A 55663-nucleotide genomic window follows, 5' to 3' on the forward strand; every position below is an offset into this window, starting at 1 on the left:
CATAATAATGTTCTTTCATTCTCATATATTAAACCTCACATTTTTTATAAATTCATTATTCCTCTTAGTATAGGATATAAAGGGAAAGAATTTCACAAATGATTTAAAGTAATGTACTTCACGATAACACATCCATGTGCTTGTTTTTAATTCAGATACGATCAATCACGTGTTTCATTTGCAGAAGTGGTTGTTTACTCCTGTATGTTCTATCCGTCATTGTTCGATGAGCATGTCCAAGTATCGAGAATCTTATATGGTCAGGTACTTCTTGAAGATCTCTCAATCGGTCTGACAAGCCATATCTATAGTCATGTGCTGTATGTTTCATGCCTGCTTTTTTGAAAGCCTTGCTTACGGCATTACTTGCAGATGAATTATTAACCCAATGATATATTGGTTTCTCTTCCCATATACCAGCCTTTAGAAGACTATCACTTAAAGGTATATCGCGAATTGACTCGTTATTCTTAACGGTTTTAGTACCATCATCATTAATGCTGATACATTTAATGAGTATTCCTTGGTCTTCTTTCTCAATATAATCATTTGAAGAGATTTGGATCGCCTCACCGATACGTACTCCTGTGTAAAAAAGTAGGTTTAGTAACCACCATAAGGATCTGGTATTGGCAACATGCTCAGAAGAAATTAATTTTTGATGCTCCCTTAATGAAACACCCGTTTTAATACTCATATTTTCAACATGCTTATAGTTCATCCCCAAAAAAGGATTCTTCACGATGTAATCACGTTGCTTCATAGCGAAATTGAACATTGCAGAAACCTTAATAATGGCATCTTGTCTGGATCGAGGTGACTTACCCGACTTATCAAGAAACTTTTTATAAGTACTCACCGTCTTTTTCGTAACTGAATCGACTGGGATATCCCCACACCATTCCAGGAAACCATTTACCGTTCTCTCATTAAGCACTTTGGTACTCTTCGCCCAATCAGAACTCATCTCTTCAAGCCACTCATTAAGTACTGATGACAATAGAGGGGAAATGCTCTTTTCTTGTATTACTGGATGCAGCGAGACATGACATACAGAGACGGCGGATAAAAATTCATCCTCTATTTGCTTATCTCTGGCCTTTAGAAGCGTTTCACGAATCAATAGTGGATTTGTATTCCCCATTAGCTGAGAGAGCCTTATAAAGGCTTCAGTGAGCTTTACGGCACGATACTGAGCCACATTTCTGTCCTGGGTGCGTAGGCTAACCCGAAGAAGTTTCCCAGCTAATCGACGCTGCCACATGAAAGAGCGTTCAGAGGAAGCTGTCCTGTCTAAAAAACGCACATTTTGCTGTATAAAGATTGGATAAAGATCTGGTAAAGATTGCATGAAAACCCTCTTCAAATGAGAATGGTTCCCATCAATTCCCAAACACAACACTTAGCGGTACTTAAGCGTCAAATTGTGACCTCTGGCAGATTTACATCTCTTTACGCTATACTACCCGCTGAAATAATCGGCTCAACGCTACGAGCTGATTTTCAATGTGTTTTCACACAAATGGTATCAACTCCCCTTCTGAGGATCTGGCGAGAAGCCGGATAAACTATGTTAAACAGTATTTTAGTAATACTTTGTCTGATTGCCGTCAGCGCGTTTTTCTCGATATCTGAGATCTCGCTGGCCGCGTCCCGTAAAATCAAACTGAAGCTGCTTGCCGATGAAGGCAACATCAATGCCACCCGCATCCTGAAAATGCAGGAAAATCCCGGGATGTTCTTCACCGTGGTGCAAATTGGCCTCAACGCGGTCGCCATTCTCGGCGGTATCGTGGGTGATGCTGCGTTTTCTCCAGCGTTTTATAGTCTGTTTGTTAAGTACATGTCCGTTGAACTGGCCGAACAGCTGAGCTTTATCCTCTCCTTCTCGCTGGTAACCGGCCTGTTCATCCTCTTTGCAGACCTGACCCCGAAACGCATCGGTATGATTGCGCCAGAAGCTGTGGCTTTGCGTATCATCAACCCGATGCGCTTCTGTCTGTACGTGTTTCGTCCGCTGGTGTGGTTCTTCAACGGTCTGGCGAACGTCATTTTCCGCATCTTTAAGCTGCCAATGGTGCGTAAAGACGACATCACCTCTGACGACATTTATGCGGTGGTGGAAGCCGGCGCGCTGGCCGGGGTGCTGCGCAAGCAGGAGCACGAGCTGATTGAGAACGTATTCGAACTGGAATCCCGTACCGTGCCGTCTTCCATGACGGGCCGTGAAAACATTATCTGGTTCGATTTACATGAAGATGAGCAGAGCCTGAAGAACAAAGTGGCGCAGCATCCGCACTCTAAGTTCCTGGTCTGTAATGAAGATATCGACCACATCATCGGTTACGTCGACTCCAAAGACCTGCTGAACCGCGTGCTGGCAAACCAGAGCCTGGCGCTTAACAGCGGCGTGCAGATCCGCAATACCCTGATTGTGCCGGACACCCTGACGCTCTCAGAAGCGCTGGAAAGTTTCAAAACCGCCGGGGAAGACTTCGCGGTTATCATGAACGAATACGCGCTGGTGGTGGGTATTATCACCCTGAACGACGTGATGACCACGCTGATGGGCGACCTGGTTGGCCAGGGGCTGGAAGAGCAGATTGTTCAGCGTGACGATAATTCGTGGCTGATTGATGGCGGCACACCGATTGAAGACGTGATGCGCGTGCTGGATATCGACGAGTTCCCGCAGTCCGGCAACTACGAGACCATCGGCGGCTTTATGATGTTTATGCTGCGTAAGATCCCGAAACGTACCGACTCGGTGAAGTTCTCCGGCTACAAGTTTGAAGTGGTGGATATTGATAACTACCGCATCGACCAGCTGCTGGTGACGCGCATCGATAACAAACCGACCGTACTGGTACCGAAGCTGCCGGACGCGGAAGAGAAGGTGTCGGCGTAAAGTACCAGCCTCTACAAACATCAACGGCTCCCATTGGGAGCCGTTTTTTTAACTACTGCATAGCACGTTGGTTAAGCCATCTCAGTCTGCAGACGCATAACCTGACGGTTGACTTCGGACATCACAGACAGGTGCTGTTTGTCCTTCACTTTTGGGACAAGGATCTTGCCCTTATCAAACTCAAAAGCGCCAACATCCTTGATGTACAACCGTCCACGGAACAGGATCTTCACGTACTTCGCCACCTGAAGCGGGTTGTAGCGTTGGAAAATTTTCATTCTTGTATCTCCTGCGAATCATACGCTCTTGCGGTGCCACAATCGGCCCGACTGTCCTGAGCGCAAATTTTAATGCCCAATGACTATAGACCAGAACTACGGTGTTACCCAGTGTGCATAAGTTTATTTACCGTTTGATTACAATTATTCAGAATAATCTTTGCAAAGCGTGACCGGGCGCAGTATAAGCCGTCGTTTTTTCATGGATATGTGCGTTCGCCCGCAAACTGGCATCGGGATTGCGGGAAAACCCCATTGATCGCACTTATGATTAAAAGCGCAAGACCAAGTGGTCGGATCACCTGCAAACAATAAGGAAACGCCATGACCCTACGTAATATCCTTGCAGCAGCCTGCCTGCTGCTGCCGCTGTGGGCTTCCGCTCACAACATTGAAAAAGGACAACGTGTACCGCCAGTCGGCATTGCTGACCGGGGAGAATTGATTCTCGACAATGATAAGTTTAGCTACAAACCCTGGAATAGCGCGCAGCTCGCGGGCAAAGTGAGAGTTGTACAACATATTGCCGGTCGTACATCCGCAAAAGAGAAAAATGCTACCCTGGTGGAAGCGATCAAGGCCGCAAAATTCCCTCACGACCGCTACCAGACGACCACGATTGTTAACACCGACGACGCCATTCCGGGCTCCGGGATGTTTGTGCGCTCAAGCCTTGAGAGCAATAAAAAGCTCTACCCGTGGTCGCAGTTTATCGTCGACAGCAACGGCGTAACCCGTAAGGCCTGGCAGCTGGAAGAAGAGAGCTCCGCGATTATCGTGCTGGATAAAGAGGGCCGCGTACAGTGGGCGAAAGACGGCGCGTTAACCCAGGAAGAGGTGCAGCAGGTTGTCGACCTGCTGCATAAGCTGCTGGCTCAGTAAATAGAGACGCGGAAGCCGGGGTTGAGGAAGGATTCGCGCGGGGTATAGTCCAGCGGCTTGCCCTGCCAGTCATGAACATGCGCCCCGGCGGCCGCGGCAACGGCATGACCTGCCGCGGTATCCCAGACGTTGGTTGGCCCAAAGCGAGGGTAGAGCTGCGCATGGCCTTCCGCCACCAGGCAGAATTTCAGCGATGAGCCAATCGAGGTGGTCTGGTGTTCACCCAGCTGCTGCAGGTACTCCTGCAGCTCGCTGTCGCTGTGCGAGCGGCTAATCACCACCAGCGGTGGACGCGCATCGCGCACCTGGATCTGCTTGCGCACGCCGCACTCTTCCTTCCACGCCTTCCCTTCTGCAGCGCTGTACATCACCTTCATTACCGGCGCGTAGACCACGCCCAGCACCGCTTTGCCCTTCTCAATCAGGGCGATATTGACGGTGAATTCACCGTTGCGCTTGATGAACTCTTTTGTCCCGTCCAGCGGATCGACCAGCCAGTAACGCTGCCAGTGCTGGCGCTCGTCCCAGCTTTGCGGCGCTTCTTCTGACAGAACGGGGATGTCCGGCGTTAAGGCCTGTAATCCTTTCAGGATCACCTTATGCGCCGCGATATCCGCCGCCGTGACCGGAGAGTCGTCGGCCTTGCTGACCACCTCCATAGGTTTACTGCCGTCATACACCTGCATGATGGCATCTCCCGCATCCCGTGCGAGCTGACAAATTTTATCTAGCATTTTCCACCTCTTTGTTAACGCAGTGAGGTTAACTCTTTGTTTTAGTTATATCGTAATGTGAACAATTCCGCTATCTGTGAAGCAATTCCGGTTTCAGGTGACTTTTTTCTGTCAGGATTCACATTTCTGTAAGCAACAAGCTATAGATACATACTCTTTTGTGCTCTGCATCGAAAAAAGGACTCCTCTGATGATTAAGTTTAGTGCAACGCTTCTGGCGACGCTGATTGCAGCAAGCGTACAGGCGGCGACGGTAGATCTGCGTATTCTGGAAACGACCGATCTGCACAGCAACATGATGGACTTCGATTACTACAAAGATACCCCGACGGAAAAATTCGGACTGGTACGCACGGCAAGTTTGATCGATGCGGCGCGTGGCGAAGTGAAAAACAGCGTGCTGGTCGACAATGGCGATCTCATTCAGGGCAGTCCGCTCGGGGATTACATGGCGACCAGGGGACTGAAAAAAGGCGAGGTTCATCCGGTGTATAAGGCGATGAACACCCTGGACTATACCGTCGGCAACCTCGGCAACCACGAATTTAACTACGGTCTGAAATACCTGCATGACGCGCTGGCCGGTGCGAAATTCCCGTACGTTAACGCCAATATCATCGACGTTAAGACCCAAAAGCCGCTCTTTACCCCTTATCTGATTAAAGAGACAAACGTCGTCGACAAGGACGGCAAAAAACAGACGCTGAAAATCGGCTATATCGGCTTTGTGCCGCCGCAGATCATGACGTGGGATAAAGCCAACCTCGACGGCAAAGTGACCGTTAACGACATCACCGAAACCGCGCGGAAATACGTGCCGGAAATGCGCGAAAAAGGCGCCGATCTGGTGGTCGTTGTCGCCCACTCGGGCCTCTCCGCCGATCCGTATCAGGCCATGGCAGAAAACTCCGTTTACTATCTGAGTGAAGTCCCGGGCGTCGACGCGATCCTGTTCGGCCACGCCCACGCGGTCTTCCCGGGCAAAGATTTCGCCAGCATAAAAGGAGCGGACATTGAGAAAGGGACGCTCAACGGCGTGCCGTCGGTGATGCCGGGCATGTGGGGCGACCATCTTGGCGTGGTGGATCTGGTGCTGAATAACGACGGCGGCAGCTGGAAGGTGACGCAGTCAAAAGCCGAAGCGCGCCCGATTTACGACGCTGCGGCTAAAAAATCTCTGGCGGCGGAAGATAAAAAACTGGTCGACGTGCTGAAGCACGATCACGACGCCACGCGCGAATTCGTCAGCAAGCCGATCGGCAAATCCGCCGATAACATGTACAGCTTCCTGGCGCTGGTGCAGGACGACCCGACCGTTCAGGTCGTCAACATGGCGCAGAAAGCCTATGCGGAACACTTTGTGCAGGGCGATCCGGATCTGGCAAAACTGCCGGTCCTGTCAGCGGCTGCGCCATTCAAGGTGGGCGGGCGTAAGAACGACCCGGCAAGCTATGTTGAAGTCGAAAAAGGCCAGCTGACCTTCCGTAACGCCGCCGATCTCTACCTCTACCCGAACACGCTGGTGGTGGTAAAAGCGACGGGCCAGGAGGTGAAAGAGTGGCTGGAGTGCTCTGCCGGACAGTTTAACCAGATTGACCCGCACAGCAGTAAGCCGCAGTCGCTGATTAACTGGGACGGCTTCCGTACCTATAACTTCGACGTGATCGACGGCGTAAACTACCAGATTGACGTCACCCAGCCGGCGAAATATGACGGCGAGTGTCAGGCGATCAACCCGCAGGCGGAGCGCATCAAAAACCTGACCTTCAACGGCAAGGCGATCGACCCGAATGCCACCTTCCTGGTGGTGACCAATAACTACCGCGCCTACGGCGGTAAGTTTGCCGGTACGGGAGATAGCCACATCGCCTTTGCCTCGCCGGACGAGAACCGCTCGGTGCTGGCGGCGTGGATCAGCGCGGAGTCGAAGAAGGCGGGCGAAATTCATCCGGCGGTGGACAACAACTGGCGCCTCGCGCCGATCCACAGCGATACGAAACTGGATATCCGCATAGAAACGTCGCCGTCCGATAAGGCAGCCGCGTTCATCAAGGATAAAGCCCAGTATCCGATGAAGAAGGTCGCAACGGATGATATCGGGTTCGCGATTTATCAGGTGGATTTGAGTAAGTAAAAACAAAACGGCAACATACGTTGCCGTTTTTCGTGTTTGTTCCCTCTCCCTATGGGAGAGGGGTCCTCAGTAATTTTCCAACTCGAAGCGATGAATATTTCTTCAGAAAAATTCATGAATTGCAGCGATGACCTGGTCCGGCTGTAAATCGCCGAAGCGTTTCCGCAAGGCCGGGGCGAGGCGCAAGGATGCGCCGAGAGGGCGTGGCCTGCAGGGATGCAGGCTCATGCCCGACCCGATAGCCTGAAGGAATAAGCTGAGGACAAAATTGCCGGGAGCAATTTTGGACAGCGCCTGAGCTGGCCCTGAAAGGGTGAGCCCCAGGGATGGGGCGAGCAATCCGCGAAGCGGCGATTTACCGCCGGGAGCCCGGGTCGCCAGGGCGGCGGCGATTGAGCCGCCCTGGCACATTCACAGGCCATGTCGTTACAGAGAAGCAAGGAACATAAAGTGAACGGAATGACCACCAGAGTTATATGTTCCCCCCTCACCCCAGCCCTCTCCCTCAAGGGAGAGGGAGTCGCCCACGCAGGCATTAGGTCAGGGTGAAGACATCAGGCCGCACGATCGTCCCGATTCGCCATCACCTTCGGCGTATTCACCTCAATCCAGTCCGCCAGCGCGGCGACTTTCTCGCTGACCTCAATCCCCATCGGCGTCAGGCTATACTCTACGTGCGGCGGCACCACCGGATACGACACGCGATCGACAAACCCGTCCTGCTCCAGCGCCTGGAGTGACTGGGACAGCATCTTTTCGCTCACCCCGCCCATTTTACGACGCAGATCGCTAAAGCGATGCGTTCCCTGGCGCAGGGCCAGCAGAATCAGGACACCCCAGCGGCTGGTCACGTGTTTGAGCACCTCGCGTGAAGGGCACTGTTCCGCGAAAAGATTGCCATCGCGCATTTGTTCGCTGAGCGTCGGTATCGTTGTTTCCATACTTACCTTTTTGTACGTACTTACTAAAAGTTAGCTATGGTGCTAGTGTGCCACAACACCAGACAAACACGAAGGAGATTCATCATGATCGCGATTACCGGCGCTACCGGCCAGCTTGGCCATCTCGTTATCGAACAGCTGTTGAAAACCGTACCGGCCAGCCAGATTGTGGCCATCGTACGTAACCCGGCGAAAGCGCAGGCCTTAAGCCAGCAGGGAATTGTCGTTCGCCAGGCGGACTACACGGATGAAGCCGCATTCACCGCCGCGCTGAGCGGCGTGGATAAGCTGCTGCTGATCTCTTCCAGCGAAGTCGGCCAGCGCGCGACCCAGCACCAGAACGTGATTAACGCCGCCAAAACGGCAGGCGTGAAATTTATCGCCTACACCAGCCTGCTGCATGCGGACAACTCACCGCTGGGTCTGCACGTTGAACACGTTGCCACTGAAAAAGCGCTGGCGGCGTCCGGCATCCCTTATGCCCTGCTGCGCAATGGCTGGTATACCGAAAACTACCTGGCGAGCGCGCCGCCTGCGCTGGAACACGGCGTGTTTATTGGTGCGGCAGGCGAAGGCAAAATTGCCTCTGCCACCCGCGCCGACTATGCCGCGGCGGCCGCCAAAGTGATTGCTGAAGAGGGCCACGCGGGCAAGGTCTACGAACTGGCGGGCGACCACGGCTGGACGCTGAGCGAACTGGCGGCTGAACTCAGCAAACAGAGCGGGAAGCCGGTAACCTATCAGAATCTCAGTGAAGCGGATTTTGCCGCCGCCCTGAAAAGCGTCGGCCTGCCTGCAGGGCTGGCAGATATGCTGGCGGACTCGGATGTGGGTGCGTCCAAAGGGGGACTCTTTGACGATAGCCATACGCTGAGCAAACTGATCGGGCGCGCAACGACGCCGCTGGCGCAGAGTATTAAAGCCATTCTTTAACAGTGTCACCGTTCTTTCCTGCGGCCGGGTGATTTCCCTTACCCGGCCCGCTCATATTTATTAATAATAAAAACAGATATAACGATTAAAAGTCCGGGTATTCTTTATCCGTCGCGTACGTTATCGGTTTTTCAAATCCGGGAATGGTGATGCCATTCATATCAATCTTAATATCTTCCTCATTTATCCCCTGCTGGCCGAAAAGATAAATGACATTGAGTTCCCCCTGCGACGCCGCCTCGTCGTAGGCGTTAGCCTGACGTCGCACCTGGCGGTTACGCTGCTGATAATTCGCAAACACCGCGTCCCCATAGCGTTTGCGCAACCATTGACGGGTAAGCTTCGGCGAGTAAACCACCCCCGTGGCATTATTACCGCCAAAGCCTTTTGAATTAATAAAGGCGATTTGTCCCTGACCTTCCTCTAATTTGCAGTCCTGAAGAGGAATGGTTAAGCGCGCGTTGTTCACCTGCGGCGCGATGTGGGACACGCTTTTAATTCCCGGCAAAATACCATAGCGGAAGACGCCGAGGCAGCCGATCAGCTGGTCGCCGCTGGCTGGGCCCAGGGAGTGACCGAGGTACGATTTCACCGCCGTCACCGGCCAGTCGCGAATCGAAAAAGCTTGCGCAACGCGATCAAAAATATCCGCCTCGGAGACGCAATTCTTCGGCGTGCTTGAGCCGTGCGCCTGAATAAACGATCCCTTCTGCACCGTCTCTATCCCGGCCATCGATACCGCAGAGGCTACGGCTTTCGCCATGGTGATGTAGTTCCCCGGCCCCGGCGACGCAATAGAACGTTTAAAGCCGTCAGCGTTGATGAAGACATTCCCCACCGAACCGTGGATCTCTGCGCCAAGCTGCAGCGCCAGCTCGTCGTCCATTAGCACGACATACTGGCTGGATTCTGCGATAACAAAACCGCAGCTGTTACCAAACGGGCGGCTGCTGTTGCGCCAGTCGGCCGTTTCCGTTTCATCAGTGTGCTTAAGCTTGCTCTCCGTTGCCAGGGCGCCCATGGCATCGAATCCTTCAATCACTTCTGAGGTGACCGGTGCTTCGGCGCTGCCAACGACGGCTACGCGAATGCGCCCCGCTTTGATATCTTCGACTGCCGCATTCAGGTTATACAGAAACGTGGCGCACGCCCCCAGCGTGGCGCTGGTATGACCGACGCTACCCAGCACATACGCATTGAGGAAATCGGCGCACATGCTGTTCAGGCCCAGCGGGCACTGTTTGGCGCTGACGCGATGGCCTTTCAGGCGCGACTGCAGCATTCCGCCAAAGCCATAATCGTCGAGCTGCCCCATGATATTGCCCGAATAGACGCCGAGCTGATCCGGCGTGATTTTGGCCTGTACCTCTCGCCACGGGATCCCCAGCGCGTTGATGGCGTCTGACGCTCCGACAATCGCCATTTGTAACGCCCGCGGATGGAACTGCGAATTGTAATGGTCGCCCGGACGGAATCCCTGCGGCAACAGCCCTGCAGCCTGAACCTCCGTGCGCAGCAACGCCTCAATTTTGCAGTCCATCTCTCCCTGAACGGTAATACGGACACGCCGATCCGCTAATTCTTCAACGTGCCATCCCGCCGGTAAGGGTTGAGGTAATTGCCTGGCAGATATATTAAAACTGAATCCCTCTTCGCCTGAAACCATATTCAATTTTGCATGACCGGCAATAGCATCGACATCAAAGTAGTCGCGCGTAATATTTCTGATAAGGGTTCCCTCAAGCACCTCGTCTTTTATCCTCGCGGCGGCCTGAGCAGGTGTAAATCTTTTACCGGAAATGTCGCAATACCCACCTTCATCATATTTAAGGATGCCCATCAGGATGGCTAACGATAATAACGTATCCTGCCGTTCCTCTTCCGATAATGACTCAATAATCATTCGACGGAATGCATGATGTGAAGAACTACGCCCAGCTGGACCATAGCCGCCAAAAGCCGTTATTACGGGTAATTTCACCATAATTTATTCTCTCGTGGTCGTGGATTTATTTTATTAAGCAAGTACGATAATTTCAGATATTAGTTTACAAATTACCAACAAAAGCTAATATGAAAATCCAGCCAAAACGCTGACTTTTTTGGCCACGGCAACGATGAGCCACCAAAAATAATAGTCAAAACAGGTATTAATCAAAAATGACAAATACACAAATAGGATTTGTGTTATGTGAACGCATGCTAAGTTCCGGTCTCAGTCTTCCGATTGAAATGTGGAAAGCGGCAGCCAGTAGCTATTTAGCTGAGCAAAAAACAACATCCCACGCAGGCACGCACAAACCGGAGAAGTCACCCTTCAGGCTCTGTCGCCCGGAGAATATTCTGAAGGTGAATACCATTGGCATAAACAGCGAGCCCATCCTGACGCACAGTGGTTTTAGCATTACCGCCGATACCACCCTTGCCGCAGACAGACACTATGACGTTATCTATCTTCCTGCCCTGTGGCGCAATCCTCGCGCGGTGGTCAGACAACAGCCTGAACTTCTGGAATGGCTGACCGAGCAGGCCGCGCGAGGAACCCGCATCGCCGCCGTCGGAACGGGCTGCTGTTTTCTGGCGGAGTCGGGATTGCTAAACGGAAAGCCCGCCACCACCCACTGGCACTACTTCAAACAATTCTCGCGCGACTACCCCAGCGTAAAATTACAGACAAAGCATTTTCTCACTCAGGCCGATAATATTTTCTGCGCCGCAAGCGTTAAGGCCCTGTCCGATCTGACGATCCATTTTATAGAAACGATATACGGGAAACGTGTAGCCACCCATACTCAACGGACATTTTTCCATGAAATTCGTAGCCAGTTTGAACGTCAGTGTTACAGTGAAGAAAACAAACCCCATCCGGATGAAGATATTGTTCAAATTCAAATCTGGATAAAAGCCAACTGCGCCTCGGATATATCCATGCAGAATCTTGCAGATATGGCTGGCATGAGTTTGCGCAACTTTAATCGCCGCTTTAAAAATGCCACCGACATGTCCCCACTGCAGTATTTATTAACCGCCAGAATTGAATCCGCCATGACAATGCTGCAATCCACCAATCTGTGTATTCAGGAGATTGCAAATGCGGTTGGATATCAGGATATTGCGCACTTTAATCGCCAGTTTAAGCATAAAACAACGGTTTCACCGGGGGATTACCGTAAGACCGTCCGGGCAAAGATGTTTAGTGCATAAACTGCGGTCATCTCTGATAATGAAAAGATGACCACGAGGAGGCTCAACGTGCAAGGCGTACCGGAACAGTTTAATGATGAAAGAGACAGCGCGCGCTTTCGCCATCTTGCGCAGCTGCCGGGCCTGGAGCTTTATCACGCGCATATTTCTGACTACGCCTTTGAGCCTCACACCCATGAAGCCTTCGGGATCGGCACGATTGAAACCGGTGCCGAACGCTTTCGCTATCGCGGTACCCAGCATCTCGCGGCGGAAAAATCCGTCGTCACCATGAACCCGGACGAGATCCATACCGGCGAATCCGCCACCGAAGGCGGCTGGCGCTACCGGATGGTCTATATCGAACCCGATCTTCTGGAAGAGGTGACCGGCCTCCGGCACTGGTGGTTTAGCGATGTCACGCGTCATGACCCGCTGCGCTCGCAGCAAATCGGCAGGCTGATTTACGGATTGTGGCATACGGACGATCCGCTTGCGCAAAAAGGATTACTGCTGGATCTGATTGAGACCTTCCAGCCGCTGGCCCATCACGCGCCGGTGATTCAGGAAGGCGCGCACCGCTTCGAACGCGTGCGCGAGTACCTGCACGACAACTACATGCACGCCCTGACGCTGGACGAGCTGGCCAGCGTCGTTTCGCTGAGCCCGTACCATTTCCAGCGCCAGTTCAAAGCCCATTTTCACGTTACGCCGCACCAGATGCTGATGGCCATTCGCCTCTGGCGCGCTAAAGCGTTCCTCACCCACGGCATGCCAGCCGCCGAAGTGGCAGCCGCGACCGGGCTGACCGACCAGTCCCACTTAACCCGCGCGTTTACCCGCCGCTACGGCATTACGCCCGTGCGCTACCAGAAGCAGGTCACCCGGCGCTAATGCGCAATCTCATACAATACGCACGCATTTTCCCCTCCTACACTGCATGCAGCGTAAATACCTGTGGATGGAAAAATGATTAGTGGAGTGTTGTATGCCCTTCTGGCCGGGATGATGTGGGGGCTGATTTTTGTCGGCCCATTAATCGTGCCCGAGTATCCGGCAATACTGCAGTCGACCGGACGCTATCTGGCGCTCGGGCTGATTGCTCTGCCCCTGGCGTGGCTGGGACGCGCGCGCCTGCGTCAGCTCAGCCGTCAGGACTGGGGCACCGCGCTAGCGCTGACCATGATGGGCAATCTTATCTACTACGTTTGCCTTGCGAGTGCCATTCAGCGTACCGGTGCGCCGGTATCTACCATGATTATCGGCACGCTGCCGGTCGTCATCCCCGTCTTTGCTAACCTGCTCTACAGCCACCGCGATGGCAAACTGGCGTGGTCAAAAATGGCGCCGGCGCTGGTATGCACCGCCGTGGGGCTGGTATGCGTCAATATTGCAGAGCTGCGTCACGGGCAGGCGGATGTTGACCTGTGGCGTTACGGCTCTGGCATTGTGCTGGCGTTCATTTCCGTGGCGTGCTGGGCATGGTATGCCCTGCGCAACGCGCGCTGGCTGCGGGAGAACCCGGACAAGCACCCGATGATGTGGGCGACGGCGCAGGCGCTGGTCACGCTGCCCGTCTCGCTGGTGGGCTATGCCGGGGCGTGCATCTGGTTAGGCCATCAACAGCCAGACTTCGCCCAACCCTTCGGGCCAAGACCCTGGGTGTTTATCGGCCTGATGGTTGCGATTGCGGTGCTGTGCTCATGGGTGGGCGCGCTGTGCTGGAATATTGCCAGCCAGAAGCTGCCGACGGTCATTTTAGGGCCGCTGATTGTCTTCGAAACCCTGGCCGGACTGCTTTATACCTTCCTGATGCGCCAGAGCTTGCCGCCGCTATTCACGGCCTGCGGCATCGCGCTGCTGGTGGTAGGAGTGGTGATGGCGGTAAGAGCGAAGCCGGAAAAACCGAGGGTCGTTCCGGCGTCGGAGGTGTGATTTTTGCCGGGTGGCGGCTCCGCCTTACCCGGCCTACAAGGAGCCGTTTCGTAGGCCGGGTAAGCGCCAGCGCCACCCGGCATGATGTTAAAACGTTTCCCAGTTCCCTTCAGACGCCGCCGCTGCGGGCTGCGCTTTAGGTACATAGGTTTTCACCGGCGCCGCTTTGACCGCCTGGTTGCGGGTGATTTTGAACACCGCCACCGCTTCGTTCAGGCGTGCAGCCTGATCTTCCAGCGCCGCCGCCGCGGCCGCAGACTCCTCTACCAGCGAGGCGTTCTGCTGGGTCACGCGGTCCATCTCGGCTACCGCCTGGCCCACCTGGTCGATACCGCGGCTCTGCTCGTCAGAGGCCGAGGCAATTTCACCCATGATGTCCGTCACGCGGGTGACCGCATTAACGATCTCCGCCATCGTCTCCCCGGCTTCGTTAACCAGCTGGGAGCCCGCGTTCACGCGCTCGCCGGAATCATCGATCAGCGCTTTGATCTCTTTCGCCGCCTGGGCGCTGCGCTGGGCGAGAGTACGCACTTCCCCTGCCACCACCGCAAAACCACGGCCCTGCTCGCCCGCGCGCGCCGCTTCCACCGCCGCGTTCAGCGCCAGGATGTTAGTCTGGAAGGCAATACCGTCGATTACGTTAGTAATTTGCGCGATTTTACTGGAGCTGGTGGCGATTTCGTCCATCGTACGCACCACGCCTTCAACCACGTTACCGCCCTTCTTCGCCGTAGAGGAGGCGTCCAGCGCCAGACGGGAAGCCTGACGCGCGTTATCGGCGTTCTGCTTCACGGTTGCCGTCAGCTGTTCCATGCTGGCTGCCGTCTCTTCCAGAGACGCGGCCTGCTGCTCGGTACGGGAAGAGAGGTCGTTGCTGCCGGCAGAAATTTCACCGGCACCGGTGTAGATGGTATCCGCACCTTCACGCACCACGCCCACGGTGTTCGCCAGCGAGGCCTGCATCTCCTGGACGTTGCGCGCCAGGATAGCCATTTCGTTCTTACCTTCAGCCTGAATCGGCTGGGTTAAATCCCCCGCCGCAATGGCGCGAATATGGTTAATCACCTCTTCCAGAGGCAGCAGCAGCACGCGGCGCATGGCTACCCAGCTGGAAATAATCACCACAATCACCAGCAGCATAACCGCAGAGAGGATCCACAGGATGCGCTTGTAGTCGCTTTCATTGTCCTGGATGCCTTTATCGGTAAGCGTTGCCTGCGCTTCGCGCCATTCACGGTAAACCGCCTGCATCGCGGTCTGCTTTTGCTCCGCATTCTGCTTGAACATGTCTTCCAGATTGCCCTGGCTCAGCAGGACGTTCATTTGCGTCAGCGTTGCAGAGTAAATGCGGTACTGCTCTTCAAGCCGGTTAGCCAGGTTCTCGTCCAGGCCCGGCGTATTTGGCAGGGCATAGTATTTATCGTAATGGACCTGCGCATCGGCGAGCAGATTTTTCGCCGTGTTGACCAGCTCATTAAGCTGCCCACCGTTAATCTGAGAGGCCATGCTGCTTTGCAGACGCAGCATCCCGCGGTTCAGCGTCACGCGCGCCTGGTTCAGGCTGATCCACGCATCGGTAAACTCCGCCACGTTCTTGCTGGAGAGCTGCGACACGGTGAAGTTGTCTTTATCGTTATTCAGCGCGTTGATAAAGATACCCGCGGAAATCACTTGCATGATGCCGAGCACAAGCAGCACCGAAATCAGAAGGGTAATGACTTTTATACGTTTAAACATGCGTTGCCTTTGTTATATGCAGGTTTGTCTGACGTGGATATATCGGCAGGCGCGGCGGGTTGTTTACTGTTTCTACACCTTTAAAAAGTTTCTAAACCACTTTCCTAAGTCCATTCAGAGAGTTAAACGGGGTATTTTTTTGTGATCTGCATCTCACTTTCCCCCTTCCCTCTAAAGGGTTATAGCGCTGGCTTAAAGATGCATTTAATATGCATCTTATATTATTAATGACGAGGTAACTGCTATGGCCTTTCGCGACCAACCCCTTGGCGAGCTGGCGCTCTCCATTCCTCGCGCTTCTGCGCTGTTCCGTAAATACGATATGGATTACTGCTGCGGCGGTAAGCAAACCCTGGCGCGTGCGGCCTCACGCAAGGAACTGGACGTTGAGGTGATTGAAGCAGAGCTGGCGCAGCTGGCCGGGCAGCCCGTCGACAAAGACTGGCGAACCGCCCCGCTTGCTGAAATCATCGACCATATCATCGTGCGATACCATGACCGTCACCGTGAACAGCTGCCGGAACTGATCCTGCAGGCAACCAAAGTTGAGCGCGTTCATGCCGACAAACCTTCCGTACCGCGCGGTCTGGCGAAATACCTGACCCTGCTGCATGAAGAGCTTTCCAGCCACATGATGAAAGAAGAGCAGATCCTCTTCCCGATGATTAAACAGGGAATGGGAAGCCAGGCGATGGGGCCTATCAGCGTGATGGAAAGCGAGCACGATGATGCGGGTGAGCTGCTGGAAGTGATCAAACACACCACCCACAACGTCACGCCGCCGCCAGAAGCGTGCACAACGTGGAAAGCGATGTACAACGGCATTAACGAGATGATTGACGACCTGATGGAACACATCAGTCTTGAGAACAACGTTCTGTTCCCGCGGGCATTAGCTGGGGAATAGAAAAACTAAAAACGGCAACCGAAGTTGCCGTTTTGCTTTTACCTTACGCCTGCCATACGTTTCTTACCGATAAACACCCAGCCCAGCCCCAGCGCGATAAACCACAGCGGCGTGACGATGAGTGCCTGACGGGTATCATCTTCCAGCGTCAGCAGAACCAGCACGAAGACGAAGAACGCCATGCACACCCAGCACATCAGCTTGCCCAGCGGCATCTTGTAGATCGATTTTTCATGCAGGTGCGGGCGCTGCTTGCGGTACACCAGGTATGAACAGAGGATGATGGTCCAGACGAACATAAACAGGATCGCAGAGACCGTGGTGATCATGGTGAACGCGCCAATCACGCTTGGGTTCACGTAGAGCATCACCACGCCGCCCAGCAGGCACATGCAGGAGAAGGTCAACCCTTTTGCCGGTACCGCGCGCTTGGACAGCTTGGCGAACGCGCTCGGCGCCACGCCTTCCTGTGCCAAGCCAAACAGCATACGGCTGGTGGAGAACACGCCGCTGTTCGCGGAAGACGCCGCAGAGGTCAACACCACGAAGTTAATCAGGCTCGCGGCAGCAGGCAGGCCTACCAGCACGAACAGCTCAACGAACGGGCTCTTGGTTGGCACCACGGAGCTCCACGGCGTCACGGACATAATGACGATCAGCGCGAAGACGTAGAACATGATGATACGCAGCGGAATAGAGTTAATCGCGCGCGGGAGAGACTTCTCGGGATCTTTGGTCTCCGCTGCCGTCGTGCCCACCAGCTCAATGCCCACGAAAGCAAAAACCGCGATCTGGAAGCCGGCAAAGAAGCCGCTAATGCCTTTCGGGAACCAGCCGCCGTCATTCCACAGATGGGTAAACGACGCCTGAACGCCCGTTGGCGACTGGAAGTGGGTGAGCACCATCACCAGACCCACGACGATAAGCCCGACAATCGCCACGATTTTGATCATCGCGAACCAGAACTCCATCTCACCGAACATTTTAACGGTGGCGAGGTTAAGGCTCAGCAGCAGAAAAATGACCGCCAGCGAGGCGACCCAGTCCGACAGCCCCGGGAACCAGAACTGCGCGTAGGCGGTAATCGCCACGACGTCCGCCATACCGGTGACGACCCAGCAGAACCAGTAGGTCCAGCCGGTGAAATAGCCCGCCCACGGCCCGAGCAGGTCAGAAGCGAAGTCGCTAAAGGATTTGTATTCGAGGTTCGAGAGCAGCAGTTCACCCATTGCACGCATCACGAAGAACAGCATAAAACCGATGATCATATAAACGAATATGATCGACGGCCCGGCGAGACTGATGGTTTTGCCTGACCCCATAAACAGCCCGGTACCGATGGCACCCCCAATCGCAATGAGCTGAATATGACGGTTTGTGAGATTGCGCCGTAGCGACTGTTCAGACGACGCCTCTTCGTCGGCGACGACTTTGACCTGATCTACCATGTGATATTTTCCTGTTTATGCCTGTCTGTGTTGTTAAGGCTCTTCTGGCCTTTAAATACGTCAAAAGATGACGTTCCCTTGTAAGGGCTAATCGATATTAGGTAAGAATCGGCGGGATGAATACTATGATTTAGATATTATGTTAATAATATGTTGAAAGTGAGTGTCATATCACTCATACAGCGCGAAACAGCTCACAAAAATACACGCAACAGTTTCGTTTGCAAGATAAAATGTTGATAGCACCGTAACTATAGGTTTTTACACTATTTTCCTCTCCCCTACCGGGGAGAGGAAATAAGAAAATTCGATTACAGAATTTCCAGCAGCTCGACTTCAAAGACCAGGGTGCTGAATGGCGGGATGGACGCGCCAGCGCCGCGCTCGCCATAGGCCAGGTTATGCGGGATAGTCAGTTCCCATTTGGAACCGACCGGCATCAGGGTCAGAGCTTCGATCCAGCCTGCGATCACGCCGTTGACCGGGAATTCAGCCGGTTCGCCGCGCGCCACGGAGCTGTCGAACACGGTACCGTCGATCAGTTTACCGGTGTAATGCACGCGAACGTGGTCGGTACGCGCCGGGATTGCGCCGTCGCCCTGATTGATCACGCGGAACTGCAGACCGGATTCGGTGCTGTTCACGCCTTCACGCTCGCGGTTCTCTTCCAGATATTTCACACCTTCGGCTGCCATCTCTTCGAAGCGCGCGCGACGCACGGCGTCAGCACGTTCGTGGATTTCACGCAGCGCACGGTGCACAACGTCTACCGGAACGGCAGGCTGTTTGCCTTCCAGCGCGTCAGCGATACCCGCCACCAGCGCTTCAGGTAACAGACCTTCCAGGCCGGATTCGCTCAGCTGCTGTCCTACCTGCAAGCCGATACCGTAACTTGCCTGCGCTTCGATAGTGTCAAAAGTCGGGGTGGTCATGGGTTTTCCTTCCATCACATTTAAAGTAGCGGGCAGCATATCAGCCATGCCCTTATGGGTAAAACTTTGTCTGAAGTTAAGGTGACAAACCGCGACGAAACAGAAACAATAGAGATAACCAGGATTAATCCCGAACTGATGTCACGGATGTCGGGTTTACTACGCCGTTCAGGCAGTTAGCAAACTATACTTCGGGGCACAGGATAAAAAATACGCGGAGCAGGAGGAGTGCCATGCCCGGGCGATTTGAACTGAAACCTACCCTGGCGAAAATCTGGCAGGCGCCGGACAATTTTCGCATCATGGACCCGCTGCCTCCTCTGCATCGCAGAGGGATCATCATTGGCGCGCTGATGGTGATCGTGGGCTTCCTGCTTCCTTCCAGGGGCGATGATGTCGATACCGCACCCGTCACCCGCAATGCCCAACTGGACATTCAGTCGCAGACGCGGCCGCAGCCTGACGCACAGCCGATGCAGACGCAGCTTGTGACCCCGTCTAACGATCCGGGTCAGGTCGCGCCGGTTGAGCCAGAACCTATTCAGGATGAACAGCCGCAGGATCAAGCCGCCGCCCCGTCTCAGCCTCAGACGCAACAGCCTACCGGTATTGAGCAACAGTGGCGTTCTTATCGCGTAGAGCCGGGTAAAACGCTGGCACAGCTGTTCCGCGACCACAATCTGCCGCCAACCGACGTGTATGCCATGGCGAAGGTGGAAGGTGCGGGTAAACCGCTCAGTAACCTGCAGAATGGACAGATGGTACAGGTTCGCCAGAATGCCAGCGGGGTGGTGACAGGGTTAACGATTGATACGGGAAGTGGACAACAGGTGCTGTTTACCCGCCAGCCAGACGGCAGTTTTATCAGGGCGCGTTAAGGCCCGGATCTGCCGGATCTGTAAAAAGCAAAACGCCGGCACAAGGCCGGCGTTTCAACGTGAGCAGAGTAAAAAATTACTCAGCTACAACGTTAACAACCAGTTTAGCGAACACTTCGCTGTGAACCTGGAAGTCAACTTCGTGCTCACCAGTGGTACGCAGAACGCCGTTCGGCAGACGAACTTCGCTCTTAGCCACTTTAACGCCTGCTGCAGAAACTGCATCAGCGATATCGCGAGTACCGATGGAACCGAACAGTTTACCTTCGTCGCCTGATTTAGACGCGATGGTAACGGTGCCCAGTGCGTTGATTGCTTCAGCGCGAGCGTTAGCAGCCGCCAGAACGTCAGCCAGTTTGGCTTCCAGTTCAGCGCGACGTGCTTCGAAAAACTCTACGTTTTTCTTGGTAGCTGGAACAGCTTTACCCTGTGGAACCAGGAAGTTACGTGCGTAACCCGCTTTAACGTTAACCTGATCACCCAGGCTGCCCAGGTTTGCTACTTTATCAAGCAGAATAACTTGCATTACCTTATCCTCTTAAAGTCGTATTAATGGACCGTGCCCGATTACTGATGACGATCAGTGTACGGCAGCAGGGACAGGTAGCGAGCGCGTTTGATAGCGCGAGCCAGCTGACGCTGGTATTTTGCACGAGTACCGGTGATACGGCTTGGGACAATCTTACCGCTTTCGGTGATGTAGTTTTTCAGCGTTGCGATATCTTTATAGTCGATCTCTTGAACGCCTTCCGCGGTGAAACGGCAGAACTTGCGACGACGGAAATAACGTGCCATATGGCTAGTCTCCAGAATCTATCAAATCAATCTGCTCGGCATGCAGAACCATTTTGCTCAGGCCGTTCTTTGCCTTGTGGCAAGAGATGAACCCCTGAACGATTACTGCGCTACCGACCGTTAAACTGTGAGTAATGGCCTGGTTTTCGTGTCCGCTAATAATAACGGGCATTTGGCACCACGCCTGCCGGTGAAACCCGGCTTCCTCTTGCACAGAACGATGCTCAAGCACGAACTGGCAATGCGGAATTCCTGATGGACTGACCTTTCGAAGGGGAGCCCTGCATACGATGCCGGACAACGCCAGACGGTTGGTCATCAGAAATTACTCTTCAGAATCCCCAGCATCAGAATCATCTGCGGTTTCGTTTGCGAAATCATCGCGACGCTCACGGCGCTCGTCTTTCGCTTTAACCATCGGAGATGCTTCGGTAACTGCGTTTTTGGTACGCATAACCATGCTGCGGATAACGGCATCGTTGAAGCGGAAGGTAGTTTCCAGCTCATCGATCACTTCCTGCGGCGCTTCAACGTTCATCAGAACGTAGTGTGCTTTGTGCAGTTTGTTGATCGGGTAAGCCAGCTGACGGCGGCCCCAGTCTTCCAGACGGTGGATCGTACCTTCTGCACCAGTGATGGCAGCAGAGTAACGCTCGATCATACCCGGAACCTGTTCGCTCTGGTCAGGATGGACCATAAAAACGATTTCGTAATGACGCATCGAATTGCTCCTTACGGATTATTCAGCCTCCTGTCTGGGTCAGCCGAGGCCCGGGGAGGCAAGGAACGTGTTAAAGGTCGGCTGAAAAATTGACGCGTCATAATACTTGCGCGCCCCTGGAAACTCAAGCTGATTGCACAAATAATTCGCACAAAGCGCGAAGCGGGTCTAAGTGGGTGATTTAAAATTGGTCACACCCGGAAGCGTTGTTTTTTTGAACAACTGCATCAGAAATGGTCACGCATCCCCGCCGGATGAGTGATTACACTTTAATCAGAGATCGCCTGAATTAAAGAAGGAGCATCCCCCCTCTCGCAGCACGTAGTCGTGGAGCGCATATCATGAAAAAAATCGCATTAGCCATGATGGCGGCGCTTTTGCTCAGTGCAAACGCGATGGCAGCCATCAAGATAGACAGCCGACAGGCCAGAAACATGGATGATGTGCAAAGCTTGGGCGTAATTTACATCAATCATAATTTCGCCACGGAAAGTGAAGCAGATCAGGCACTAAATGAAGAAACCGATGCGCAGGGCGCAACCTATTACTACGTGATGTTAACGCGTGAGCCCGGCAGCAACGGCAATATGCACGCCAGTGCAGATATTTACCGATAACGCTTTAACGCTAGCACCAGGAAAGCCAACAACGAGAACATAGCCATAGTTGACGTTGCCCCCTGCCCGGGGGCTTTTTTTTGTGAATAGCTCCGGAATACTCCCGGTAAAAGAGCCCCCAGAGATCCTCCCGAAGCGGGAAGATAAGGGCGTCAAAGTCCCGCGCGTTACAGGTGCTGGCGGAAAAACGCCACCGTGGCGTCCAGCGCCGTTGGCGTAATGCGGTGGCGGACGCCCGGTTCCCACAGGCAGGTCAGATTACCGTCCAGCCCTTCATTGATTAACGCCTGCTGCAGACGGAAGGTTCCCTCGGGCGGGACCACATCATCCGCGTCACCGTGCCACAGCAGCAGCGGACGATCGGCCACGCGCGGTAATGCCCGGGTCACTTCCCACTCTGCCAGCGTCGCCGTCATTTCCGCTAAATTCTGAGGGGGGAAAAGGGTCTTCGCCAGCGAAGTAAAGTAGCCCGAGCCCATCAGACAGGCGACAGACTTCACTTCAGGATGATGCGTCATAATCCCCAGCGCCGTCATACCGCCCATCGATGCCCCGGCTACCGCCAGACGATTGCCGGCCACCAGCCCTGCCCCATAAAGCGCATCGCGCAGCCCGGCAAACTCGGTCAGACTCCCGTGCAGAATCTGCCAGAACTGACCCAGCCGCGCCTGTTCATTACCCGTAAAGCGTGCGCCGTGGTCGGGTGCATCTGGCATCACCACGCGAAAACCCGCCTGCGCCAGCGCTACCGCAAAATAACTGTAAACCAGCTTCGATGAGGTAAACCCATGATAAAAAACCACAACAGGCAGCGATTTATCACGTTTACCCACCGGCATCGCGTGTAAAATTTCATGGTCGCCGAGGTGGCGTATTTCAATTTCAATCATTGTCGACCCTGTGCGAATCTATGATTCATAATGTTGAGAACTGGGTTACGCTTTCGCGTCATTTTCATTCGAAATATACGTACCAGATAACACTTCGGGAACATTCCCCCAAAACTAAATTCACAGACAACTACACTATGGCTATCAGGAAACGAGATATGGTTATGCGCAGGTTTGCTGCTTTATTGCTGGTGTTTCTGCTGAGTGGCTGTAGCGCGCTGCAGGGAACGCCGCAACCCGCTCCACCGGTCGCCGATCATCCACAGGAGATTCGTCGTAATCAGACGGAAGGATTACAACGAATGGGCACCATCTCCGCGCTGGTTCGCGGCTCTCCGGATGACGCAGAATCGGCAATAAAAGCACAGGCCGTCGCCGCCAAAGCAGATTATTACGTCATCATTATGATCGACGAAACCATCATAACGGGACAGTGGTATTCACAGGCCATTTTGTACCGCAAATAATGGTTTTCCTTTGAACGAGATTTACACTGCTTTGCGTCCATAGACATTTTCCTGTCCACAATAAACTCCACGCCCGCATCAATGGAAGGGAGTTTATTAGCGAAGGATTGCCCGGCGGATACCGGATATATGTGAAATGGAGCTGACGATGAAACGAACTCTTGCTTTGACCTCACTGTTGCTCTCAGCAGGCCTGCTGAGCACCACCGCGCAGTCAGCAGAATTCGCCAGTGCTGATTGTGTGACTGGCCTGAATGAAATTGGCCAGATCTCCGTGAATAATATCTCGGGGAGCCCGCAAGACGTTGAACGTGTCGTGGCATTAAAGGCCGATGAGCAGGGTGCTTCATGGTATCGCATCATCCAGATGCAGGAAGATAACCATATCGATCGCTGGCGGGTACAGGCCATTCTCTACGTGTAAACTCCCTCCTGATAAAAGCCACTTATTTTTAGTGGCTTTTCGTTTTTGCAAATTTTTTATCTTATATAAAACCAATAAAGAACAATTAAATAACATTTTGTTACATTAAAACAGTAAACGTAATCCCCGCTCTGCCGTTGAAGAACCATAACTTTTCAATGATGAGCAATTTATGATCAACTTTTTCCGCCGTGCGGGCCTGGGGTCGAAACTCTCGCTGCTAACTGGCGTCAGTGTCGCCACGCTGTTTCTGCTATTCACTTTTCTGCTCAGCCAAAAAGCCAGCCAGCAGCTTGAAGCCCTTGCGGTCGAAGATCTGCATAATCAGTCCACCGGCATGGTCGACATGGTGCAGATGTTCAACACCAGCCTGAGTGAAGAGGTTGAGAGCTATACCCGCCTGTTTACCACCTTCTTACCGCAGCCCCTGAACATTGATAATTCCCAACCCCAGACGATTAACGGACTTAGCGTTCCGCTTCTGAAAAGCGGAGACACCGGGCTGCATGAAAATAACACCCTTTCGGACGAGTTCCTGAACCGTACGGGAGCCATTTCGACGCTGTTTGTACGCAGCGGTAACGACTTTGTGCGCGTAGCCACTTCCCTGCGCAAAGAGAATGGCGATCGGGCAATGGGTACCGTTCTGGATAACGCCAGCCCGGCCTTTGCCGCCGTCAACAAAGGTGAAGTGTACCGCGGCCTGGCGCTGCTGTTCGGCAAACGCTACATCACCCAGTACCAGCCCGTTAAAAACGCCGAAGGGCAGGTCATTGCGATCGTCTTTGTCGGGGTGGACATCACCCACTCCTGGAACGTCATGCGCGAGAAAATCCTCAACCGCCGCCTGGGCGAGAGCGGTCGCTTCTTCGTGCTGGATCGCAGCAACGGCAAAACGCGCGGGCAATACCTGTTCCACGCCAGCGAAGAGGGAAAACTGCCGCAGTGGGACGGCGCGACGCAGCAACAGCTTCTGAGTGACAAACCCGGCACGCTGGAGCGTACAAGCGACGACGGCCGGACGCTGAAAATGGCCTATACCCCGCTGCCGGGCTGGAACTGGACTATCGTGGGCGAAGTGGATAAATCGGTGCTGCTCTCAAGCGTTACCGCCATGCGCGATCGCTTCCTGCTGGCCGGCGTGGCCTTATCCATCCTTTTTGCTGGCCTGTTCGTGGTCATTATTCGCCGCGTGCTGACCCGACCGCTGCGCAACGTGATCCATCTTGCCCGACAATATGCCGCAGGGGATCTCCGTTCCAGCCTGCCCGTGACGCGTCAGGACGAAGTCGGCCAGCTGATCGATGCCATCAACGGCATCGGCGGCGGCCTGCAAAAAAGTTCCGGTGTCAAGTGTTTTGTGAAAACAGCCTGATGGCCGGAAGTCTATATGGGGCGCGGGTTTAGCTCTACTTCGGGCCGCTTTGCGGGGCTGCGGCGTTGTGGACTAGGAGCCACATAAGAGCGTCGCGGTAGAAAGCCGGAGCGTGCTGCATCGGGGACGATTGCCAGCAGACGGCGGCCGCGTCTCATCATCATAGCCCACAACGCCGCAGCCCTCCAGAACGAAGAACGCGCAGCCTTGGGCTGCGCGTTCGAGGGATGGATACCACGGGAACCGGCGTCATCAGCTTGGCTTCGACGGCGCGGCCTTGCCCGCGCCTCCCTTCCTGAATCCCCGATCCCCCGCCATGAAGGCTTCCAGCATGTGCGGAATCAGCACCGTGGCATCGACCGCTTCGCCGTAGGTCTGCGCGTGCAGCGCGGCGTAGCGGTCGAGGTCGGCTTTCAGGCTGGCCGGGCAAGCAAAGGTCAGCTTCGTGGATTCGGTTTTCGGCAGCGGCCCCAGCCGCAGCTTGCGCGTCGTCATCGTGAAGTCCCCCTGTTGAAGAAAAGCGGCTGGTACGGCCGCAGCACCAGATCGCGGTTGACGATGATGCGAACCGGCAGGCCCGGCCGTTCGGTCAGCGTCGGTTGGATGTTCATGTTGCGCCGTGTCATCTCTTGGCCGACCTGATTGATGCTGTCTTGGGCGCTGTCGCGGCCGGCGATGATGACGCGATCACCGTCCTGCCGGTTCTCCGGCGCGGCCAGCTCGGCACCGACACCCAGCAGCGTGGTCAGCGCCGCGCCGGCAAAGATGCGGCCCCAATGCCAATCCACGTCGTCTTCCAGCCCGGCATAACCGGCCGGGTCGGTGCCGGCCAGGTTGTCGAGCGTGAGCGAAGACGTGTCGGGCAGGATGATCCGGTTCCACACCACCTGCACGCGGCTCTGCCCGTAGCTGACCTGGCTGTTGTATTTGCCCAGGATGCGCGAACCCTGCGGGATCAGCAGGAACTTGCCGGTGGCCGTGTCATAGACCGGCTCCGTCACCGTGGCGATCACGTCGCCCGGCAAGTCCGACTTGATGCCCGTCACCAGCGCCCCGGCGACCACCGTTCCGGCCATGACCTGATACGGCGAAGCCGGCAGGGTCAGATTGCCGGAATTACGGGTTTCCGTGGTTCCGGCTTTCTGGAACGCCTCTTTCTGGTCTTGCCGGTTCTGTACGGCGGTCGGGTCGGCAGGCTGGGCCGCCGTCGAGGCCGGGCCAGCCGCCAGTGGGTCGAACGCCGCATTGGCGGCGAAGCCCTGCGAGGCAGCCACCTGCGTCTGCGCTACCGGCGCGGCCTTCTGCGAACCCGAGCGGAAGAACACCGACGATGCCGCAGCCGCTTCGGCTTCCTTGCGCAGCGCGTCGTTCGGGTCGTGGCCGGGGGCCGCGTAGGCGGCCGTCACCGGCTGCTGCGACTTCACGATGGCCGGGCCAAGATCGCCCGGCAGCGGCGGCCCCAGCTCCGGCACCTTCGGCGGCAGCTTCGAGTAGTCGGCCGGCAGCGCGTCCAGCCCTTCAGACTTCGAGACGCGATCGACGTTGTAAAGCTCGGTCTGCTCGCCAGTGCTGCGCCGCTGCGGTTGCAGCGACCACATCAGTGCGCCGAGCACGGCGACCGATAGGCCGCCGGCGAGGATGGCCAGCGTGCGCCGGTTCAGGCGCGTGACCGGGCGCGGTTGCGCGCGCAGCGCCACCGCCTCGGGCGCTACCTTGCCCGCCTGCGGCGTGGCGAGGTCGGGAGTGTCGTCCTGGCTCATGGTCAGTTCCTCCGCGCCACGCCATCGGTGCGTTCGATACGCACCACGTCGCCGCCATCACCGCCCAGGTGCAGTTCGGCCGCGCCGAACAGCCGATCCACGATGTAGTAAGGCGGACGAAAACGGTAGTTCACCAGTTGCCCGTCGCCCTGCGCGCCGATGACGAACAGAGGCGGCAGTTCGCCTTGCGCGATGCCCGGCGGAAACTGGATATAGACCTTCTCGCCGTCATCGAAGGCACGCAGCGGCTTCCACGGCGGATTGCTGCCGCTGACCGCGTAGCGGAAGCGGATCTTCTCCAGCGACAAGCCGGTATCGACTGGCGCGGCGGCGCTGGCCGCCTGCGCCTGGCGCTGCAAGGCCAGCATCCGGTCTTTCGGATAGTCCCAGGACACCGAAGCCATCCATGCACGCTCGGTCGAGGTCAGCTCCAGCAGGTACGTCCTGCGGCTGGTGGTGATGACCAGATTGGTTTTCAGGCCCGACCGGATGGGCTTCACCAGCACATTGACGCGCAGCGCCTCGCCGCTGCCGCTGGACGTGTCGCCCACGATCCACCGGACGGTATCGCCTGCGGCAACAGTCACCAGTTCTTCGCCGGGCTGGAGCGAAACCACGGTCACGCGCCCCGGCGCGGCATAGACCTGATAGAGCGCGCCGTCCGTGAAGGGCCATACCTGGATCGCATTGACGTAGCCCTCGCGCGTGGGCGCGATGCGGGCCTCGGCATTGGCGCGGGACACGCGCACCTTCTCGTCGGCCGGTTCCGGCGCAGCCGGGGCCGTGTCCACCTCGGGCAGCGGCTTCAACTGCGCCGGGAGTGCCAGCGGTTCGGGTACGGCAACCACTTCCACCGGCGCGGGCGGTTCCGGCAGCGGCTGCGCCTGCACCGGCTCATCGAGCGAGATGGACGGCGGCGGCTTGCCCTGCGAGGCGCAGCCCGCAAGGGCCAGCAGGATCAACGGCAAAACGGATTTACGGAAAAGTGCATTCATGGCTTGGCTCCTTCGGAAGAATCCAGTTCGCGGCTCCACGACAGGCCATTGACGTAGATACCCAGCGGGTTCTTGCGCAGGCGCTGTTCGGTGCGCGGGGTTTGCAGGACGGTGGAAAGCACGGCGTTCCAGCGTTCGGTGCCAGCGGGTGCGCCGTTGACGAACCGCTGTTCTGTCCAGCGCACGTTGAAAGACGTGTCGCTGGCGCGGACAACGCTGGTGATCTGCACCGTCACCGACTCCTTGCCGATGCGGGCGAAGGGATCGTTCTTGCTGGCGTAGTCGTTGAGCACCGCCGCGCCCTTGTCGGTGGTGTAGTCGTAGGCATCCAGCCAGTTCTGCCGCACCACGATGGGGTCGATGGACAGCGAGCGCACCAGCGTCACGAAGCGCGCCAGGTGGTGCGCGATCTGCGCATCGGCGGGCCGGTACGGCGTCGCCGCCTCACCGACGGCGCGCACCTGCCCCGACTGATCGACCTCGATGACATAGGGGGTGACGATGGATTGCGCCGAACGCCACACCAGGCCGCCGGCCATCAGCAGCGCGAGCGCGAGGCAACCGAAGGCCATGAATCGCCAGTTCTTGGCCTGGACGCGGGCCGAGCCGATGCGCTCGTCCCACACCTGCGCGGCAGATTGGTACGGGGTGGCAGGCTGCGGCGTGTCGGCATAGCGCACCTGCGGTCGCTTGAATCGCATAGGGGTTCTCCTTGGTGGTCAGGTATCGGGTCACTCATCGGGGCGCAGGCTCGGGCCTTGCCCCGAGCCGCCGCCGTCGCCACCGCGCAGCGTGTGGGCGGCGGTGGTCGCGGCATGGGTGATCTGCTGGCGGCGGTGCATCCGCTTGGCCCAGGCGGGTTGCTCCTGCTTCGGTGCGCTGTCCGCGCCTTCGCCGGCGGCGGCCTGGCCGGAACCGGCCGCGCCGCCGTTCCAGCCAGAACGGAAGGAATCGGCCACCTTCTGCCCGGCGGCGGAAGCGCCCGATGCGGCGCGGCGGCCTGCCGCCTGCGCGCCGGTCTTGGCGACATTGCCAAGGCCAGCCGCCGCGCCCTTGGCCCCGCCACCCGCAGCGGCGGAACCGGCCTGGAATGCGGACTTGGCGCTGCTGGCCGCCGACGTGGCGGCGCGTGCACCGCTACCGGCCAGCTTGGCGGCGGCCGGGGCCATACGCGCGCCCGCCATGACCGCACCGCCCACGCCGGTCGCGGCGGCACCGATGGCAACGCCAGTGCCGACCGCGCCGACGGCAGCGCCGGCCATCGCGCCCGCGCCAAGCTGCGGCGCACCGGACACCAGGCCCGTGGCGATGCCGGGGCCGAAGATGCCCAGCGCCAGCAGCGCGAGCGAGGCCAGCATCACGACCAGCGCATGGTCGATGGAAGGCTCGTCGGGATGAACCTGGAACTCCGCGAACAGGCCCGAGCCGATACCGACGATGACGGCCAGCACCAAGACCTTGATGCCCGACGAAACCACGTTGCCGAGCACCTTTTCCGCAAGGAAGCTCGTCTTGTTCCAGAGTGCGAACGGAATCAAGACGAAGCCGGCAAGTGTGGTCAGCTTGAACTCGATCAGCGTGATGAAAAGCTGTACCGCGAGCACGAAGAAACAGAGGATCACCACCAGCCAGGCGATGAACAGCACCACGATGGGGTCGAGGTTCACGAACACTTCGGGGAAGCCGGCCATGTCGCCGATCTGGTCGAGGATCGGCGCGGCCGCGTCGATGCCGGTCTTCGCCAGGTGGCCCGGCTGCAAGAAGTTCTCCATCGTGATCGCCGAGCCGGTGGCGGTGATACCCAGCCCCGCAAATGACCGGAACACGATGCCCGACAGCCAGTTGAAGTTGTTGATGATGTAGGCGAAGGCACCGACGTAAAGCACCTTGCGCAGCAGCTTGGCGATCACGTCCTCGCCCTGGCCGGTGGCATGGCTCATGGCCCAATACAGGCCGGCGATGGTCATGTCGATGGCGATAAGCGTGGCCGTCAGGAACGCGACTTCGCCTTGCAATAGCCCGAAACCGGAGTCGATGTAGCGCGAGAACGTATCGAGGAATCTGTCGATGATGGTCACGTCGTTCATGGCGTGTCCTCCGCAGCGGCGAGCGGCGCATCGCCTTCCGGCGCGTCGTCGGCGGGTGTGTCGAAGCTGGGCGGGATCGGCGGCAGTTCGGCCAGCGTCCGGTATTCGTCCGGCCCGGTTTGGCCGGCGAAGAAGCGCCGCCGGAAGGCTTCGGCGGCGGCGCGGCAGGTGTCTTCGCCTGCGGTGTGCCGGTCGGTCGCGCATTGGGCACGCAGCGCCTTGAGCCGCACGGGATCGGCGGCCAAGGTCGCGGCCAGGTCTTCGGCCGGCTGCTGGCCGCAAGCGGTCAGCAGCACGGCCAGCAGGACAGGAACGCATCGCATGGCCGCCCCCTGTCAGTTGTTGTAGAAGTTGACGGACTGCGGCGTGTACGGCGTGCCGGTGCCGAGGAAGCGCCGCCGCACTTCGCGGGCGCGCTCGGTCGCCGCCGCCTGCCGCGCCAATTCCAGCGAGGCCGCCCGGTCTTGCGTGATCTGGAGTTGCTGGGCCTGGATGGACTGCTTGGCCTGCAAAGCGAGAAGCTGGTTCGTCGCCTGCATGGCCTGCAAGGCACCCGTGGCCGATTGGCTTTGGCTCACGAGGTCGGCCAGCGCGCTTTCGTCTTGCGTCAGGTTCTGCGACACCTGCGCCTGCATCCGCATCGCGGTGTGCAGGCCGTCGAGCGTGTTCTTCCAGCGTTCGCGTGCGTCCTGTGCCATGCGGTCGCCGCTGATGGTGGCGGCGTACTGCTCCGGGTACAGGCGCGAGAACGTGGCATCCATGCTCTGCACGTCGTAGGCCAGCCCTTGCGCCTCGGCAATCAGGCGTTCAGTCGTGGCGAGCGTCGAGCGCAGCCGGTTGACGATGTTGAAGTCGAGATTCGCCAGGTTGCGCGCCTGGTTCATCAACATCTGCGCTTCGTTCTGGAGCTGGTTGATCTGGTTGTTGATCTGCTCCAGCGTGCGGATGGCAGTCAGCGTGTTCTGCACCAAGTTGACGGGATCAACGAAAGTGAGCGCCGCCGCTGGCTGAGCGAGCATCAGCGAGCCGGCCAGCGCGGCGGCGAGCGAAACGGAAAGTACACGGGTCTTCATGGCGAAATCTCCAGGGGTTGAGTAGCGAGGAAAGAAGCCGCCGACGGCGAGGACGGCAGCAGGTCGGCGGCCCAATCGAGGCCGCGATGGCGTAGCCACGCACCGGCGAAGCCGGGAGCGCCGGCCTGCGTCAGCACTCGGTCAATGTCGCGTTGGTCTTGCGGTGTGGATGCGCCCGAGAAGGCGAGCGCGGCTGGCCCCAGGTCGAGGTCGAACAGACGATTGCCCAGGCGCGATTGGTAGTAGTAGTCGCGCTTGGGCTGCGCGGTGGCGACGATTTCGATTTGCCGACTGTTGAGGCCAAAGCCCTCGTAGACCGTGCGAATCTGCGGCTCGGTCGCCTGCGGGTTGGGCAAGAAAATCCGGCTCGCGCAGCTTTCGATGATCGCGGGCGCGATGGTCGAATCCTTGATGTCGGCAAGCGACTGCGTGGCGAAGATCACCGACACGTTTTTCTTGCGCAGAGTTTTCAACCATTGCCGGATGCGTGCCGCGAAGGACGGTTCATCAAGGAATAGCCAGGCTTCATCGAGAATCAGCAGCGTGGGAGCACCGTCGAAACGTGCATCGAAGCGGGCGAACAAGTAGCGCAGCACCGCTTGCACGGCGGCGGGGCTGTGCATTAGCTCTTCCATCTCAAAGCCCTGCACGTCGCCGCTGCCGAGCCGGTCGCGGTCGGCATCCAGTAGCTTGCCGTGCGCGCCGCCCAGCACATACGGCGACAATGCCTGCCGCAGCGCGTTCGATTGCAGCAGCACCGAAAGCCCGGTCATCGTGCGCTGCTCCACCGGCGCACCAGCGAGGCTGCCGAGCGCCGACCAAATGGCGGCTTTCTCGTCGGGGCCGACGGTCACGCCTTCATGCAGCAGGCGGCCTTCGATCCACTCGGCGGCCCAGGTGCGATAGCCTTCGCTGTCGATACGGGCCAAGGGCTGAAAGGCAATGGCGCCGTCCGCGCCGAGGTCGTAGTGTTCGCCGCCCAGGCCCAGCACCGTCGCCCGCATGGATCGCCCCATGTCGAAGGCGAAGATGCGCGAGCCGCCATAGCGGCGGAACTGCAAGGCGAGCATCGCCAGCAGGACAGATTTTCCCATGCCCGTCGGCCCCGCGACCAGCGTATGCCCCACGTCGCCGATGTGCGTCACCAGCCGGAACGGCGTCGCGCCATCCGTGCGCGTGACGATCAGCGGCGGGCCGTCGAGATGGGCGTTTTTCTCCGGCCCAGCCCACACGGCGGACACCGGCATCATGTGCGCCAGATTCAGCGTCGAGACGATGGGCTGGCGCACGTTGGCATAGGCATTGCCTGGTATGGACGACAGCCACGCATCGACTGCATTTAAGGTTTCGGGGATGGTGACGAAGCCACGTCCTTGGATGACACGTTCCACCATGCGCAGCTTTTCGTCGGCTACGGCAGGGTCGTCATCGAACACCGTCACCGTGGCGGTGAGGTAGCCGAAGGCGACTTGATCGCTGCCAAGCTCTTGCAAGGCGGCATCCGCGTCGGCCGCCTTGTTGCTGGCATCCGTGTCCACCAGCGGCGATTCCTGCTGGAAGATGGTTTCGCGCAGTAGCGCAATGACATTCTTCCGTTTCGCAAACCACTGGCGACGCAGGCGGCCCAGCTCCTTTTCCGCCTCGGCTTTATCGAGGCAGAGAAACCGGGTACTCCAGCGATAGGCAAAGCCCAGGCGATTGAGGTCGTCCAGCAGGCCCGGCCAGGTCGAGGTCGGAAAGCCCCGCACCGACACCACGCGCAGATGCTGGTCACCCAGCATGGGCGCAAGGCCGCCGACTAGGGCGGAATCGGCCAGCAGTGCGTCGAGGTGGAAAGGCACCTCGGGCACGGCCAGCCGGTAGCGCCGCGTGGACACCGTGGCGTGAAGATAAGTCAGCGTCGCGGCATCGTCCAACCAGACGATTTCTGGCATCACGCCATCGAGCAGGTCGAAAACCCGATCCGTTTCTGCCAGGAAGGCGTCAAGCCGACCGCGCCAGTCCACACCATCGCCCGGCGCGTGCTCGTAGAGCAGCTTGGCTGCACGAGCGCGGGATTCCTCCGGCGGCAGATAGGCTAGCGTCAGGTGATAGCTGCTTTCGTAGTGGTTCCCCGATTCCTCAAAGGCAGCGCGGCGTTCTTCGTCCACCAGCCAGGACAGCGGTTCGGGAAAGTCGGAATGCGGATAGTCCGCGGCCGACTGGCGCTCGGCTTCCACGAACAGCGCCCAGCCCGAACCCAGCCGGCGCAACGCGTTGTTTAGCCGTGCCGTCGTGGCGATCAATTCGCCCTGCGTGGCGCTGTCCAGATCAGGCCCGCGAAAGCGCGCCGTGCGCTGAAACGAGCCATCCTTGTTCAGCACCACGCCCGGCGCGATCAGCCCAGCCCAGGGAAGCCAGTCGGCCAGCAAGGCGGGCCGCTGGCGGTATTCGGCAAGGTTAAGCATGGCGGCGTCTCCTACACGTCCAGCAGCGGCTTGTGCTTGATGTGCCGGGCGAAGACCTGCATGAACTGCGGATCGACCCTCGCGCCCCACACGGCCAGCGAGTGACCGACGATCCAGAGCACTACGCCAGGAATCCAGAGTTGCAGGCCCAGCCCGACGGCAGCGGCTAGCGTGCCGTTGGCAATCGCCACCGTGCGCGGTGCGCCGCCCATCAAGAGCGGCTCGGTCAGCGAGCGATGTAGCGGCACCTCGAAGCCGGCCGCGAAGCTATCCGGGCCACTCATACGACAGCCCCGCCGGAGAAGCTGAAGAACGACAGGAAGAACGAGGACGCGGCGAACGCGATGCTCAAACCGAACACGATCTGGATCAGCTTGCGAAAGCCGCCCGACGTGTCGCCGAAGGCGAGCGCGAGGCCCGTGGCGATGATGATGATGACCGCGACGATGCGTGCCACCGGCCCCTGAATCGACTCCAGAATGGATTGCAGCGGGCCTTCCCACGGCATCGAGGAGCCGGATGCCTTCGCCGTGCCCGCCGTCATCAGCATGACTGCGGCCAGCAGCAGGCCGTGGTGCGCGGGGCCGGCCAGCCGCCGCAGGCGTGCGATGGTTGAAACCGGATTTACGGAATTACGGAAAGCGTGAACGTGCATCTGCGTCATGGCAGTTCTCCAGGTAGGTCAAGGGACGAGGAAGGCGCAGCGGCATCGGCTGCGAGAGGAACCGGCATCAGCTCGGGAAACGGTGTTTCCAGCGCGTCCGCCAGGCGATAGCCGGTGCCGTCGAAACCGACGACACGGGCGATGCTTTCGACGCGGCGCTTGCGGCCACGCCCGGCGATGTGGATCACGACGTTGACCGCCTCGGCGATCAGCGCACGCGGTGGGTTCACCGCCACTTCAAGAATCAACTGTTCGAGGCGCAGCAGCGCGCCCAGCGCGGAACCGGCGTGGATGGTGGCGATGCCGCCGGGGTGGCCGGTGCCCCACACCTTAACCAAGTCCAGGGCTTCGCCGCCGCGTACCTCGCCGACGATCACGCGGTCGGGGCGCAGGCGCATCGTGGCCCGCACCAGCTCGGTCATAGACACGACGCCAGCGCGGGTGCGCAGCGGCACATGGTCGCGGGCTGCGCATTGCAGCTCGATGGTGTCTTCGAGCACAAGCACGCGGTCGCCCGTGGCGGCGATCTCCGCAAGCAAGGCATTGGCGAGTGTGGTTTTGCCGCTGCTCGTCGCCCCGGCGATCAGGATGTTCTGGCGCTCACGCACGGCGCGGCGCAGGAACTCGGCCTGGCCTGTGGTCAAGATGCCGTCGGCCACATAGCGATCCAGCCCGATGATGCTCACGGCGCGCTTGCGCAGCGCGAAGGCTGGGCCGGGCGCTGCGGGCGGCAAGATGCCCTCGAACCGCTCGCCGGTTTCGGGCAGCTCGGCGGTCAGCAGCGGCCGCCCGCGATGCACCTCTGCGCCGACGTGCGCAGCCACCAGCCGGATGATGCGTTCGCCATCGTCTTGGGACAGCTCCACGCCCAGCGGCATGCGGCCCGATGACAACCGATCCACCCATAGGGTGCGGTCGGGGTTGAGCATGATTTCCACCACGTCGGGGTCGGCCAGCGCAGCGGCGATGACTGGCCCCATTGCCGTGCGCAGCATCTGGATACGGCGATCCAGAGAGGTTGCGGCGGATGAGAGTTCGGGCGGGGTTTGCGGAATGGCGCTCATGAGGCACGCTCCTGCGCTTCAGCCAGTGCCTCCGCGTCATCCATTCGCGCCGGGTCGGGGTGTAGTTCCTCCACCACGTCGCGCACCAGGCTGCGGCCGCGCAGCAGGTGACGGCCAAGCTGTTCCACGAATTGCTCGAAACGCGCTTTGCCCTGCGCGCGGGCTGCGTCCTGATGGGCTTCGGGAATCGGGGTGCTGACGGTCAGGAAGTAGCGGATGAACAGCGCCAGTGTTTCGATCTGGATGTTCTGGTCGCGCTCCATGCGCTCGGCCTGCCGCGACAGGCGATCGAGCCGCTTGGCGATGGCCGCCTCGCGCTGGTCGCCAGCATCGGGCGATAGCCACGACGCGAGCGCCGCCGCGACAATGGACGACTTGGACACGCCTTTCTTGGCGGCCAGTTCTTCGAGACGCTTGGCGTGCTCGGGCTGAATGAACAGATTGAGGCGGTATTGGCTCATAAGTCGATTCCGTCGTTGGGGTCGAGGGAAGCCAGCCGGGCCGTGCGCTGCATGGCCGGGTCGAGCTGGCCGGGGAGAGACGCCAAACCAGGCAGCGGCAGGTCGTCGTCGTCATCGAGCAGAGTCAGGTCATGGCCGGCGAGCAGCGGTTCGGGGCTGTATTCGCTGACTTCGGATAGCTCCGGCTGTCGGCGTGGGCCGCCGTCATCGGCGGTGCCTGTGCCATCGCCGGACAGGCCCGCAGCCCGGACCGTTGACACGGCTGGGATCGATAGGCCGCTCCAGTCGTCGGGCCGGGCCGGTGGCGCGTCCGCGTATTGCCCGGCCGCGAGCACAGGCGGCGGTAAAACGCGGTTCTTGAAATTCGCGTCGGCGTAGTAGCGCAGCTTCTTGGCCTTGATCGGTGCCACGCTGGACACCATCACCACAGCTTCCTCAGTCGGAAGCTGCATCACTTCACCGGGCGTCAGTAGCGGGCGGGCCGTCTCCTGCCGCGACACCATGAGGTGCCCCAGCCACGGTGCCAATCTGTGCCCGGCATAGTTGCGCTGCGCGCGCAGTTCGGTAGCGGTGCCAAGCGTTTCGGAGATCCGTTTCGCAGTGCGTTCATCGTTGGTGGCGAACGTCACGCGGACATGGCAGTTATCCAGAATCGAATGGTTCTGGCCGTAGGCTTTGTCGATCTGGTTGAGCGATTGGGCGATAAGAAAACTGCGGATTCCGTAGCCCGCCATGAAGGCAAGCGCCGTCTCGAAGAAGTCCAGGCGGCCCAGCGCCGGGAACTCATCGAGCATCAGCAGCAGCTTGTGGCGGCGTTCGATGCCGTCGCTGCCGTCGAGCGATTCGGTGAGCCGTCGGCCGATCTGGTTGAGGATCAGGCGAATGAGCGGTTTCGTCCGCGAAATATCCGAAGGTGGCACTACCAGATAAAGCGACACCGGATGCTCGGACGCGATCAGGTCGGCGATACGCCAGTCGCAGCGCGAGGTGACTTCGGCCACCGTGGGGTCGCGGTAGAGGCCCAGGAACGACATGGCGGTGCTCAACACGCCGGAACGCTCGTTGTCCGACTTGTTGAGCACTTCGCGCGCCGCCGAAGCGACGACTGGATGCGGGCCACCACCTTCCACGTTCACGAGGTGCTGTGTGGTCATCATCCGGTGCAAGGTCAGCTCGAAGGGGCTGGCCGGATCGGAGAGGAAATTGGCGACGCCGCGCAGCGTCTTGTCCTCGCCCGCGTAGAGCACATGCAGGATGGCCCCGACCAGCAGCGCGTGCGAAGTCTTCTCCCAATGGTTGCGCTTCTCAAGCGCGCCTTCTGGATCGACCAGAATGTCGGCTATGTTCTGTACGTCACGCACTTCATGTGCGCCGCGCCGAACTTCTAGCAGCGGGTTGTAGGCCGCCGACTTCGCATCGGTCGGATTGAACAGCAGGCAGTGTGAGTAGCGTGAGCGCCAACCTGCGGTGATCTGCCAATTCTCGCCCTTGATGTCGTGGACTACGGCGGATGCAGGCCAAGAAAGCAGCGTCGGCACCACAAGGCCGACGCCTTTGCCTGAGCGCGTGGGCGCGAAAGTGAGGATGTGTTCCGGGCCTTCATGCCGAAGGTACTTGCCATCGTGCTGACCGAGGAACACGCCGATCGGCTGCGTAAGGCCGGCTTTGCGAATGTCCTCCGTACTTGCCCAGCGTGCCGAGCCATAGGTCGTGACTAGGCGTGATTGACGAGAGCGCCAGATCGACATGCAGACTGCGACCACCACCGCCAGCAAGCCACTGCCACCCGCTATGGCACCGCCCGTGTCGAAAACGCGTGGCGCGTAGGCATCGAAGAAGAACCACCACTCAAACAGCTTCCACGGGAGGTAGATCGGTGTGCCGAGGAAATCAAACCAGGGGGAGCCAAGGCGTACCTGATAGCCAAGGGCTGCTGCCGTCCATTGTGTGGCGCCCCACACACCCGCGATCACGATGCCGAATACCACGGCTATCTGACCGAACAGCACATTCGTACCTTGCATAGCCCCGCCTCCAATCTCTCCTACGCTGATTCCCTTGGGAAACGCGGCTTAGAAATGTGCCGCAGGCGTCAGGATCGGTGCTGGCTTAGTGCCGGTCAAAGACCGTTTGGGGCAGAAAGGTCGATAAGAAAGAATGAATTCGCGCTGTGTCTAGCCAGGGAGTGACTCCGTAAGCGCCGGCGAATATCAGCGTGCCGAACAGAAGATTCAGGCAGACTAGCGAATTGCTGAATTGCTGAATTGCTGAATTGCTGAATTGCTGAATTGCTGAATTGCTGAATTTCAGAATTTGGGGGATTCTTTGGGCGGTGTGTATGGCGTTTTTCCGTCGCCGTAGAACCGCTTACGTGTTGCCTCCGCTACCCGGTTGCAAAGCAGTTCGCCCAAAGTAGGCCGATCCGTCTTGCATTGCTGGCGCAACTTCTTGAGCTGTTCCGGGTCTGCCACCAGCTCTTCTACTGTCGGGGTTTTCTTTTCTGCACTAGTGGCTTTGTGCGGTTTATCAGATTGACCGCATGCGACTAGCATTGCAGCGACGAGCGTGATGGCGAGTCTCATGGCATCAATTCCTCCGGAAGATCGGGATTTCGGCTTTTTGTTGACCTGAGAAACTCTGGCAATTCGATGGCCTGTACTCGCTGAATGAAGCGCGCAAGCTCGTCAAACGGATCGCCTTCAAGTCTGAGTAGATAGGTCGTCAAAGGTGGTACGCGTGTCGAAAGCGGCCTCGCCACGACTCCTGGCTCTCGGGAGGCTGCAATGTGTGCAGCCCCTGTAAGTCCGAGTGCAAAACCGGCAGATACCAACGCCATCATCAGGTCGAAAGTGGTAACCCGCTCGGCAACTAGAGGCTGCATTTCAGCCCGGCTAAGTACTCGCTCAATGTGCTTGGCGTGGCCCTCGCACACTTGAGGATCAGATAGCACTAGCGGGTAGCGCAGCAGTTCATCCAATGGAATTCGCTTAAGAGCCAGCAACGGATGCCGAGCTGGCAGCGCCACCATAAGCGTGTCAGTCCACGCGGGAAGTGCGACGATTCCATCACCTACGTCGTCGGACTGTGCAAAGCCGACGTCATACAGGTCGTCGTGCAATCCTTTGATTTGTTGGGATAGTGGCACCTCAAAAAAGCGAATCTCAACCTCGGGCTCCTCCTCGCGACACAACGCCAATAGGGCTGGTAAGCACAGTAGTGTTGCGCCGTCTGACAAGGCGACGCGGAGTTGTCCATGAAAGCCATTTTTTGCTGCCTTCACGCAGTCCCGCGCCTGTTGCAAGGATGCGAACACCCGAGGTGCGTGCTCCATGAGCATCAACCCAGCTCGTGTCAAACGCGTGCTTCTCGTGTTCCGAATAAAGAGCTGTGCTCCTAACTCCTCTTCGAGTTCTTTGATCGTGCGAGACAGTGGGGACTGCTCAATATGCAGTTTCGCAGCGGCGCGAGCGAAGTGAAGTTCCTCGGCGAGCGCCATAAAACAACGTAGATGTCGAATTTCCATGCGTCCCCTACTAATCGTCGATCTATTCAGTATTTAAAACTCGCTGCCATGCTGCGTTCTTCCAACTCAAGGACTCAGGGTGAAGATTGCAGATTCACATGCTCTGGCGAACCAGAAAGCGCTTTAGCGAGAACACCCCATTGCACGGCTGCGTCGGCGCGAGCACGGACCAGAGCCGCTCGCTGGGACAAGGTGCCACGCTCCGCTTCTGAAACAACGGTCGCATCCACCTGTCCCGCCTCAAAGAGGCGTCGACTGCGGTCAAGGAGTCGATCAGCGACGACAAGACCATCGACCTGATGCTGCAGAGAAGTCCGCTGGGTCTGCCAGCCCAGATAAGCGTTCTCCACATCCTGAAGCGCAAGCAAAACCGTGCGTTCCAGGTCAGCCTGTGCGCCGCGACTGCGTGCTGAGCCCTCGTCGATTCCCGCTTGTATTGCTCCACCGTCAAAGATCGGAAGCGTCACACCCAAGCCCAGAGAGAAAATGTTCCCTGCCACACGTGTTCCGTTGTTCTCGAAGCGTTGGCGCCCACCACTCAAATCGAGCACAAGTTTGGGGAACCGCTCGCCTTCTGCTGCGTTCCATCGCGCCGTCGCCGCTGCAAGACGCGCCTGCGCGGCTCTGACGTCGGGGCGCTGCTGCAGCAATTCGCCTGGCACGCTTCTGGGAGTCCAATCGGGCATGGTGAGAGAGGCAAGCGCAGGACCGCTGCCAAGCGCCCCCGGAATCCGGCCAACGAGCACATCCAAGGCATGCGTTGCTTCGCCGCGTACGCGTCGCAACTGCTCTTGCTCCACCCGGAGGGCGATGACCTCGGAACGCGTGCGTTCAATGTCAAAGCCCGTAGCTTGACCTGCCTTGAACTTCTGCTCTGTCAGACGCTCAAGGCGCTCGGCGACTTGAAGTCGCTCTTTTGCCAGATCTTCCAGCTCTGCCGCCTGCCGCTGCTGCAGTGCAGCGGACACTGTCTCAAAGGCGATCTGCCAACGTGTCGCGAACCAGTTCTGTTCGACAGCAACTGCGTCCATCCGTGCGCCATCAGCGGCATGCGAGAGGCGGCCCGCTAGATCAACTTCCCATGAAGCCGACAGCGGAAGCCTGGCATCGCTGCTGATGGTCGGTGCCAAAGAAAAGTCGCGCGCGCGCGTTGCTTGGGGCGTGAGCGCCAAGCTAGGGAACATTGAAGCGCGTGTACGTCGGGTGATCGCCACAGCTTCATCAATCCGCGCTCTTGCAATAGCGAGATCGGTGTTGTGCTCCAGCGCGTTGCGCACCAGCGCGTCAATCAGCGGATCACCGTACGCCGTCCACCACTCGGCCGGGAGTGCTTGTGCTGGCACCTGCTGCACAGCCAGACCCGCTTCGTTCATGAATTTGGCCGGAACCTCAACGCGTGATGTCTCCACCCTGTGAGGCGAGTGGCTGCACGCGGCGAGAAGCGTGATCGATAGGAATGCAACAGCAGTAAGGCCGCGGCGGGCGTAGGGATCGGACATGTTGAGCCACTAGGTTGTGAATTGAGGAGGCCGTCTTGACGGGCATAGTTCATGGCGTGTACTATACCGTCCAGACGATTCAAAAATCAAGCATCTTTGGAGTTTCACCATGGCAACTCGTATGAAATCAAGCCCAGAGGAGTCGCATTCGGCGGACAACGGCGCTGAAGCCCCCTCCATCTCTAAGAAAGCGCAACAAACACGGGAGCGCATCCTTCAAGCTGCGCGTGACGTAGTCATGGAGGGAGGTGCCGGGCACCTAACGCTTGACGCGGTCGTTGCACGGGCAGGAATGAGCAAAGGTGCGTTCCTGTACCACTTCAAGACCAAGCGCGATCTGCTCCTCACGATGATTGATGACCAGGTCTCGGCGTTTGATGGCGGGCAGGAAGAGCGAGAGCTGCCATTCGTCGGCGATCCAGACCCTTGGCTATCCAGCCAGGTCTCGGCTATGCCTGACGGCGGGATGCAAAAGATGAGCGCTGCATTGCTGGCGGCCGTGGCTGAAGACCCCACGCTGCTTGAGCCTGTGCGCGGCTGGTACCGCAGGCAGTACGAGAACGCGAGCAAATCTCCACGCGGCACCGATATCGCCGGAATCGTTCTATTTGCCTTGGACGGAGTCTTCCTCGCCGAAATGATGGGTTTTCCGACGTTTGCTGCCGAAGACCTTTCTCGACTCATGCACACCCTCCAGGCGCTCGCCCGCGGCGATCTGGAACTCACCCCTATTGATAAACGCTGATGAAAGGCCTTCCCGTGTCTTGCGCTCCTTTTAAATCCCGGTCCTGGCAAATGCAGAAAGTCGGCCTCGCGTTTGCTCTGCTCGCATTGCTTGCCGGCTGCGGTGGTCAAAAGGAGCCTGCTTCCGATCCCCCGAGAGCGGTCAAGCTGCTTACCGTGGGTGATGTAGCTTCTGTAGCCAATCGCATTGAACTGAGTGGCCTAACTCGTTCCAGTGAGCGGAGTACCTTAGGCTTCGAGACTGGCGGGCGGATCAGTAAGCTTCATGTGGACGTGGGAGACCGCTTCTCTCGCGGACAGCTTCTGGCTGAGTTGGATGTTCAGCCTGAGCAACTCCGCCTGGAGCAGGCTCGGGCGGCACTCGCTGCAGCGGAAGCCGCATTGGCAGACAGAATCGTTCAAACAACGCAGCAACGGGGGCTGCTTGAGGGCAACGTGATATCCCCCGCGGCATTCGAGAGTGTGAAAGCACAGTTGGTTGCTGCTGAAGGCCAGGTACGCAATGCAAAGGCCACATTGCGCCTCGCCGAGCGTGCGAGACGGGGTACCGCCATTCATGCGCCATTTGACGGCGTCGTCGCGGAGAAGCTCGCTCTGCCTTTCACTGATATTGCAGCCGGAGCGCCCGTGCTTCAAGTGGATGGACTGCGCAGCGGCGTAGAAGTCCTTGCGACTGCATCGACGACCCAAGCAGTGCACATCAAAGTTGGGCAAGTCGCAGAACTGCGTCTGAGCGAGTCAGCAAGTCCCGTTCGTGCTTCGGTACAACGCATTGGCTTGCGTGCAGAAAATGGCTCACTTTTGCCTGTCGTGCTAGTTCCTCAAGATGCCACTCAGGCGCGCAGTCTTCGACCCGGGTCAGCCGTTCAAGTATTGCTGAAGGCGCCGGAAGCGAAGGATGCCTCACCAGACCGCCTGATGCTTCCCTATTCGGCACTGGTGCTCAGTGAGAAAGCGGGACAAGCCGCAGTGTTTGTGTATGACGTGACGGGGAAGAAGGTGCACCGCAGGGAAGTGCAGTTCCAGAGCGAGCCAGGCGGCGACAACGTTCGCGTCGTGGGTGGCCTGAAGCGGGGCGAGATGGTGGTCGCGGCTGGCGCGGGCTGGCTGACGAACGGACAACAAGTCACTCCACTCAAAGCCACGACTCAATTGGCCGGACGCTGACGCGCTATAGGAAGACGTCGCTATGAAGATCACAGAAATGGCGCTGCGCGCCAGCAGACTCACCTACCTTGCCGCGGTCATCATTCTTGTTGCCGGCATTGCCACGTTCCTCAATTTCCCTTCGCAGGAAGAGCCATCGGTCACGATTCGAGATGCGGTTGTCGCCGTTCTGAACCCTGGCATGCCGGCTGAACGCGTCGAACAATTGATTGCGCGCCCGATTGAAGAGCGCTTGCGGGAGCTGGCCGAGGTCAAGCGCGTAACCACGACCGTTCGCGCGGGCGGGGCCGTCATACAAGTCACGATCTGGGAGCGGTACACCGACCTAGCCCCCATTTGGCAGCGCGTGCGTGCAAAGGTTGCCGATGCTCAACCGATGCTCCCCCAGGGAACGTTGGGGCCGTTTGTCAACGACGACTTTGGCCGTGTTGCCGTGGCGTCCATTGCTGTGACTGCTCCAGGCTACTCCATGAGCGAGATGCGGGTTTCGCTGAAAGAGATGCGCGACCGCCTGTACGCGCTTCCTGGCGTTGATCGCATCAGCTTCTATGGTCTGCAGGAAGAGCGCGTCTATCTTGAATTTGACCGGCCCAAGCTAGCCCAGCTTGGATTGACCCCTCAAGGGGTGATCGATCAACTCGTTAAACAAAACGTCGTTCTTTCAGGCGGGCAAATCGCCATCGGCGGCATCAACGCTTCGCTGGCCGTTAGTGGAGAGGTTCGCGACGCTGCATCGCTGCGCGCATTGCCGATCATGATGGCGCAAGCTCAGGGTGTGCGCGGTGCTTCTCCTGCTCCTTCAATTTCACTGGGAGAACTTGCGCAGGTGCAGGTTCAACCTGCAGATCCACCTGAGTCCGCCGCAATCTATAAGGGCCAGCCTGCCGTGGTGATGGCAGTGTCCATGACTTCGGGCCAGAACGTGGAGCAATTCGGCGCGGCCCTCAAATCCCGCGTGGCCGAGCTTGAGAAACTTCTACCCGCAGGTTTCGAGCTGTCCTATGTGACATTCCAGGCGGACATCGTTAAGCACGAGATGGGCAAGATGAACCAGGTGATGATCGAAACGATCGTCATCGTGCTTGGCGTCGTCGTCCTATTCCTGGGCTGGCGCACAGGAATCATCGTCGGCATGATCGTACCGCTGACCATTCTGGGGGCGCTGATTGTGATGCGCGCGTTGAACATCGAACTGCAGAGCGTTTCGATGGCCGCCATCATCATCGCGCTGGGTCTTTTGGTAGACAACGGCATCGTGATTGCCGAAGACATTGAACGGCGCCTGGCTGCTGGGGAAGACCGCAAACAGGCTTGTCTCGAAGCTGGCCGCACGCTTGCACTGCCACTGCTGACGTCCTCCTTGGTCATCGTCATCGCTTTTTCACCGTTCTTTTTTGGACAGAGTGCGACGAGTGAATATCTGCGCTCTCTGGTCATCGTCCTTGCGCTCACCTTGCTCGGATCTTGGCTGCTCTGCCTGACCGTCACACCTCTGCTGTGCTACCACTTCGCCAAAGTGCATCATCAGCCAGCAGACGACGCGCAGACCTACAACACACGCTTCTATCGCGGCTATCGCAAGGTGCTTGAGTGGGTACTCGGCCACAAGGCGATCTACGTCGGTGTGATGACGGGCGCATTGGCCGTCGCTCTGTACGGATTTACGACACTGCCATACGACTTCTTGCCGAAGTCCGACCGTGTGCAATTCCAGATACCTGTTCAACTCGCACCAGGAACGGATTCACGCCTCACGCTTGCGAAAGTGAAGGAGGTCAGTGGCTGGCTCGGCGATCAAGAAATCAACCCCGAAATTACGGATCACATTGGCTACGTGGCTGACGGTGGACCGCGCTTCATCCTCGGATTGAATCCACCGTTGCCAGCATCGAACATTGCGTACTTCGTCGTGACGGTCAAGACAGGCACCAACATTGATGCGGTGATTGCCCGGACGCGGGCTTATTTCGCCCAGCATCATGGAGAGGTACGCGCAGAGCCTCAGCGGTTCTCGTTAGGTACTACCGAAGCTGGCACAGCCGTCTACCGGGTCAGCGGGCCGGATCATGAGGTGCTGATGAATGCGGCGGCGAAAATTGAGTCCGCGCTACGGGAGCTGCCAGGTACGGCCAACATCAAGAACAACTGGGACACTCGTGTCGGCCGTCTCGATGTTCGAGTCGATCAAGACCGTGCGCGACGTGCTGGCGTTACCACCGACGACATCGCCGCCTGGCTTGGCACCCGTTACATCGGCCAGTCGATCTCGGTGATCCGCGATGGTGATACCAGCGTGCCAATCGTGATGCGTGGGACGTCCAGTGATCGGCGCAGTACTGCAGACGTAGGTGCGACGACCATCTATCCTGCGTCGGGTGGACAACCCGTTTCTCTTGCTCAAGTGGCCGATGTCACGCTGTCCAGCGAGCCGTCCGTTATTCAACGCCGCAATCTCATTCGTACGGTTACGGTTCAGGGGCAGAACACGGCATACACCGCGCAAGAGATCGTGGATCATCTCGCACCTAGGATCGCTGCAATCGAACTACCTGCAGGCTATGCCATAGAGCTTGGTGGAGAAATTGAAGAATCAGCTGAATCGAATGCTTCGCTTTCGCACTACATGCCGTTTGCTCTTCTGGCGATGCTGCTGCTGTTCATCTGGCAGTTCAACTCGTTCCGCAAGCTGATCGTCATCCTAGCAACCATTCCGTTCACGTTGATTGGTGTCGTGATTGCATTGAAGGCGACAGGGACGCCTTTCAGCTTCATGGCGACCTTTGGTGTGCTCGCGCTTTTTGGAATCATCGTCAACAACGCTGTTCTGCTGCTCGAACGCATTGAACAGGGCCTCGCGGAAGGGCTCGCGCGGCATGAGGCCCTGGTGGGGGCGGCGATGCAGCGGCTGCGTCCGATCGTGATGACGAAGGTGACCTGTATCGCCGGTCTGGTGCCACTGATGTTGTTTGCAGGTCCGCTGTGGAAGGGCATGGCCATCGCCATGATTGGTGGCTTAGCGCTTGGCACTCTCGTGACGCTGGGATTGATCCCGCTGCTCTACGAAGTGCTGTTTGGGATGAAGTGGCCCGGCAGAAAGCAGCGTCAAGAAGCGACGCGACATCCGACGCAGCCGATTTAAACCATCTGATCAACGTGTTAGGCCCCGTCATGTCCCGTAGCTGGGGCAACGCAGGGGGCTGATTCAGCGTTATTGGAAAGACTCTAGGAATAAAACTAACTGTCGCCAACCTGCCGATTTTGTCGATGGTTGGATGGCTAAGTTTTTCTGAATAGATTTGGAGAAATACATGAACCCGCTGATGTGGAATCCATGGCTAGTGCTTCTGCTTGCTGGACTTTTCGAAATAGGTTGGCCACTCGGCCTCAAGCTGGGTGCAATCAATGTGGCGATGCGCTACGTGGGGCCGGCCATTGCGGTTGCCTGTATGGCAGCCAGTGGATTTTTCCTATGGCTATCACTCAAGCATATTCCCATGGGAACAGCCTATGCGGTCTGGACCGGCATCGGTTCACTAGGTGCATTTCTTGTGGGTGTGTATGTGTTCGGTGACACGGCTTCCTTGATACGTTGGGCCGGCATTGCGCTTGTTGTCTCCGGAATTGTCTGTTTGAAAATGGGATAAGCGAAACTTTCTATGAATACCTCTATTTCACCGGCCCGGCTCCTTCTGGTGCTAAGCCTTGCTGCGACCTTGTCTGGCTGTGCATCAAACGGAATGACGAGATCTGCGTTTCTTGGTAATTACGATGCATTGGAAAAAACGAAGTACGAGAACGTTTTACTCTTTAAAGCGCCTGGCTTTGAGCCCCGTCATTACCGGGAAATAGTAGTCGAGGGTGCTCAGATAGTGACGGGAACTGGACGCATTGATGGTCTTGACTCGGAGCAAGTGCGTGAGCTTCTCGATCATGTCAACAGTGAACTGCGACACCTCCAAACCAAGTCCGAAGCTCCCTCCTCGTCAGGCCGCATACGTGTGCGTGTGGCAATTACGACCATTGAGACACCTAATCGAGCAGTCAATACCCTAACGACGTTGCTTGTTGGGCCAGTGACAACCGGCGGAGCCAGTTTGGAGTTCGAGGCAGTAGATGAACAAACAGGTCGTCGAGTTGCTGCTGCTAGCTGCTTCGGGCACGGCAACGCTCTCGCTGATTTCAAAGGGTCCTATACACTGCTCGGACATGCAAAGTCTGCAATCTCCACCTGCCTTGAACAGATCAATAGCGCTTGGAGAAGTGCTGACTCGTGAATAGCATTTATTCCATACCTGCGCGCGCCACAAGCAAAGTGCGAGAAACCCCATTAAGAGGGTTGGTGGGGTGCCTTTCTTGGATCGCCAGCATCATTCTGAATTCGCTCGGTTCCACCGCAAAATTGCCGTGGCCTTTCGTTCTTTTCTATTCGAGAGGTTGCGCGATGCTATTTGCGGGGGTAAAGCGACTGGAGGCGTGTAGATCCACGCGGTTGGGTTTGGCCTGCGCGATGGCGATGGTAGTTCTGACAGGGTGCTCCACCTACCGTCCTTGGATCAACCCACCACTTTCCGAGGCCACCTTAGTGGCTTCCGCCGAGGGCGACCAACGCATCCGGCCGCCAGAGGTCAACCAACCGGTCGTTGTCGCGGTAACACTGTCAGGTGGAGGCGCGCGGGCGGCGGCCTTTGGCCTGGGCGTGCTGCGCGAACTCAAGGCCACACGCTTCGCTCTAGAGGGCCAGGAGACAACTCTGCTGGACCAGGTGTCTTTGGTCAGCGGCGTGTCGGGGGGCAGCATCCTTGCCGCGCATTTCGCGGCATTCGGCGATGCCACGCTGACTCGTTTCGAACCGGATTTTCTGCTTGTACCCTTTGAGGCGCGACTCGTACGTGAAGCTCTCTGGCCTGCGCGTCTCTATCGACTAACTTCACCTTGGTTTGGACGCAGCCAGATCTTGGCTCAACGCCTGGACGAACTTTTCGAAGGTCGCACCTTTGGTGACGTGCGTCGACGACCGGGCGCGCCCGATCTGATGATCACGGCAACCGACCTCACTACCGGTGCCCCTTTCGATTTCACTACCGAGCAGTTCCGGCTAATCTGTTCCGACCTCGATGCCACGCCGCTGTCTTTCGCGGTGGCGGCCTCGTCGGCAGTGCCGCTGCTGCTGTCGCCCGTAACGGTACGAAACAACGCGAATACTTGTCCGCCGCCTCTTCGATCTTTGCCTATCCGTGGGCAAGATTTCAGATCACGCATCCTGCAAAGCAGCATAGACAGCTACCGCAATGCGCAGGATCGGCCCTTTATCCACCTCGTAGACGGTGGTGTCTCCGACAACCTCGGCGTACGTCTGATGCTAGACCGGCTAGTAGCTTCGGGCTCAATGAGCGCCAACTTCTCGGACGTCAAGCCCGGAAGCCTGCGCCGACTCGTGTTGGTGACTGTGAACTCCGAACGCGGCCTGAGCGAGCGCGTGGACAGTAGCGACCGAGTCCCCAGTACGACGCAAGTACTTGAGTCGCTGATCTTCGGTGCAGGCGCTCGCGAGACCCAGGTGACGCTGGCCATGCTTAACGACGACCTGCAGCACTGGCGTTCCGAGATTGCTCGCACCCGTGGCCAAGCGGACAGCCCCTTTGCGGCCGACGCAGAAATCTACGTAGTAAGCGTAAGTCTGAACGACGTGCCGGACGACAAGATCCGGCATTCGCTGCTGCGCGTGCCCACAGCCTTCACGATCGAGGCTACGGATGTCTTGGACCTGCAAACTGCGGGAGGCGAAGCACTGAGGCAATCCAAGGAGTTTATGGCATTGATTGAATCTCTAAGAAGAATCACAGCAGCCAAGCAGACTGCGCCTGGTACTCAGCTTCCCTTGATATCTAACTGATACCGATACTGGGCTTTCGTCCAAGTTCCCAAGAGGCACTTCCGCCGATAACCTTTGCGGCAAGCTGTTGTCCCAGTCGCGGCTCAATTACCGGCCGCCACGGCACAAGGCTGAACCCCATGCCGTCATCGAGCATCGCGTAGCGCCCGCTGGCGAGCATAATGGAACGCCGGTAGATACCGGCTACGCGCTGCCCGTCGGCCACCGGGCGATGCTCTAGGCCGGTTTCCGCCGCAATGTCTTTCGCGGCCTGCACTAGTTCCCGATTGCGTAGCGTGCCCAGCAGGTTGCGCGCGAGGATGACGCGCTGCCCGCGGCGCTGTGCCAGCCCCTGTTCTTCGAGGAAATCGGCTCGCTGCTGTATGGCCTGCTTGGTATCACCGCCAAAGCCCAAGTTGCCCAGCCCACGGCCACCGCCGATCAGTTGCTGGTCAAGCCAAGTCGCGCCGATGACGCGGGCCTGCCGTTCAATAGGAAGGTGTGATTTCAGCTCTACGGCTACATCGCCCAGCCGTTGCGCGTCGTATTGGCGGCCACGCTCGGCCAGGTCGTCCGGTACCTTCCATAGCCCTTCGGCCACGCGCTCCACGATGCAAGCCCGGCGCAGGGCTTCCAGCCGCCGGACATGAGCGGCGACGACTTCCTGCGGGTCGCGTCCGGGCGTAGCCCGGCCCTGCTCGATTACCAGGTGATGATCGGTGCGGTACAGGCCATCGCTCGCCAGCGAGGCGATGTTCTTGTCGGCCGTGCGCACCTCAGTCGAACCCTTCACCTCTACCACAGCGCCCGTGGGATAGTTCGCCAGTTCGTCGCGGGCGTTCAGTGCAACGTAGTGGGCCTTACCGTCCGTGCCGTCGATGATCAGATAGCCTCGGTCGTGCAACTCATCGGCAAGCCCCTTCGCGGCCACGCGGCCGATGAGGCTGCGACCATCGTCGCCCGGCTCGAACACCGCCAGCTCACGCGGCTGGCCGCTCATGGCCCGCTGCATCGTTCGGATGATGTCGCCACGCTCACCCAGGGCACGCAAGGTCTTCTCGGCATCGGCATGAATGGCCCAGGTGCCGGGCTGCACCTCGTCGGCTAGGCCCAGGCGCTGCAAGCGTTGCAGGCGGCCGATCAGCAGCAGGCGCTGGCGTTGCAACCTCGGCTCGTTGAGCCGTTCGACATGCACCCGGCCATCCTCGCCGGTCTCGCGCTGCAAGGTGCGATCCAGGCTCGTCCACCGCTCCTGTTCCACCTCGCGCCTCAAGGTCTGCTGAATCTCCAGTTCGGTGCGCGGCCCCAGCCACTCGGTCGCCAGCTCGGCGGCGCGATGGCGGAAGCCGTGGGCGATGTAGTCACCCGCGATGATGAGGTCTTTGCCGGTGTCGTCGCGCCCGCGCACGATCAGGTGGGTGTGCGGGTTGTCGGTGTTCCAGTGATCCACCGCCACCCAATCCAGCCGCGTGCCCAGGTCGGCTTCCATGCGGCTCACCAGATGCCGGGTGTAGGTGCGCAGGTCGTCCAGCTCGGCCCCGTCCTCGGGCGAGACGATGAAGCGGAAATGGTGCCGGTCGTCGGCGCAGCGTTCCTTGAAGGCGTCCAGATCGGCTTCGTCGGCCTGTGGCCCGTAGCCCCGGCCCGGTTCGCCATCGCGACCCGCGCCGTCGCGCTCGATGTAGCGCAGGTGCTTGGCGAGCGATTGCGGGCTGGCCCGCTGGTGATTGACCAGCAAGGTCTTGATGGTCACGCGCCGCGACATGGGCATTAGCTTCGCCCCGGCGAAGCGCGCCGCCGTGTGGCCACGTCCGAGCCGAGAGCCGGGCCGCTGGCCGGTGCCAGCCGCGCCAGGACGGCGTACTGCCGACTTGCCGCTGCTGGCTTTGCCGGCCTGCTTGAGCACCTTGGAAACGAAGCTCTGCCCCTGGCCCTTGCCCCGGTTCTTCGGGGCGCTGGGGCGCACGCGAAAGTCGTCGTCGCGGCGGTCGGTCATGGCTTCGCTCCCTGCAAGCTCTGGCGTGTCCTGTCGTGCGAAGCACGCGGACATGCCTGCATTGGCGCGGGCCTCGCGCCATACGCGGCACGGCGGCGAAGCCGCTGCGTGCCGCGCCAACCCCACGTGCAGACTGGCGTTCGACGCGGCCCGGTGTCGCGTCCTTTTGTCTTGCCTTCCGCCTTTGCCCCTCGCTGGCGCTCCGGGCAGCGGCGGCCCGGCGGCGCTGCTGCGCGAGCAGCCAGCGCGCCGGCGAACGCGGCGACGGCCGCAGGCCGGCAGCGTTCGAGGCAAGACGCCTGCACATGGGAAGGCGGCGCGAAGCGCGGCGCGGATGCGCTCGCACTGCACGCGCGATGACACGCGGAACACCACAGGATCGACACGCCTGATAGCACGATGATGCGCAGCGAATCGGCGGCGATCATGGGCGCTTCTCCAGCCAGACCGGGTGCGCGACGCCGATCACGGCGGATGCGGCAACCGGCCCGAAATACCGGCTGTCGAACGACGACGGGTTGGTCACGCTCAACAGGAAAAGCTCGCCGGGTTCAAGGCGGCGGCACTGCTGCCAGGATGGCAGCGGGCGGCCCCAGCGGTCGGCGAGCAGCGCGGCGGCCAAAGGCACGCCGTCGATGCGGACGATGCCGCCAGCGATGCACACCTCCTGCGGCGCGACGGCACCCACGCGCTTGAGCAACGGCACGCGCGCCGGCAGGTAGCCGCGCTGCGCGGCCAGCGCGGCGGCGTCTGGCGGCAGCGTGGTCAGCACGATGGAGCCGACGCGCGGCGCATCGGGTGGTGCGATGCGATACCAGCCCACCGGAACGCTGTCGGACGGGTTGTAGATCAGGCGCGGCATCGGATGCACGAAGGACGCCCAGGCGAGCGCAGCGAGGCCGCAGGCGGCGAAGCCCGCGAGCACGATGCGAGCGCGCAGGCGCGAGCGAGGACGCGGTGCCTTTCCAGTGGTGTTGGCGCCAGTGGAAACGGCGGTCATGGCAGCACCCTCCCGGCTAACCAGGCGGCGTGCCGCTCGGCGGTGTACTCGGGCAGCGGCAGGCGCGCGGCGAGCCGGTTGGCGAGCGTGCGCCAGTACGCAGGCGAGACGGCGATGGGCGCGATGCCCAGCGCCTCGATGGCGTCGATGCGTTCCAGCACGGCGCGCACTTGCCCGTCGCCCTCGGCGTGCAGCAGCAGGCGCGCGCCCGGCTGTACGCCGGGGATGCGCTGCGCCGCGTCCAGCGGCGTGCAGGCTTGCATCACCATGAGCTGCCAGCGCACGGTGCCGTAGTCGTTGGCCTGCCAGCGGATGCGGCAGAACACCGCGCCCGGCAGGAACACCGCGCTGCGCCGCCAGCGGTCGAGCTGGTGCGTGCGCGCGGGTTCGCCGAAGCGCAGGTAGAGCTTGAAACGGGCCTCGATGTAGGCCAGCGCCACGCGCGTCAGCGGCGCGCTGGCTGGCTGGCCGGAAGGTGCGATGAATGATGGCTGTGGCGCAGCCGTGGCCGTGGCCGCGACAGCGGCAGGCGCGGCGGCTAGTGCAGTGGATGCAGTCATGGTGTGTTCTCCCTGCGGTTCTCGGGAAACTCCCGTTCCAGCAGGCCGCGCAGCAGGTCGGCCACGGTCACGCCTTGCGTGAAGGCAGAGACCTTGATGCGCGCCCGCATGGCGGGCGTGATGTCGAGGGTGAGGCGGGCCGTGTAGAGGTCGCCCTTGCCCAGCGCGTCGGCGTCGCCCTGGCGAATCCACGCCTCGGCGTGCGGATTCGCAGGTGGACGCGCGCCGATGCCGACGCGCTTTGCTGCGCGCTTGCTGTTCGGTGGTGGCTTCGCGGTCATGTCGTCCACCGCAGCAGTTCGTCCACGAGCGCGGTGATTTCGCGCGCGGCGGCGCTGTCCGGCGCCGTCTCGCGTGCAAGCCGGCCAGCGGCCACGCTGTCGGCGAACACGATGCGCTGATGCACTTCCGCGCGCAGCGCAGGAAGCGGCTGATCGGCGAGCGCCTGGCGCGCTTCGCGCCCGATCACGGTGGTACTGACACGCCGGTTGATGACGAAGGCCGCGCGCAGCGCAGGCCGAAAGACTTGCGCCTCGCGGATCAGCGCCACCATCTCGGCGCTGGCCCACAGGTCGTAGGGGCTGGGCTGCACCGGGATCAGCACGCGCTCGGCCGCCAGCAGCGCGGAGCGCGCCAAGGCGGCGATGCGCGGCGGGCCGTCGATGACAACGTGATCGGCGCGGCGTGCCAGCTCCGGGGCTTCCTGATGCAGCGTTTCGCGTGCGAGGCCCACGGCGCTGAAAAGCCGTGGCAAGCCTTGCTGGCTTCTGCGCTGTGTCCAGTCGAGCGATGACCCCTGCGGGTCGGCGTCCAGCAGCACGACGTGCTGGCCGCGCATTGCCAGTTCGCCGGCAATGTGGGTGGCGAGCGTGGTCTTGCCCACGCCGCCTTTCTGGTTGAGCAGCGCGACGATCATGGCCTGGCCCTTCGTGTTGGAAAGCCTGGCTGTTCCTGCTGCGTTGGTGGCCGCGTGGCGGTTGTCCACCGCAGCGGCGTTTCCCTACTACAAGTTAGAGAAATTAAGTTAGGGAAGTTAGAGGGCGCGCAAACCCAGTGCTGGCGCGGGTTTGCGGCCGATTGGCACGCCTGATAGCACGATAGTCCCACGCCTGATAGCACGATACCCCGCACGCCTGATAGCACGACACTATTCACAGGCTCTCCCGGAGTTATCCCCGTGCCGTATGCGGCACGGGCCGGAAGGTCAGCAGCTCGGCGCCGCTGTCCGGCATCCGCTCGATGCCCAGGACGTAGCCGGGCAGCGACTGCCGCGCGACGAGCGCGCGCAAGTCGCAGGCGAAGTCGTAGGGCTTGGCGGTGCTGCCGGATTTCTGGTGCAGGTAGCGGAAGTCGAATTGCCAGCCGTATGCCTGCTTGCCGCCGTGCTTGCGCACCAGGCGGTACAGCCACCGCTCGATGCCGCCGGTCAGCCGGAAATACGCCGGGTCGATGGTCAGCACCAGGGCCGCATTCAGCACGCCCGTATAGAACCAGTCCGGCAAGATCAGCTCGATGCCCAACGGCGTGCCGCTGGCATCGGCCAGTTCCTTCCATTCGTTGATCCACGAGAAACGGTGCAAACGCCGCCCGGTTGTCTCGCGGATGGACGTGGCCACCGTGGTCGATTGCAGGCGATCCAAGGCCGCTTTGAGGCGCTGGTAGTCGCGCAGCGACTTGCCGCGCCCGACGAAGCGCAGGATCTCGTAGGGCGTCGCGCGGATCAGCCGTGATGGCCGCAGGCCCGCATCCTTCGCCTCCACGATCTGCGAGGCCGCCCAAATCAGCACGTCGGCATCCCAAATCGTGGCGATGCCATGCTCCTGCGTGCCTTCCACGCGGATCGTGACGTTGCCCGCCCGGAAGTCGATGGGCTTGACCCGCTTGGACTTGGCGAGCGAGAAGAACGGATAGGCCATCAAGTCCTGGCTGTCGCGCGGTGCCATGTCGCCCGGCAAGGCGCGGAACAGGTCGAGCTGTTCGCGTTCTTGCGGGGGCCGCTGCCGGAATGGCAGCGCGGAGATGGACATGGCTGTGGCCTGGCGCGCGCCAGCGATCAGCGCGCACGGCTGTCCGCCGAGTGGTGCTCGGCGTACTCGGGATCGGAAGTCGTCTCGAAGCTGCGGTCGGCCGCCCAGGCGTCGAGGTCGGCCACGGCGTACATGACGCGCCGGCCGAACTTGCGAAAGCGCGGGCCGCCGCCGATCACGCGCTGCTTTTCCAGCGTGCGCGGCGACAAGCGCAGGTACTCGGCGGCTTCGTCGTTGGTGAGGTAACGCTGCGGCTGCGCGGCAGCGGTCGAGACAGTGGCGGCAGGCCGCAAGGGAGCTGGTCGCATGGGATGAACCTCCATCAAGCCCGGCCACACCACGCAGCCGGATGAAGGCACTTTCAAGAAAGCGAGGCTTCTTGCTAAGGGACGAATTGCAGGGGCTGCGAAACGTCCCCCCTACTGCAACGGCAGTGGCGGAAGCTGTGCCAGGCGGCGATAGCCGCCGCGCATCAGCGCATCGCCACGGCGCACCAGCCGACGCACGCGGGCGCGCAAGGCGCCGTCCTTGTGCCAGTCGCCCGCGACGGTATCGGCGCCGAACAGCCCTTCGGCCACTTCGCGCAAGGACGCGCCCGCCAGGGTCGCGTCGAGCGCCTGCAAGGTGTGCAGCTCCAGCAGTGCGGCAGGCGTGGGCCGCGAACGGGCCGCCGCCGCAGGCGCGGCAACCGTGGCGGCAGCCAGGGCGTCGAGTTCCGCCGCGAGCGTGCGATAGCGCGTGCAGGGCGTGGCGCAGGCACGAGTGGCGTAGAGGTAGGCCACACCGTCCTCCAGGCCCGGCGCGAGCGCGAGCCGCAGGCAGCAGCCGGGCCAATGCGCCACCAGCACCAGGCGCTTGCCATCGTGGATCAGTTGCTTGCGGCCAGGAACGCGCCAGAACTCGAAGGCATGGGCTTCGGGTGGCGGGTCGGCGTCGGGATAGAGCTGCACCACGGCATCGTGGTCAGGGAACCAGGCCGGATGCGCTTCGCGCGCATCCAGGGCTGGGTTTTCCAACAGGCGCAGGCTCCAAGCCTGCGCCGCGTCCGGTCGGCGGCGACGGCGCAGCCAGTCGCGGCGGTAGTCGGGATTCCTGCGCAGGTATTCCCAGGCCAGCGCGGGGCCATCGAGGTGCAGGACGTAGAGATAGGCGGCTGTCGGATACCAGTGGTCGGCGCTGCGATCAGTCATGGCGAAAGCTCCCTGTGCTTGGGATGCGTCGCCACGATTTCCGCGATGCGGGAGCTATCGAAATGCCATCAGGTCATCATCAAAAACGGTTAAGCTGTAACTGTCGGTGTCAAGACCGTTTGGCTCCGGCGTGTTGGGGAAATCGTCTGAATGCGACGGCTGCGCCACCCGGAAATGGTGCGCGGCACCGGATACCGTGCCGCAGCCCGCGCCAAAGATCAGGACTGTTTGCATCAGACTGGCATCGCTTCGGTGCATCAATGCCGATTCAGACCTACCCGGTCTTGACCAAGACTGAAATAGTCACAGTGCGCCCCGGCTGGCCGGGCCGCGCTGGCGTTCATCAGTCCGTGATCGCGTCGTTCTCCTGCGCCAGCCGGACGTACTCCGACAGCGGGCGCACCGCCTGGAAATA

General features: G+C 59.2%; 57 protein-coding genes and 1 pseudogene (1 of these 58 cut by a window edge). 19 read left to right on the forward strand and 39 right to left on the reverse strand.

Translation table 11 applies throughout. The features are described from left to right. Nucleotides 1-151 precede the first annotated feature (151 nt). Nucleotides 152-1351, reverse strand: a complete 1200-nt coding sequence (locus IM317_RS13480; protein ID WP_131729012.1) for a phage integrase SAM-like domain-containing protein — start codon at nt 1349-1351, stop codon at nt 152-154. Nucleotides 1352-1570: 219 nt separating this feature from the next. Here IM317_RS13480 and IM317_RS13485 point away from each other — a divergent pair, with 219 nt between their 5' ends. Beyond that, a complete protein-coding gene (locus tag IM317_RS13485; RefSeq protein ID WP_032662457.1) occupies nt 1571-2908 on the forward strand; it encodes a hemolysin family protein in 1338 nt (445 codons plus the stop codon). A gap of 71 nt (nt 2909-2979) precedes the next feature. Here the strand turns inward: IM317_RS13485 and IM317_RS13490 are convergent, their stop codons facing one another. Further along, nucleotides 2980-3186: a DUF1107 domain-containing protein gene (locus tag IM317_RS13490; protein ID WP_008501430.1), complete on the reverse strand. Its 207-nt coding sequence runs from the start codon at nt 3184-3186 to the stop codon at nt 2980-2982. A 324-nt stretch (nt 3187-3510) separates the two neighbouring features. Between IM317_RS13490 and IM317_RS13495 the strand changes: the two genes are divergently transcribed. Then, nucleotides 3511-4068, forward strand: a complete 558-nt coding sequence (locus tag IM317_RS13495) for a YtfJ family protein (RefSeq protein WP_033144484.1) — start codon at nt 3511-3513, stop codon at nt 4066-4068. Here the strand turns inward: IM317_RS13495 and cysQ are convergent. Beyond that, a complete protein-coding gene (gene cysQ, locus IM317_RS13500; protein ID WP_023310160.1) occupies nt 4062-4802 on the reverse strand; it encodes a 3'(2'),5'-bisphosphate nucleotidase CysQ in 741 nt (246 codons plus the stop codon). The genes IM317_RS13495 and cysQ overlap by 7 nt on opposite strands. Before the next feature lie 190 nt (nt 4803-4992). Between cysQ and IM317_RS13505 the strand changes: the two genes are divergently transcribed. After that, entirely contained in the window at nt 4993-6936 is a 1944-nt protein-coding gene (locus tag IM317_RS13505) for a bifunctional 2',3'-cyclic-nucleotide 2'-phosphodiesterase/3'-nucleotidase (protein WP_033144483.1), read from the forward strand. Nucleotides 6937-7490: 554 nt separating this feature from the next. Here IM317_RS13505 and IM317_RS13510 read toward each other — a convergent pair. Next, on the reverse strand, nt 7491-7877 hold the full coding sequence (locus tag IM317_RS13510; RefSeq protein ID WP_033144481.1) for a helix-turn-helix domain-containing protein: 387 nt from the start codon (nt 7875-7877) through the stop codon (nt 7491-7493). Between the two features lie 84 nt (nt 7878-7961). On the opposite strand from IM317_RS13510, the gene IM317_RS13515 reads away from it, so the two are divergent. Then, nucleotides 7962-8810 carry an SDR family oxidoreductase gene (locus IM317_RS13515; protein WP_033144480.1) on the forward strand — a complete coding sequence of 283 codons (849 nt, stop codon included), beginning with the start codon at nt 7962-7964 and terminating at the stop codon, nt 8808-8810. Nucleotides 8811-8895: 85 nt separating this feature from the next. On the opposite strand, the gene IM317_RS13520 is transcribed toward IM317_RS13515, so the two are convergent. Continuing rightward, nucleotides 8896-10350, reverse strand: coding sequence for a beta-ketoacyl synthase (locus IM317_RS13520; protein WP_223998080.1), 1455 nt, complete (start codon nt 10348-10350; stop codon nt 8896-8898). A 620-nt stretch (nt 10351-10970) separates the two neighbouring features. Here IM317_RS13520 and IM317_RS13525 point away from each other — a divergent pair. From IM317_RS13525 to IM317_RS13535, 3 genes are all read left to right on the forward strand, one after another. Next, nucleotides 10971-12014: a GlxA family transcriptional regulator gene (locus tag IM317_RS13525; RefSeq protein WP_033144478.1), complete on the forward strand. Its 1044-nt coding sequence runs from the start codon at nt 10971-10973 to the stop codon at nt 12012-12014. 48 nt (nt 12015-12062) lie between these two features. Next, a complete protein-coding gene (locus IM317_RS13530) occupies nt 12063-12887 on the forward strand; it encodes an AraC family transcriptional regulator (RefSeq protein WP_033144477.1) in 825 nt (274 codons plus the stop codon). Between the two features lie 75 nt (nt 12888-12962). After that, complete coding sequence (locus IM317_RS13535) at nt 12963-13928, forward strand: DMT family transporter (RefSeq protein WP_033144476.1); 966 nt, start codon at nt 12963-12965, stop codon at nt 13926-13928. 87 nt (nt 13929-14015) lie between these two features. Here the strand turns inward: IM317_RS13535 and IM317_RS13540 are convergent, their stop codons facing one another. Next, complete coding sequence (locus tag IM317_RS13540; protein ID WP_033144475.1) at nt 14016-15665, reverse strand: methyl-accepting chemotaxis protein; 1650 nt, start codon at nt 15663-15665, stop codon at nt 14016-14018. Nucleotides 15666-15909: 244 nt separating this feature from the next. On the opposite strand from IM317_RS13540, the gene ytfE reads away from it, so the two are divergent. After that, complete coding sequence (ytfE, locus tag IM317_RS13545; RefSeq protein ID WP_033144474.1) at nt 15910-16572, forward strand: iron-sulfur cluster repair protein YtfE; 663 nt, start codon at nt 15910-15912, stop codon at nt 16570-16572. Between the two features lie 38 nt (nt 16573-16610). Here the strand turns inward: ytfE and cycA are convergent, their stop codons facing one another. Both cycA and fklB read right to left on the reverse strand, forming a co-directional pair. Further along, nucleotides 16611-18020, reverse strand: coding sequence for a D-serine/D-alanine/glycine transporter (cycA, locus tag IM317_RS13550; protein ID WP_033144473.1), 1410 nt, complete (start codon nt 18018-18020; stop codon nt 16611-16613). A gap of 311 nt (nt 18021-18331) precedes the next feature. Then, entirely contained in the window at nt 18332-18952 is a 621-nt protein-coding gene (gene fklB, locus IM317_RS13555; RefSeq protein WP_008502892.1) for an FKBP-type peptidyl-prolyl cis-trans isomerase, read from the reverse strand. A 233-nt stretch (nt 18953-19185) separates the two neighbouring features. Here fklB and IM317_RS13560 point away from each other — a divergent pair, with 233 nt between their 5' ends. Continuing rightward, nucleotides 19186-19830 (forward strand): OapA family protein, encoded by a 645-nt coding sequence (locus IM317_RS13560; protein WP_033144472.1) that lies wholly within the window; start codon nt 19186-19188, stop codon nt 19828-19830. A gap of 76 nt (nt 19831-19906) precedes the next feature. On the opposite strand, the gene rplI is transcribed toward IM317_RS13560, so the two are convergent. The 4 genes from rplI to rpsF are packed head-to-tail and all read right to left on the reverse strand — an operon-like array spanning nt 19907 to nt 21346. Next, nucleotides 19907-20356 (reverse strand): 50S ribosomal protein L9, encoded by a 450-nt coding sequence (gene rplI, locus IM317_RS13565; protein ID WP_023310148.1) that lies wholly within the window; start codon nt 20354-20356, stop codon nt 19907-19909. A 41-nt stretch (nt 20357-20397) separates the two neighbouring features. Next, nucleotides 20398-20625: a 30S ribosomal protein S18 gene (gene rpsR, locus IM317_RS13570; protein WP_000135199.1), complete on the reverse strand. Its 228-nt coding sequence runs from the start codon at nt 20623-20625 to the stop codon at nt 20398-20400. Nucleotides 20626-20629: 4 nt separating this feature from the next. Continuing rightward, a complete protein-coding gene (priB, locus tag IM317_RS13575; RefSeq protein ID WP_008502895.1) occupies nt 20630-20944 on the reverse strand; it encodes a primosomal replication protein N in 315 nt (104 codons plus the stop codon). A gap of 6 nt (nt 20945-20950) precedes the next feature. Beyond that, the gene (gene rpsF, locus IM317_RS13580) at nt 20951-21346 is read right to left on the reverse strand and encodes a 30S ribosomal protein S6 (protein WP_014068637.1); all 396 of its coding nucleotides are present in this window, start codon (nt 21344-21346) and stop codon (nt 20951-20953) included. Nucleotides 21347-21687: 341 nt separating this feature from the next. On the opposite strand from rpsF, the gene yjfY reads away from it, so the two are divergent. Further along, a complete protein-coding gene (gene yjfY, locus IM317_RS13585; protein ID WP_033144471.1) occupies nt 21688-21963 on the forward strand; it encodes a DUF1471 family protein YjfY in 276 nt (91 codons plus the stop codon). A gap of 167 nt (nt 21964-22130) precedes the next feature. On the opposite strand, the gene yjfP is transcribed toward yjfY, so the two are convergent. Then, the gene (gene yjfP / locus IM317_RS13590) at nt 22131-22853 is read right to left on the reverse strand and encodes an esterase (protein WP_033144470.1); all 723 of its coding nucleotides are present in this window, start codon (nt 22851-22853) and stop codon (nt 22131-22133) included. A 137-nt stretch (nt 22854-22990) separates the two neighbouring features. Here yjfP and bsmA point away from each other — a divergent pair, with 137 nt between their 5' ends. From bsmA to IM317_RS13605, 3 genes and pseudogenes are all read left to right on the forward strand, one after another. After that, nucleotides 22991-23320, forward strand: coding sequence for a biofilm peroxide resistance protein BsmA (gene bsmA, locus IM317_RS13595; RefSeq protein WP_029740376.1), 330 nt, complete (start codon nt 22991-22993; stop codon nt 23318-23320). Between the two features lie 136 nt (nt 23321-23456). After that, nucleotides 23457-23744: a DUF1471 family protease activator YjfN gene (yjfN, locus tag IM317_RS13600; RefSeq protein ID WP_032665074.1), complete on the forward strand. Its 288-nt coding sequence runs from the start codon at nt 23457-23459 to the stop codon at nt 23742-23744. 172 nt (nt 23745-23916) lie between these two features. Then, nucleotides 23917-25083: pseudogene (locus IM317_RS13605) on the forward strand (Cache 3/Cache 2 fusion domain-containing protein); the annotation flags it as partial. A 288-nt stretch (nt 25084-25371) separates the two neighbouring features. On the opposite strand, the gene IM317_RS13610 reads toward IM317_RS13605, so the two are convergent. The 16 genes from IM317_RS13610 to IM317_RS13685 all read right to left on the reverse strand — a co-directional run bounded on the left by IM317_RS13610 (nt 25372) and on the right by IM317_RS13685 (nt 40692). Then, a complete protein-coding gene (locus IM317_RS13610; protein WP_033475083.1) occupies nt 25372-25614 on the reverse strand; it encodes a DUF2274 domain-containing protein in 243 nt (80 codons plus the stop codon). Then, entirely contained in the window at nt 25611-26879 is a 1269-nt protein-coding gene (locus IM317_RS13615; protein WP_034046876.1) for a TrbI/VirB10 family protein, read from the reverse strand. The genes IM317_RS13610 and IM317_RS13615 overlap by 4 nt, the downstream gene beginning before the upstream one ends. 2 nt (nt 26880-26881) lie before the next feature. Beyond that, nucleotides 26882-27874 (reverse strand): P-type conjugative transfer protein TrbG, encoded by a 993-nt coding sequence (trbG, locus tag IM317_RS13620; protein ID WP_034046878.1) that lies wholly within the window; start codon nt 27872-27874, stop codon nt 26882-26884. Next, nucleotides 27871-28575, reverse strand: coding sequence for a conjugal transfer protein TrbF (gene trbF / locus IM317_RS13625; RefSeq protein WP_034046881.1), 705 nt, complete (start codon nt 28573-28575; stop codon nt 27871-27873). Before trbF ends, trbG begins: the two co-directional genes overlap by 4 nt. Nucleotides 28576-28605: 30 nt before the next feature. After that, nucleotides 28606-29961, reverse strand: coding sequence for a P-type conjugative transfer protein TrbL (gene trbL / locus IM317_RS13630; RefSeq protein WP_034046882.1), 1356 nt, complete (start codon nt 29959-29961; stop codon nt 28606-28608). Then, nucleotides 29958-30284 carry a hypothetical protein gene (locus IM317_RS13635; protein WP_036412893.1) on the reverse strand — a complete coding sequence of 109 codons (327 nt, stop codon included), beginning with the start codon at nt 30282-30284 and terminating at the stop codon, nt 29958-29960. The genes trbL and IM317_RS13635 overlap by 4 nt, the downstream gene beginning before the upstream one ends. A 12-nt stretch (nt 30285-30296) precedes the next feature. Further along, nucleotides 30297-31034 (reverse strand): P-type conjugative transfer protein TrbJ, encoded by a 738-nt coding sequence (gene trbJ / locus IM317_RS13640; protein WP_004883101.1) that lies wholly within the window; start codon nt 31032-31034, stop codon nt 30297-30299. Continuing rightward, complete coding sequence (trbE, locus tag IM317_RS13645) at nt 31031-33481, reverse strand: conjugal transfer protein TrbE (protein WP_004883099.1); 2451 nt, start codon at nt 33479-33481, stop codon at nt 31031-31033. The genes trbJ and trbE overlap by 4 nt, the downstream gene beginning before the upstream one ends. Before the next feature lie 11 nt (nt 33482-33492). Further along, the gene (locus tag IM317_RS13650; protein ID WP_004883097.1) at nt 33493-33765 is read right to left on the reverse strand and encodes a VirB3 family type IV secretion system protein; all 273 of its coding nucleotides are present in this window, start codon (nt 33763-33765) and stop codon (nt 33493-33495) included. Further along, nucleotides 33762-34145 (reverse strand): TrbC/VirB2 family protein, encoded by a 384-nt coding sequence (locus tag IM317_RS13655; RefSeq protein WP_004883090.1) that lies wholly within the window; start codon nt 34143-34145, stop codon nt 33762-33764. The genes IM317_RS13650 and IM317_RS13655 overlap by 4 nt, the downstream gene beginning before the upstream one ends. Beyond that, a complete protein-coding gene (gene trbB / locus IM317_RS13660) occupies nt 34142-35209 on the reverse strand; it encodes a P-type conjugative transfer ATPase TrbB (RefSeq protein ID WP_004883088.1) in 1068 nt (355 codons plus the stop codon). The genes IM317_RS13655 and trbB overlap by 4 nt, the downstream gene beginning before the upstream one ends. After that, nucleotides 35206-35670, reverse strand: coding sequence for a ribbon-helix-helix protein, CopG family (locus IM317_RS13665; RefSeq protein ID WP_036412894.1), 465 nt, complete (start codon nt 35668-35670; stop codon nt 35206-35208). The genes trbB and IM317_RS13665 overlap by 4 nt, the downstream gene beginning before the upstream one ends. Next, a complete protein-coding gene (locus tag IM317_RS13670; RefSeq protein WP_036412896.1) occupies nt 35667-37694 on the reverse strand; it encodes a conjugal transfer protein TraG in 2028 nt (675 codons plus the stop codon). The genes IM317_RS13665 and IM317_RS13670 overlap by 4 nt, the downstream gene beginning before the upstream one ends. 282 nt (nt 37695-37976) lie before the next feature. Continuing rightward, nucleotides 37977-38252 (reverse strand): EexN family lipoprotein, encoded by a 276-nt coding sequence (locus tag IM317_RS13675; protein WP_004883082.1) that lies wholly within the window; start codon nt 38250-38252, stop codon nt 37977-37979. After that, nucleotides 38249-39193: a LysR family transcriptional regulator gene (locus IM317_RS13680; protein WP_004883081.1), complete on the reverse strand. Its 945-nt coding sequence runs from the start codon at nt 39191-39193 to the stop codon at nt 38249-38251. Before IM317_RS13680 ends, IM317_RS13675 begins: the two co-directional genes overlap by 4 nt. Nucleotides 39194-39267: 74 nt before the next feature. Beyond that, nucleotides 39268-40692, reverse strand: a complete 1425-nt coding sequence (locus IM317_RS13685; RefSeq protein ID WP_193362476.1) for an efflux transporter outer membrane subunit — start codon at nt 40690-40692, stop codon at nt 39268-39270. A 109-nt stretch (nt 40693-40801) separates the two neighbouring features. Between IM317_RS13685 and IM317_RS13690 the strand changes: the two genes are divergently transcribed. The 6 genes from IM317_RS13690 (at nt 40802) to IM317_RS13715 (ending at nt 48496) form a co-directional block, all read left to right on the forward strand. Further along, nucleotides 40802-41437, forward strand: coding sequence for a TetR/AcrR family transcriptional regulator (locus tag IM317_RS13690; RefSeq protein WP_036412900.1), 636 nt, complete (start codon nt 40802-40804; stop codon nt 41435-41437). 50 nt (nt 41438-41487) lie between these two features. Next, nucleotides 41488-42603 (forward strand): efflux RND transporter periplasmic adaptor subunit, encoded by a 1116-nt coding sequence (locus IM317_RS13695; RefSeq protein ID WP_223302413.1) that lies wholly within the window; start codon nt 41488-41490, stop codon nt 42601-42603. A gap of 22 nt (nt 42604-42625) precedes the next feature. Further along, nucleotides 42626-45742, forward strand: coding sequence for an efflux RND transporter permease subunit (locus tag IM317_RS13700; RefSeq protein ID WP_036412904.1), 3117 nt, complete (start codon nt 42626-42628; stop codon nt 45740-45742). A gap of 169 nt (nt 45743-45911) precedes the next feature. Then, nucleotides 45912-46247: a multidrug efflux SMR transporter gene (locus IM317_RS13705; RefSeq protein WP_080750184.1), complete on the forward strand. Its 336-nt coding sequence runs from the start codon at nt 45912-45914 to the stop codon at nt 46245-46247. A gap of 12 nt (nt 46248-46259) precedes the next feature. Beyond that, complete coding sequence (locus IM317_RS13710; RefSeq protein ID WP_036412908.1) at nt 46260-46877, forward strand: DUF3313 family protein; 618 nt, start codon at nt 46260-46262, stop codon at nt 46875-46877. A 308-nt stretch (nt 46878-47185) separates the two neighbouring features. After that, entirely contained in the window at nt 47186-48496 is a 1311-nt protein-coding gene (locus IM317_RS13715) for a patatin-like phospholipase family protein (protein ID WP_309233160.1), read from the forward strand. On the opposite strand, the gene IM317_RS13720 is transcribed toward IM317_RS13715, so the two are convergent. The 10 genes from IM317_RS13720 to IM317_RS13765 all read right to left on the reverse strand — a co-directional run. After that, nucleotides 48489-50471, reverse strand: coding sequence for a relaxase/mobilization nuclease and DUF3363 domain-containing protein (locus IM317_RS13720; protein WP_036412910.1), 1983 nt, complete (start codon nt 50469-50471; stop codon nt 48489-48491). The genes IM317_RS13715 and IM317_RS13720 overlap by 8 nt on opposite strands. A gap of 424 nt (nt 50472-50895) precedes the next feature. Further along, nucleotides 50896-51471, reverse strand: coding sequence for a S26 family signal peptidase (locus IM317_RS13725; RefSeq protein ID WP_023123540.1), 576 nt, complete (start codon nt 51469-51471; stop codon nt 50896-50898). After that, nucleotides 51468-52031 (reverse strand): DUF2840 domain-containing protein, encoded by a 564-nt coding sequence (locus IM317_RS13730; protein ID WP_023101675.1) that lies wholly within the window; start codon nt 52029-52031, stop codon nt 51468-51470. The genes IM317_RS13725 and IM317_RS13730 overlap by 4 nt, the downstream gene beginning before the upstream one ends. Next, nucleotides 52028-52312, reverse strand: coding sequence for a hypothetical protein (locus IM317_RS13735; protein ID WP_023101676.1), 285 nt, complete (start codon nt 52310-52312; stop codon nt 52028-52030). The genes IM317_RS13730 and IM317_RS13735 overlap by 4 nt, the downstream gene beginning before the upstream one ends. Continuing rightward, complete coding sequence (gene parA / locus IM317_RS13740; RefSeq protein WP_016452353.1) at nt 52309-52947, reverse strand: ParA family partition ATPase; 639 nt, start codon at nt 52945-52947, stop codon at nt 52309-52311. The genes IM317_RS13735 and parA overlap by 4 nt, the downstream gene beginning before the upstream one ends. Before the next feature lie 253 nt (nt 52948-53200). Then, nucleotides 53201-54058: a replication initiator protein A gene (locus tag IM317_RS13745; protein WP_023101678.1), complete on the reverse strand. Its 858-nt coding sequence runs from the start codon at nt 54056-54058 to the stop codon at nt 53201-53203. Between the two features lie 26 nt (nt 54059-54084). Continuing rightward, entirely contained in the window at nt 54085-54366 is a 282-nt protein-coding gene (locus IM317_RS13750) for an AlpA family transcriptional regulator (RefSeq protein WP_003107109.1), read from the reverse strand. Between the two features lie 111 nt (nt 54367-54477). After that, nucleotides 54478-55248: a DUF7011 domain-containing protein gene (locus IM317_RS13755; protein ID WP_023101679.1), complete on the reverse strand. Its 771-nt coding sequence runs from the start codon at nt 55246-55248 to the stop codon at nt 54478-54480. 54 nt (nt 55249-55302) lie between these two features. Then, complete coding sequence (locus IM317_RS13760) at nt 55303-55482, reverse strand: hypothetical protein (RefSeq protein WP_071560086.1); 180 nt, start codon at nt 55480-55482, stop codon at nt 55303-55305. Between the two features lie 109 nt (nt 55483-55591). Continuing rightward, nucleotides 55592-55663 carry the end of a DUF2958 domain-containing protein gene (locus IM317_RS13765; RefSeq protein ID WP_023101680.1) on the reverse strand. 279 nt of this gene lie beyond the right edge of the window, so 72 of the gene's 351 nt are visible here — the last part of the coding sequence; its start codon lies beyond the right edge, outside the window; the stop codon is at nt 55592-55594.

The organism is Enterobacter cloacae complex sp. S3 (assembly GCF_014930495.1).
GTDB lineage: Bacteria > Pseudomonadota > Gammaproteobacteria > Enterobacterales > Enterobacteriaceae > Enterobacter > Enterobacter asburiae_B.

Coding starts and splice junctions, on each gene's coding strand:
- trbG (WP_034046878.1), bottom strand. CDS start 27,874: ATGAATGCACTTTTCCGTAAATCCGTTTTGCCGTTGATCCTGCTGGCC.
- IM317_RS13750 (WP_003107109.1), bottom strand. CDS start 54,366: ATGCGACCAGCTCCCTTGCGGCCTGCCGCCACTGTCTCGACCGCTGCC.
- IM317_RS13730 (WP_023101675.1), bottom strand. CDS start 52,031: ATGACTGCATCCACTGCACTAGCCGCCGCGCCTGCCGCTGTCGCGGCC.
- IM317_RS13655 (WP_004883090.1), bottom strand. CDS start 34,145: ATGACGCAGATGCACGTTCACGCTTTCCGTAATTCCGTAAATCCGGTT.
- ytfE (WP_033144474.1), top strand. CDS start 15,910: ATGGCCTTTCGCGACCAACCCCTTGGCGAGCTGGCGCTCTCCATTCCT.
- IM317_RS13670 (WP_036412896.1), bottom strand. CDS start 37,694: ATGCAAGGTACGAATGTGCTGTTCGGTCAGATAGCCGTGGTATTCGGC.
- IM317_RS13735 (WP_023101676.1), bottom strand. CDS start 52,312: ATGACCGCGAAGCCACCACCGAACAGCAAGCGCGCAGCAAAGCGCGTC.
- IM317_RS13490 (WP_008501430.1), bottom strand. CDS start 3,186: ATGAAAATTTTCCAACGCTACAACCCGCTTCAGGTGGCGAAGTACGTG.
- IM317_RS13515 (WP_033144480.1), top strand. CDS start 7,962: ATGATCGCGATTACCGGCGCTACCGGCCAGCTTGGCCATCTCGTTATC.
- yjfP (WP_033144470.1), bottom strand. CDS start 22,853: ATGATTGAAATTGAAATACGCCACCTCGGCGACCATGAAATTTTACAC.
- IM317_RS13635 (WP_036412893.1), bottom strand. CDS start 30,284: ATGCGATGCGTTCCTGTCCTGCTGGCCGTGCTGCTGACCGCTTGCGGC.
- IM317_RS13745 (WP_023101678.1), bottom strand. CDS start 54,058: ATGTCCATCTCCGCGCTGCCATTCCGGCAGCGGCCCCCGCAAGAACGC.
- IM317_RS13700 (WP_036412904.1), top strand. CDS start 42,626: ATGAAGATCACAGAAATGGCGCTGCGCGCCAGCAGACTCACCTACCTT.
- rplI (WP_023310148.1), bottom strand. CDS start 20,356: ATGCAAGTTATTCTGCTTGATAAAGTAGCAAACCTGGGCAGCCTGGGT.
- parA (WP_016452353.1), bottom strand. CDS start 52,947: ATGATCGTCGCGCTGCTCAACCAGAAAGGCGGCGTGGGCAAGACCACG.
- IM317_RS13535 (WP_033144476.1), top strand. CDS start 12,963: ATGATTAGTGGAGTGTTGTATGCCCTTCTGGCCGGGATGATGTGGGGG.
- IM317_RS13705 (WP_080750184.1), top strand. CDS start 45,912: ATGAACCCGCTGATGTGGAATCCATGGCTAGTGCTTCTGCTTGCTGGA.
- cycA (WP_033144473.1), bottom strand. CDS start 18,020: ATGGTAGATCAGGTCAAAGTCGTCGCCGACGAAGAGGCGTCGTCTGAA.
- trbL (WP_034046882.1), bottom strand. CDS start 29,961: ATGAACGACGTGACCATCATCGACAGATTCCTCGATACGTTCTCGCGC.
- IM317_RS13675 (WP_004883082.1), bottom strand. CDS start 38,252: ATGAGACTCGCCATCACGCTCGTCGCTGCAATGCTAGTCGCATGCGGT.
- bsmA (WP_029740376.1), top strand. CDS start 22,991: ATGGCTATCAGGAAACGAGATATGGTTATGCGCAGGTTTGCTGCTTTA.
- rpsF (WP_014068637.1), bottom strand. CDS start 21,346: ATGCGTCATTACGAAATCGTTTTTATGGTCCATCCTGACCAGAGCGAA.
- IM317_RS13760 (WP_071560086.1), bottom strand. CDS start 55,482: ATGCAAACAGTCCTGATCTTTGGCGCGGGCTGCGGCACGGTATCCGGT.
- trbE (WP_004883099.1), bottom strand. CDS start 33,481: ATGCTTAACCTTGCCGAATACCGCCAGCGGCCCGCCTTGCTGGCCGAC.
- yjfY (WP_033144471.1), top strand. CDS start 21,688: ATGAAAAAAATCGCATTAGCCATGATGGCGGCGCTTTTGCTCAGTGCA.
- IM317_RS13695 (WP_223302413.1), top strand. CDS start 41,488: ATGCAGAAAGTCGGCCTCGCGTTTGCTCTGCTCGCATTGCTTGCCGGC.
- IM317_RS13690 (WP_036412900.1), top strand. CDS start 40,802: ATGGCAACTCGTATGAAATCAAGCCCAGAGGAGTCGCATTCGGCGGAC.
- IM317_RS13725 (WP_023123540.1), bottom strand. CDS start 51,471: ATGACCGCCGTTTCCACTGGCGCCAACACCACTGGAAAGGCACCGCGT.
- IM317_RS13525 (WP_033144478.1), top strand. CDS start 10,971: ATGACAAATACACAAATAGGATTTGTGTTATGTGAACGCATGCTAAGT.
- IM317_RS13720 (WP_036412910.1), bottom strand. CDS start 50,471: ATGACCGACCGCCGCGACGACGACTTTCGCGTGCGCCCCAGCGCCCCG.
- IM317_RS13510 (WP_033144481.1), bottom strand. CDS start 7,877: ATGGAAACAACGATACCGACGCTCAGCGAACAAATGCGCGATGGCAAT.
- IM317_RS13710 (WP_036412908.1), top strand. CDS start 46,260: ATGAATACCTCTATTTCACCGGCCCGGCTCCTTCTGGTGCTAAGCCTT.
- trbF (WP_034046881.1), bottom strand. CDS start 28,575: ATGCGATTCAAGCGACCGCAGGTGCGCTATGCCGACACGCCGCAGCCT.
- IM317_RS13615 (WP_034046876.1), bottom strand. CDS start 26,879: ATGAGCCAGGACGACACTCCCGACCTCGCCACGCCGCAGGCGGGCAAG.
- IM317_RS13755 (WP_023101679.1), bottom strand. CDS start 55,248: ATGACTGATCGCAGCGCCGACCACTGGTATCCGACAGCCGCCTATCTC.
- rpsR (WP_000135199.1), bottom strand. CDS start 20,625: ATGGCACGTTATTTCCGTCGTCGCAAGTTCTGCCGTTTCACCGCGGAA.
- IM317_RS13540 (WP_033144475.1), bottom strand. CDS start 15,665: ATGTTTAAACGTATAAAAGTCATTACCCTTCTGATTTCGGTGCTGCTT.
- IM317_RS13560 (WP_033144472.1), top strand. CDS start 19,186: ATGCCCGGGCGATTTGAACTGAAACCTACCCTGGCGAAAATCTGGCAG.
- IM317_RS13650 (WP_004883097.1), bottom strand. CDS start 33,765: ATGAGTGGCCCGGATAGCTTCGCGGCCGGCTTCGAGGTGCCGCTACAT.
- yjfN (WP_032665074.1), top strand. CDS start 23,457: ATGGAGCTGACGATGAAACGAACTCTTGCTTTGACCTCACTGTTGCTC.
- IM317_RS13610 (WP_033475083.1), bottom strand. CDS start 25,614: ATGACGACGCGCAAGCTGCGGCTGGGGCCGCTGCCGAAAACCGAATCC.
- IM317_RS13505 (WP_033144483.1), top strand. CDS start 4,993: ATGATTAAGTTTAGTGCAACGCTTCTGGCGACGCTGATTGCAGCAAGC.
- IM317_RS13485 (WP_032662457.1), top strand. CDS start 1,571: ATGTTAAACAGTATTTTAGTAATACTTTGTCTGATTGCCGTCAGCGCG.
- IM317_RS13480 (WP_131729012.1), bottom strand. CDS start 1,351: ATGCAATCTTTACCAGATCTTTATCCAATCTTTATACAGCAAAATGTG.
- IM317_RS13520 (WP_223998080.1), bottom strand. CDS start 10,350: ATGGACTGCAAAATTGAGGCGTTGCTGCGCACGGAGGTTCAGGCTGCA.
- trbB (WP_004883088.1), bottom strand. CDS start 35,209: ATGAGCGCCATTCCGCAAACCCCGCCCGAACTCTCATCCGCCGCAACC.
- IM317_RS13685 (WP_193362476.1), bottom strand. CDS start 40,692: ATGTCCGATCCCTACGCCCGCCGCGGCCTTACTGCTGTTGCATTCCTA.
- trbJ (WP_004883101.1), bottom strand. CDS start 31,034: ATGAAGACCCGTGTACTTTCCGTTTCGCTCGCCGCCGCGCTGGCCGGC.
- IM317_RS13665 (WP_036412894.1), bottom strand. CDS start 35,670: ATGAGCCAATACCGCCTCAATCTGTTCATTCAGCCCGAGCACGCCAAG.
- IM317_RS13680 (WP_004883081.1), bottom strand. CDS start 39,193: ATGGAAATTCGACATCTACGTTGTTTTATGGCGCTCGCCGAGGAACTT.
- priB (WP_008502895.1), bottom strand. CDS start 20,944: ATGACCAACCGTCTGGCGTTGTCCGGCATCGTATGCAGGGCTCCCCTT.
- IM317_RS13495 (WP_033144484.1), top strand. CDS start 3,511: ATGACCCTACGTAATATCCTTGCAGCAGCCTGCCTGCTGCTGCCGCTG.
- fklB (WP_008502892.1), bottom strand. CDS start 18,952: ATGACCACCCCGACTTTTGACACTATCGAAGCGCAGGCAAGTTACGGT.
- cysQ (WP_023310160.1), bottom strand. CDS start 4,802: ATGCTAGATAAAATTTGTCAGCTCGCACGGGATGCGGGAGATGCCATC.